This window comes from Novosphingobium sp. (assembly GCF_036820275.1).
In the GTDB taxonomy this organism is placed as follows: domain Bacteria; phylum Pseudomonadota; class Alphaproteobacteria; order Sphingomonadales; family Sphingomonadaceae; genus Novosphingobium.
The window spans coordinates 91064-145870 of the sequence record NZ_DAISLT010000004.1; the positions used below are offsets into that span (position 1 = coordinate 91064).

Annotated in this window: 64 protein-coding genes (1 of these 64 running past the window's edge); 32 read left to right on the plus strand and 32 right to left on the minus strand. The window is 65.1% G+C overall.

Features of this window, described 5'->3' with window-relative positions:
- The 10 genes from V7066_RS04590 to V7066_RS04635 form a co-directional block, all read right to left on the minus strand.
- Positions 1-464: hypothetical protein (locus V7066_RS04590; protein WP_334182066.1), on the minus strand; the 464-nt coding region annotated here is incomplete at its 3' end.
- Positions 418-1158, minus strand: a complete 741-nt coding sequence (locus V7066_RS04595; RefSeq protein ID WP_334182067.1) for a hypothetical protein — start codon at positions 1156-1158, stop codon at positions 418-420. The genes V7066_RS04590 and V7066_RS04595, both read right to left, overlap by 47 nt.
- Positions 1155-1562, minus strand: a complete 408-nt coding sequence (locus V7066_RS04600) for a DUF1064 domain-containing protein (RefSeq protein WP_334182068.1) — start codon at positions 1560-1562, stop codon at positions 1155-1157. The genes V7066_RS04595 and V7066_RS04600 overlap by 4 nt, the downstream gene beginning before the upstream one ends.
- Positions 1559-1720, minus strand: a complete 162-nt coding sequence (locus V7066_RS04605) for a hypothetical protein (protein ID WP_334182069.1) — start codon at positions 1718-1720, stop codon at positions 1559-1561. The genes V7066_RS04600 and V7066_RS04605 overlap by 4 nt, the downstream gene beginning before the upstream one ends.
- A 2-nt stretch (positions 1721-1722) precedes the next feature.
- Positions 1723-2751, minus strand: a complete 1029-nt coding sequence (locus V7066_RS04610) for a DUF2303 family protein (RefSeq protein WP_334182070.1) — start codon at positions 2749-2751, stop codon at positions 1723-1725.
- A 17-nt stretch (positions 2752-2768) separates the two neighbouring features.
- The gene (locus tag V7066_RS04615; protein WP_334182071.1) at positions 2769-3188 is read right to left on the minus strand and encodes a hypothetical protein; all 420 of its coding nucleotides are present in this window, start codon (positions 3186-3188) and stop codon (positions 2769-2771) included.
- Positions 3189-3258: 70 nt separating this feature from the next.
- A complete protein-coding gene (locus V7066_RS04620; RefSeq protein ID WP_334182072.1) occupies positions 3259-3702 on the minus strand; it encodes a hypothetical protein in 444 nt (147 codons plus the stop codon).
- Positions 3699-4178: a hypothetical protein gene (locus tag V7066_RS04625; protein WP_334182073.1), complete on the minus strand. Its 480-nt coding sequence runs from the start codon at positions 4176-4178 to the stop codon at positions 3699-3701. The genes V7066_RS04620 and V7066_RS04625 overlap by 4 nt, the downstream gene beginning before the upstream one ends.
- Positions 4175-4483, minus strand: a complete 309-nt coding sequence (locus V7066_RS04630) for a winged helix-turn-helix domain-containing protein (RefSeq protein WP_334182074.1) — start codon at positions 4481-4483, stop codon at positions 4175-4177. The genes V7066_RS04625 and V7066_RS04630 overlap by 4 nt, the downstream gene beginning before the upstream one ends.
- A complete protein-coding gene (locus V7066_RS04635) occupies positions 4480-4686 on the minus strand; it encodes a carph-isopro domain-containing protein (protein WP_334182075.1) in 207 nt (68 codons plus the stop codon). The genes V7066_RS04630 and V7066_RS04635 overlap by 4 nt, the downstream gene beginning before the upstream one ends.
- Between V7066_RS04635 and V7066_RS04640 the strand changes: the two genes are divergently transcribed.
- From V7066_RS04640 to V7066_RS04655, 4 genes are all read left to right on the plus strand, one after another.
- Positions 4685-5374, plus strand: coding sequence for a LexA family protein (locus V7066_RS04640; protein WP_334182221.1), 690 nt, complete (start codon positions 4685-4687; stop codon positions 5372-5374). The two genes, V7066_RS04635 and V7066_RS04640, sit on opposite strands and share 2 nt — an antisense overlap.
- A 389-nt stretch (positions 5375-5763) precedes the next feature.
- Positions 5764-5967 carry a hypothetical protein gene (locus V7066_RS04645; protein WP_334182076.1) on the plus strand — a complete coding sequence of 68 codons (204 nt, stop codon included), beginning with the start codon at positions 5764-5766 and terminating at the stop codon, positions 5965-5967.
- A 103-nt stretch (positions 5968-6070) separates the two neighbouring features.
- Positions 6071-6334, plus strand: coding sequence for a hypothetical protein (locus V7066_RS04650; protein ID WP_334182077.1), 264 nt, complete (start codon positions 6071-6073; stop codon positions 6332-6334).
- Positions 6331-6609 carry a hypothetical protein gene (locus tag V7066_RS04655; protein ID WP_334182078.1) on the plus strand — a complete coding sequence of 93 codons (279 nt, stop codon included), beginning with the start codon at positions 6331-6333 and terminating at the stop codon, positions 6607-6609. The genes V7066_RS04650 and V7066_RS04655 overlap by 4 nt, the downstream gene beginning before the upstream one ends.
- A 192-nt stretch (positions 6610-6801) precedes the next feature.
- On the opposite strand, the gene V7066_RS04660 is transcribed toward V7066_RS04655, so the two are convergent.
- Positions 6802-7644, minus strand: a complete 843-nt coding sequence (locus tag V7066_RS04660) for a YDG/SRA domain-containing protein (RefSeq protein WP_334182079.1) — start codon at positions 7642-7644, stop codon at positions 6802-6804.
- Positions 7645-7805: 161 nt separating this feature from the next.
- Here V7066_RS04660 and V7066_RS04665 point away from each other — a divergent pair, with 161 nt between their 5' ends.
- The 14 genes from V7066_RS04665 to V7066_RS04730 all read left to right on the plus strand — a co-directional run bounded on the left by V7066_RS04665 (position 7806) and on the right by V7066_RS04730 (position 14941).
- Complete coding sequence (locus V7066_RS04665; RefSeq protein ID WP_334182080.1) at positions 7806-8267, plus strand: hypothetical protein; 462 nt, start codon at positions 7806-7808, stop codon at positions 8265-8267.
- On the plus strand, positions 8239-8754 hold the full coding sequence (locus V7066_RS04670; RefSeq protein ID WP_334182081.1) for a hypothetical protein: 516 nt from the start codon (positions 8239-8241) through the stop codon (positions 8752-8754). Before V7066_RS04665 ends, V7066_RS04670 begins: the two co-directional genes overlap by 29 nt.
- A complete protein-coding gene (locus V7066_RS04675) occupies positions 8751-9452 on the plus strand; it encodes a DNA-methyltransferase (RefSeq protein WP_334182082.1) in 702 nt (233 codons plus the stop codon). The genes V7066_RS04670 and V7066_RS04675 overlap by 4 nt, the downstream gene beginning before the upstream one ends.
- Positions 9449-9772 carry a hypothetical protein gene (locus tag V7066_RS04680; protein WP_334182083.1) on the plus strand — a complete coding sequence of 108 codons (324 nt, stop codon included), beginning with the start codon at positions 9449-9451 and terminating at the stop codon, positions 9770-9772. The genes V7066_RS04675 and V7066_RS04680 overlap by 4 nt, the downstream gene beginning before the upstream one ends.
- Positions 9772-10335 (plus strand): hypothetical protein, encoded by a 564-nt coding sequence (locus V7066_RS04685; protein ID WP_334182084.1) that lies wholly within the window; start codon positions 9772-9774, stop codon positions 10333-10335. Before V7066_RS04680 ends, V7066_RS04685 begins: the two co-directional genes overlap by 1 nt.
- Positions 10332-10589, plus strand: a complete 258-nt coding sequence (locus V7066_RS04690; RefSeq protein ID WP_334182085.1) for a hypothetical protein — start codon at positions 10332-10334, stop codon at positions 10587-10589. Before V7066_RS04685 ends, V7066_RS04690 begins: the two co-directional genes overlap by 4 nt.
- Positions 10576-10836, plus strand: a complete 261-nt coding sequence (locus V7066_RS04695) for a hypothetical protein (RefSeq protein WP_334182086.1) — start codon at positions 10576-10578, stop codon at positions 10834-10836. The genes V7066_RS04690 and V7066_RS04695 overlap by 14 nt, the downstream gene beginning before the upstream one ends.
- Positions 10829-11608, plus strand: coding sequence for a hypothetical protein (locus V7066_RS04700; protein ID WP_334182087.1), 780 nt, complete (start codon positions 10829-10831; stop codon positions 11606-11608). The genes V7066_RS04695 and V7066_RS04700 overlap by 8 nt, the downstream gene beginning before the upstream one ends.
- Positions 11608-11877: a hypothetical protein gene (locus tag V7066_RS04705; RefSeq protein WP_334182088.1), complete on the plus strand. Its 270-nt coding sequence runs from the start codon at positions 11608-11610 to the stop codon at positions 11875-11877. Before V7066_RS04700 ends, V7066_RS04705 begins: the two co-directional genes overlap by 1 nt.
- Positions 11874-12089, plus strand: coding sequence for a helix-turn-helix transcriptional regulator (locus V7066_RS04710; protein ID WP_334182089.1), 216 nt, complete (start codon positions 11874-11876; stop codon positions 12087-12089). The genes V7066_RS04705 and V7066_RS04710 overlap by 4 nt, the downstream gene beginning before the upstream one ends.
- 10 nt (positions 12090-12099) lie before the next feature.
- A complete protein-coding gene (locus V7066_RS04715; protein ID WP_334182090.1) occupies positions 12100-12294 on the plus strand; it encodes a helix-turn-helix transcriptional regulator in 195 nt (64 codons plus the stop codon).
- Between the two features lie 14 nt (positions 12295-12308).
- Entirely contained in the window at positions 12309-12578 is a 270-nt protein-coding gene (locus V7066_RS04720; protein WP_334182091.1) for a hypothetical protein, read from the plus strand.
- A 60-nt stretch (positions 12579-12638) separates the two neighbouring features.
- Entirely contained in the window at positions 12639-13541 is a 903-nt protein-coding gene (locus V7066_RS04725; protein ID WP_334182092.1) for an STM4504/CBY_0614 family protein, read from the plus strand.
- A 500-nt stretch (positions 13542-14041) separates the two neighbouring features.
- Positions 14042-14941, plus strand: a complete 900-nt coding sequence (locus tag V7066_RS04730; protein WP_334182093.1) for a hypothetical protein — start codon at positions 14042-14044, stop codon at positions 14939-14941.
- 875 nt (positions 14942-15816) lie between these two features.
- Here the strand turns inward: V7066_RS04730 and V7066_RS04735 are convergent.
- Positions 15817-15954, minus strand: coding sequence for a hypothetical protein (locus V7066_RS04735; protein ID WP_334182094.1), 138 nt, complete (start codon positions 15952-15954; stop codon positions 15817-15819).
- 854 nt (positions 15955-16808) lie between these two features.
- Here V7066_RS04735 and V7066_RS04740 point away from each other — a divergent pair.
- A complete protein-coding gene (locus V7066_RS04740) occupies positions 16809-19931 on the plus strand; it encodes a TonB-dependent receptor plug domain-containing protein (RefSeq protein ID WP_334182095.1) in 3123 nt (1040 codons plus the stop codon).
- A 105-nt stretch (positions 19932-20036) separates the two neighbouring features.
- On the opposite strand, the gene V7066_RS04745 is transcribed toward V7066_RS04740, so the two are convergent.
- A complete protein-coding gene (locus V7066_RS04745) occupies positions 20037-20633 on the minus strand; it encodes a GNAT family N-acetyltransferase (protein WP_334182096.1) in 597 nt (198 codons plus the stop codon).
- Between the two features lie 123 nt (positions 20634-20756).
- On the opposite strand from V7066_RS04745, the gene V7066_RS04750 reads away from it, so the two are divergent.
- Positions 20757-21047 carry a DUF6916 family protein gene (locus tag V7066_RS04750; RefSeq protein WP_334182097.1) on the plus strand — a complete coding sequence of 97 codons (291 nt, stop codon included), beginning with the start codon at positions 20757-20759 and terminating at the stop codon, positions 21045-21047.
- A 65-nt stretch (positions 21048-21112) separates the two neighbouring features.
- Here V7066_RS04750 and V7066_RS04755 read toward each other — a convergent pair whose 3' ends face one another.
- On the minus strand, positions 21113-21748 hold the full coding sequence (locus V7066_RS04755; RefSeq protein WP_334182098.1) for a phage tail protein: 636 nt from the start codon (positions 21746-21748) through the stop codon (positions 21113-21115).
- A gap of 457 nt (positions 21749-22205) precedes the next feature.
- Here V7066_RS04755 and V7066_RS04760 point away from each other — a divergent pair, with 457 nt between their 5' ends.
- Positions 22206-22643, plus strand: a complete 438-nt coding sequence (locus tag V7066_RS04760) for a GtrA family protein (protein ID WP_334182099.1) — start codon at positions 22206-22208, stop codon at positions 22641-22643.
- On the opposite strand, the gene V7066_RS04765 is transcribed toward V7066_RS04760, so the two are convergent.
- The 7 genes from V7066_RS04765 to V7066_RS04795 all read right to left on the minus strand — a co-directional run bounded on the left by V7066_RS04765 (position 22597) and on the right by V7066_RS04795 (position 31019).
- Positions 22597-23577, minus strand: a complete 981-nt coding sequence (locus V7066_RS04765) for a glycosyltransferase family 2 protein (protein ID WP_334182100.1) — start codon at positions 23575-23577, stop codon at positions 22597-22599. The two genes, V7066_RS04760 and V7066_RS04765, sit on opposite strands and share 47 nt — an antisense overlap.
- A gap of 4 nt (positions 23578-23581) precedes the next feature.
- The gene (locus tag V7066_RS04770; RefSeq protein ID WP_334182101.1) at positions 23582-24538 is read right to left on the minus strand and encodes an NAD-dependent epimerase/dehydratase family protein; all 957 of its coding nucleotides are present in this window, start codon (positions 24536-24538) and stop codon (positions 23582-23584) included.
- A 58-nt stretch (positions 24539-24596) separates the two neighbouring features.
- Positions 24597-25856, minus strand: a complete 1260-nt coding sequence (locus V7066_RS04775) for a class I SAM-dependent methyltransferase (RefSeq protein ID WP_334182102.1) — start codon at positions 25854-25856, stop codon at positions 24597-24599.
- The gene (locus V7066_RS04780; RefSeq protein WP_334182103.1) at positions 25849-27069 is read right to left on the minus strand and encodes a DegT/DnrJ/EryC1/StrS family aminotransferase; all 1221 of its coding nucleotides are present in this window, start codon (positions 27067-27069) and stop codon (positions 25849-25851) included. Before V7066_RS04780 ends, V7066_RS04775 begins: the two co-directional genes overlap by 8 nt.
- Positions 27060-28196 carry a CDP-glucose 4,6-dehydratase gene (gene rfbG / locus V7066_RS04785; protein ID WP_334182104.1) on the minus strand — a complete coding sequence of 379 codons (1137 nt, stop codon included), beginning with the start codon at positions 28194-28196 and terminating at the stop codon, positions 27060-27062. The genes V7066_RS04780 and rfbG overlap by 10 nt, the downstream gene beginning before the upstream one ends.
- Positions 28189-29025 carry a glucose-1-phosphate cytidylyltransferase gene (rfbF, locus tag V7066_RS04790; RefSeq protein WP_334182105.1) on the minus strand — a complete coding sequence of 279 codons (837 nt, stop codon included), beginning with the start codon at positions 29023-29025 and terminating at the stop codon, positions 28189-28191. Before rfbF ends, rfbG begins: the two co-directional genes overlap by 8 nt.
- A 263-nt stretch (positions 29026-29288) precedes the next feature.
- Entirely contained in the window at positions 29289-31019 is a 1731-nt protein-coding gene (locus V7066_RS04795; RefSeq protein WP_334182106.1) for a hypothetical protein, read from the minus strand.
- Positions 31020-31263: 244 nt separating this feature from the next.
- Here V7066_RS04795 and V7066_RS04800 point away from each other — a divergent pair, with 244 nt between their 5' ends.
- Genes V7066_RS04800 through V7066_RS04810 form a run of 3 tightly spaced genes read left to right on the plus strand, consistent with a single transcriptional unit; the run spans position 31264 to position 34050 of the window.
- Positions 31264-32418 (plus strand): glycosyltransferase family 4 protein, encoded by a 1155-nt coding sequence (locus V7066_RS04800; protein WP_334182107.1) that lies wholly within the window; start codon positions 31264-31266, stop codon positions 32416-32418.
- Between the two features lie 14 nt (positions 32419-32432).
- Positions 32433-33392 carry an ATP-grasp domain-containing protein gene (locus V7066_RS04805; protein ID WP_334182108.1) on the plus strand — a complete coding sequence of 320 codons (960 nt, stop codon included), beginning with the start codon at positions 32433-32435 and terminating at the stop codon, positions 33390-33392.
- Positions 33385-34050, plus strand: coding sequence for an HAD family hydrolase (locus V7066_RS04810; protein WP_334182109.1), 666 nt, complete (start codon positions 33385-33387; stop codon positions 34048-34050). Before V7066_RS04805 ends, V7066_RS04810 begins: the two co-directional genes overlap by 8 nt.
- A gap of 161 nt (positions 34051-34211) precedes the next feature.
- Here the strand turns inward: V7066_RS04810 and V7066_RS04815 are convergent, their stop codons facing one another.
- The 5 genes from V7066_RS04815 to V7066_RS04835 form a co-directional block, all read right to left on the minus strand.
- Positions 34212-34781 (minus strand): sugar transferase, encoded by a 570-nt coding sequence (locus V7066_RS04815; RefSeq protein ID WP_334182110.1) that lies wholly within the window; start codon positions 34779-34781, stop codon positions 34212-34214.
- A 14-nt stretch (positions 34782-34795) separates the two neighbouring features.
- The gene (locus V7066_RS04820; protein WP_334182111.1) at positions 34796-37135 is read right to left on the minus strand and encodes a GumC family protein; all 2340 of its coding nucleotides are present in this window, start codon (positions 37133-37135) and stop codon (positions 34796-34798) included.
- 182 nt (positions 37136-37317) lie between these two features.
- Entirely contained in the window at positions 37318-38487 is a 1170-nt protein-coding gene (locus tag V7066_RS04825) for a glycosyltransferase (protein WP_334182112.1), read from the minus strand.
- On the minus strand, positions 38484-39905 hold the full coding sequence (locus tag V7066_RS04830) for a lipopolysaccharide biosynthesis protein (protein WP_334182113.1): 1422 nt from the start codon (positions 39903-39905) through the stop codon (positions 38484-38486). The genes V7066_RS04825 and V7066_RS04830 overlap by 4 nt, the downstream gene beginning before the upstream one ends.
- Positions 39902-41275, minus strand: a complete 1374-nt coding sequence (locus V7066_RS04835; protein ID WP_334182114.1) for an O-antigen ligase family protein — start codon at positions 41273-41275, stop codon at positions 39902-39904. The genes V7066_RS04830 and V7066_RS04835 overlap by 4 nt, the downstream gene beginning before the upstream one ends.
- Positions 41276-41556: 281 nt before the next feature.
- Here V7066_RS04835 and V7066_RS04840 point away from each other — a divergent pair, with 281 nt between their 5' ends.
- Entirely contained in the window at positions 41557-42942 is a 1386-nt protein-coding gene (locus V7066_RS04840; RefSeq protein WP_334182115.1) for a pectate lyase family protein, read from the plus strand.
- On the plus strand, positions 42939-44141 hold the full coding sequence (locus V7066_RS04845; RefSeq protein ID WP_334182116.1) for a glycosyltransferase family 4 protein: 1203 nt from the start codon (positions 42939-42941) through the stop codon (positions 44139-44141). The genes V7066_RS04840 and V7066_RS04845 overlap by 4 nt, the downstream gene beginning before the upstream one ends.
- Positions 44142-44275: 134 nt before the next feature.
- On the opposite strand, the gene V7066_RS04850 is transcribed toward V7066_RS04845, so the two are convergent.
- From V7066_RS04850 to V7066_RS04870, 5 genes are all read right to left on the minus strand, one after another.
- Positions 44276-45508 carry an outer membrane beta-barrel protein gene (locus V7066_RS04850; protein WP_334182117.1) on the minus strand — a complete coding sequence of 411 codons (1233 nt, stop codon included), beginning with the start codon at positions 45506-45508 and terminating at the stop codon, positions 44276-44278.
- A gap of 4 nt (positions 45509-45512) precedes the next feature.
- Positions 45513-46115, minus strand: a complete 603-nt coding sequence (locus V7066_RS04855; protein ID WP_334182118.1) for a polysaccharide biosynthesis/export family protein — start codon at positions 46113-46115, stop codon at positions 45513-45515.
- Between the two features lie 246 nt (positions 46116-46361).
- The gene (locus tag V7066_RS04860) at positions 46362-48758 is read right to left on the minus strand and encodes a TonB-dependent receptor (RefSeq protein ID WP_334182119.1); all 2397 of its coding nucleotides are present in this window, start codon (positions 48756-48758) and stop codon (positions 46362-46364) included.
- 41 nt (positions 48759-48799) lie between these two features.
- A complete protein-coding gene (locus tag V7066_RS04865) occupies positions 48800-49762 on the minus strand; it encodes a FecR family protein (RefSeq protein ID WP_334182120.1) in 963 nt (320 codons plus the stop codon).
- Positions 49763-49810: 48 nt separating this feature from the next.
- Positions 49811-50350 carry an RNA polymerase sigma factor gene (locus tag V7066_RS04870; RefSeq protein WP_334182121.1) on the minus strand — a complete coding sequence of 180 codons (540 nt, stop codon included), beginning with the start codon at positions 50348-50350 and terminating at the stop codon, positions 49811-49813.
- A gap of 85 nt (positions 50351-50435) precedes the next feature.
- Between V7066_RS04870 and V7066_RS04875 the strand changes: the two genes are divergently transcribed.
- Positions 50436-50714 (plus strand): hypothetical protein, encoded by a 279-nt coding sequence (locus tag V7066_RS04875; protein ID WP_334182122.1) that lies wholly within the window; start codon positions 50436-50438, stop codon positions 50712-50714.
- A 55-nt stretch (positions 50715-50769) separates the two neighbouring features.
- Here V7066_RS04875 and V7066_RS04880 read toward each other — a convergent pair whose 3' ends face one another.
- Positions 50770-51198: an organic hydroperoxide resistance protein gene (locus tag V7066_RS04880; RefSeq protein ID WP_334182123.1), complete on the minus strand. Its 429-nt coding sequence runs from the start codon at positions 51196-51198 to the stop codon at positions 50770-50772.
- Between the two features lie 112 nt (positions 51199-51310).
- On the opposite strand from V7066_RS04880, the gene V7066_RS04885 reads away from it, so the two are divergent.
- The 5 genes from V7066_RS04885 to V7066_RS04905 all read left to right on the plus strand — a co-directional run.
- On the plus strand, positions 51311-51769 hold the full coding sequence (locus tag V7066_RS04885; protein ID WP_334182124.1) for a MarR family winged helix-turn-helix transcriptional regulator: 459 nt from the start codon (positions 51311-51313) through the stop codon (positions 51767-51769).
- 442 nt (positions 51770-52211) lie between these two features.
- Positions 52212-53024 (plus strand): ferredoxin--NADP reductase, encoded by an 813-nt coding sequence (locus tag V7066_RS04890; protein ID WP_334182125.1) that lies wholly within the window; start codon positions 52212-52214, stop codon positions 53022-53024.
- Between the two features lie 93 nt (positions 53025-53117).
- Complete coding sequence (locus V7066_RS04895) at positions 53118-53729, plus strand: TetR/AcrR family transcriptional regulator (protein WP_334182126.1); 612 nt, start codon at positions 53118-53120, stop codon at positions 53727-53729.
- A 532-nt stretch (positions 53730-54261) separates the two neighbouring features.
- Positions 54262-54663 carry a hypothetical protein gene (locus tag V7066_RS04900; RefSeq protein WP_334182127.1) on the plus strand — a complete coding sequence of 134 codons (402 nt, stop codon included), beginning with the start codon at positions 54262-54264 and terminating at the stop codon, positions 54661-54663.
- Positions 54660-54807 carry the beginning of an efflux RND transporter periplasmic adaptor subunit gene (locus tag V7066_RS04905; protein WP_334182128.1) on the plus strand. It continues 1130 nt past the right edge of the window, so only the first 148 of its 1278 coding nucleotides appear in the window; the start codon lies at positions 54660-54662; the stop codon falls past the right edge of the window. Before V7066_RS04900 ends, V7066_RS04905 begins: the two co-directional genes overlap by 4 nt.

The window sequence follows — 54807 nt, forward strand, 5'->3', positions numbered from 1 at the left end:
CACTGCTCCGGCATCGCATCGATCTCGGCCGGTGAAGCCTCGCCAGCAGCCAAGCGCGACATGGCATCGTCGAACCGGGCCTGCCGTTCGTGGCGCACGGCGGTGCTCGCAGCCAGCTTGGAGCGCACCGCGTCGTCATCGCGCCGCCAACGCGCCAGAATTTCCACGCATTCGGTGGTGCTGGGGTAGAACTTGCAGACGCGCAGCGCCTCGGTGGCGAGGAACTCGAGCGCCTGTCGGGGATAGCGGCTGATCACCAGCTCGTAAGCTCGGTGCCGCAGCTTGCCGCCCACGCTGTCGTCGGCACGGCGGGGCAGAACGTCCATCATCCGCAGGATCTGCGCCAGGAACACGGTGTCGGCCATTTCCAGCGCGGGCAACGGTGCGGCGGCTACTGCCTGCGCGGCGGCGAGCTGGTCATTGGAGAGGCGCACCGCCGGCGCGCCCGCGGGCGATGGTGTCATCGAGCGATCGAGTAAACCCGTCGCGGCGGTCAGGCTGGTGATTGCTGGCAAAACCTCGCCCAGCTGTCGTGCTTCGATTCCCATTTCGTTCGGTCCTGTTTCGGTCGGCTTTCGCGATCCATGTGCGGAATGCCGCCTGCCAATCCTTGGTCACGCGGTCGTTGCTGGCGGCATGAGCCTCGAAGGCCATCCGCTCCCGGTCGAGCATGCCGGGCGGCCAGCCATCGACGATCTGCTGGGCGGCTGGGGTCAGCACCGGCTCCCAGCCGTCGGGCAGCGCGATCGGCACGGCGAGGGTTCGTTTCGGCTTGGAAGGCGCTTCTCCGCCAACCTCGCCGTCATCGGCCTCCACCGGGTCGGAACCTGCCGCCTCGTGCGTGCCCGTGTCGCTCGCGCGTGATTTCTCTTCCGGGTGGGTAGGGGTGGAGGGGTTAGAATTATTTTCATTGGGGAGGCGGGGAAGGGAGGGTCCTGACGCCAAGGCGTCAGAAGCGTCAGTTTCGTCAGAAAGCGTCATTTCTGACGCCTTCTGACGCTTGCGTTCCTCGTATCGAGCTTGTCGGAGGGCTCCAGCGCTGCGCGCTTTCGGCTCTGCCCTCACCTGGGCTTCCATTTCAGCAATAGCCGTCAGCAGAGCGTCACCGGTGATCCCGGCGGCGAGCAGATGCTTCACGGCGGTGGCGATAAGGCTCACACCACTTTCCATTCGATCTCAGGCCAGAAGGCGCGCGCAAAGGACATGCGCAGCACCGACGCCTCGGTTTGGGTGGCCTTGTTCCCCTTGACGTCCTCGCAGACCTTCCGTCCGCGCTCGATGTAGGAGAAGTCGGGTTTGTAGACGGCCTTGCGGCCGTTAGGGTGCAGGACGGGTTTGCCAGCGACCATGAAGGTGAAGGTCGGCTCCACCTCCAGTCCGCAGATCTGCCCGCCGCGCTGAAGCAGGTGCAGCTCGACGCAGCGCCCCGCTTCCTTCTTGCTGGCGTGCTTGTGCCCCAGACCGCATTCGGTCTTGCGCGCGCCGAACTTGTTCCCAGCCGCCTTGGCGGGCGGCAGGGAGACAAAGTCGGCGAGGCTGATGCGGTCCGGCAGCTTGCTCACAGCTTGGGCCACTCCACAGGAGGAAGGCCTGCGTTGGCCCGCATCTGGTCCGCCTGGGTGTGGATCAGCGCCCGGCGCTGCGCATGGCCGATCTTGGCCAAAGCAGCGCCAGGGGTCACCGGCTCGGGCTTACGCTTGCGGGTGAGCCAGCCGAACATCGTTAGAACGGACGGCCGTCGTAGCTGGGCGCGGCAGACGCTTCGGGCGTGCCGGTGAAGATCGGCAGGCCGGTTTCCATCGCGACCTTCTCCAGCGCTTGGTTGAAGGCGGTCTCGAAGGTAAGGTCCGGTCGCCACAGCTCGTACCAGAACACCGGCTTGCCGTTCGCCAGGCGGTACCGGAGGCGGGCGATGATGCGGTAGACGTCCGCCGAGCGCGCGAAGATCGGGATGGCGATCGAGAACAGCTTGGGGAAGTCGACCGGCTTGCCGTCCGAATCCTTGTGCTCCGACACGAAAGCGAACTGCGTTTCGCCGGTCGTCAGGTTGACTGCTTCGCACGATTCCGCCGTCTCGTAGATGCGGAACTTGAGCGACATATCGACCAGCCGCGTCGGCGTGGCGATCGAGCTGGGCGTCGTCGCGCGGTTAGCCTTGGCGAAGGCCTGCGCCTGCTTCGACCATTCGGACACGGGATCTTCGGAAACGTCGACGATCTGCGTTTCGAGGAAGGCGGCGAACTCGCCCATCGACATCGGGGTGGCGTTCTTGCCGAACCACGCCTTCCATTCCTCGGAGAGCGGGAAGGCATACGTCGCCCTGTGGCGCATCGATTCGACCAGATTGGGCGGAATGACGCCGAATTCGTCGACGTTGGCGGGGTGATAGTCGAAGATCGCCGTAAGCGAGGGCTTCTTGAAGTCGTCGGTGGCGAAGATCGCCGAATTGCCGAACTTGAAGCGGTTCACCAACTCGATGAACGAGGGTAGCTGGGTGAGCACGGCCGTGCCGCTGCGGAACAGCGGGTGCGAGCGGTATTCGTCCCAGAGGTCGGGAGAGAGTGCCTGTGCGCCGCTGGCCGTGAGGGCGACGGGCGCCTCGGTGCCGGTGCGCGGATCGGTAACCGTCACGATCTGGGCGCGCAGATGCTGCTCGGCCAGGTTGAAGGCCTTGTCCATCAGCTCTCCGGTGCGGTCGGCAACGGTGTCGGCGGCAGCGAGCGCGAGAGCGCTGGTATCGGTAGTGGTCATGTGATCGTTTTCCTTGATCAGCCGTGCACGGTGCGCGGTTCGGTGGTGACTTCACGGATGGTGCCGAACAGGTTGCCCTGGCGGGGCATGTTCGGGCTCAGGCGACCATCGCGGGTGAACCAGGCAACGGTGGCGCCGTGCTTCGCGGTCGGCAGCTTGAAGGCCAGCGACGGGGTGAGGGTCGAGAATCCCTTGTCCGGATCGAAGTCGACATCGATGGCGAGGGTGATCTTGCCCTTCACCTTCTTGTTGCTGTCGATTCCAGCCGCCTCGAGCTTCTGGGCGAACTCCTGAAGCGGCGCGGTGCTGTCGGCGTTGAACGCGCCGTCCTTGAGCATCATCAGCAGGTCGGTGAGGGTAGAGGCCGCTGGATAGCGGCGACCGCCGTCGGCGGCGTGCTCCTCTATGATTTCGCCCGTTTCGGGGTTATGATCCATCTTGCATCACTCCGGCGCGCATTCAGGTTTCCAGGCCGGGGTGCGCGCCATCCCCCCGGCTCGAAACTTGTCAGGCGGCTCGAACCAGCTTCGAGAGCTGGGCGTCGATGGCGTCGCGGGCGCGCTCAAGGTCGGCGCGGCTGTCGCGCACTTCCTCGTAATCGATGTCCCCGTCTTCCAGGGCGACTGCCAGCGCGAGAGCGGCCTTCAGGATGGCGGACTGCGCGGCGAAGTCGCAGGTATCGACCGGGCGGCTGCCTTCCACGAAACGACGGATCGGGCCGATGAACGGGCCGTTCCACTCGCGCCAGGCGGCGAGCAGGCTGAAAGCGTCCATGCCGCTGGTGCCCTTGCGATAGGCGGCGGCCATGTCCTCGCTCTTGCCGAGCACGCGGCCGAGATCCTCGTCCGTGTAGCCGTTGGCATCCTTGATGGATTGCAAGGCGTTGGCGATCTCGTCGCGGACGTTCGATGCGGAAAAGACGGGCCTCGGGCCGGTGGATGTGCGGGTCACAGCTGGGATACCTCAGCGGAATGAAGAGAAACGGGGACGAACACGATGGGGCGGGCGACGCGGCGCGTGTGCCGGCAGCCGATGTCGCCGCGCACACCGCAGAGGCGGCAGGGTTCGCGATCGATGCCGAGGGGCTGCGCCTTGGTGCGCGCGCTGGCATCGCCCTGCGGCTGGTGATCAGCCCCGGCGGCGCCATCAGCGTGCAGCGGCTGGGAAGGGGGCAGGGCACTCGCGGTGCTCTGGCCGGTCGAGACGATGGTGACGACGCGCGAGGACCTGTAGCGCTTGACCGTGATCGCGCCGCGCGCTTCCAGCCGCAGGATGGACTTGGAGGCGGTATGGACGCCTTCCATGTGCAGAAGTCCTGCGATCTCGCCGTTGCTCGGGCACATGCGCCCTTCTCGAGCGCACTTGGTGAGCAGAGCGAGCAGCCGGGCCGCGCGTTCGTCAGCGCCCTTGTGTCCCCGGTAAGTCATGGCCGCGCATCCCAGGCGAAGCCCTTGCGGGCGACGACGCGGATGGGCGTGCGGTCGCCGAAAAGGCGGCGGAGGGCGGCAACGTGATTGTTGAGCGTCGCGGCCGTGATGCCGGGGATGTCATGGTGCGAGACCGGTTCGCCATTGGCGTAAGCGATCGCGTAGAGAACGCGCGCCAGATACCGGGGCAGGGCGATCTGCTCGCCGTCGCGATAGACGATGGCAGGGCCTACCCACCATTCACCACGCGTGACGGCGGCGCCCTCGGCGATGTTGCCGGAGCAGTGCGGGCAGCGGGCGCTCATGCGGCTGCTTGTCGGACCGGGAAGCTGGAGGCCTTGAGCGGCTTGCCGAGGCGCTTGGCCATCTTGAGCAGCGCCGGAATGCGCCAATGCGGGACGAAGCCTGTTCGCTTCCAAGTGTGAACCGTCGTGATGGGGATGCCCGTTTCTTTCGAAACAGCGGTGACGCCACCAAGACTTTCGAGGATATCTGCAACCGTGCTCATGCCATCGAATTACGATAACCGTAATTTCAGCGCAAGCGAAAATACGAACTTCGTCATCGACGCTCGCTTACGAACTTCGCAATGTCGCGCCATGCTGACACACGATGACATTCTCGCTGAACTCCGCCGCTGGATCAGCTCGGGCAAGGTTCTGCAGAAGGAAGTCGCGGCGGAGCTCGGCATTGCTCCGGCGCGGGTCACCGAGATGTTGAAAGGCACTCGCAAGGTGCAGCAGCGCGAGATGCCGATCCTGGTGCGCTACTTCGGAATGGACGAAGGCCCGGACCCGTCGGTCAGAAAGATCGCGCGTATCGGGATGGTGCCAGCTGGCGCGCTCCGCGAAGCCTTGTCAGATGCGCCCAACAGCATCGAGGTGCCAGCCAACTTGCCGAAGGGCGTGTTCGCGCTTGAGGTGGATGGCGAAAGCATGAACAAGATCGCGCCGCTAGGGTGCGATGTGATCGTTGACCCGAACGATAAGAAGCTGTTTTCGGGCGATCTTTACGTCGTGAGCAACGAAGCGGGCGAGTTTACCTTCAAGCGGTTCATGCAAGATCCCGCCCGCTTGGTTCCGCTGTCTACTGACCTGGCTCATAAGGAAATCGAGATCGGGTCAGAGCCGATCAACATCATCGGGCGTGTCGTCTCCGTGTTGATCGGTTCTGATTTCCTGCGCCGGATGGCGTGATCAGGCCGCCACTTCGCAGTTGATAGGGACCCAACGCAGCTCGGCGCCGACGTCTAGGAAGAACCGGCCGTCTTCGTCGTAAGAGCCGAGTTTTAGGCGAGCTGCGTCCCGTTCTGCCTCGTCCAGATTGTCCCTGATCGGCCCTCTGGCCTTCCCAAAATACTCAACTCGACAGCCCCGACGCATTTCCACCTCGCTTGATTCGTTGGTGTTCATAATGGAACATAACAAGAACTTAGGCTCAAGAGGGAAATCCCAACAAGTCCCAATCGATACAAAATTACGAAAAACGTATTGACGGCGAGATTACGATAATCGTATGTTGCTTCCAACAGCCCAGCAGTGAGCCGCAAGCGCAGACCTGCCGGGACCCTTGTTGGAGACCGCCGATGCACCGTGCATCCCTTCCCGGAAATTCCCAGCCGCCAGCGCCGTCCAGCACATCGACGCTTTCCTTCGTTGACCGTGACTGCGCAGTGCGGGTGGTTTCGGATCTGCTGTCCGGGCTTCAGGCCCAGGGTGGCCCGGATTGCCCCCGCATGCTCTACGCTAAGATCCAGGCGCAGAAGATCCTCAAGGCCTGGGGCGCATGATGCTCTACCGCCTCCACCTGGTGACTGGCCCCGTCGTCAAGTTCGACAACTTCATCGACCTCTGGGACTACATCGAAGAGCGCATGGTCGCGCGAGGTGAGCTGTGATCCGCTCGCAGCTGGCTTTCGCCGCCATCATCACCGCGACGCTCGCCGTCGGCACCGCGCTGCTCTACGCCCTGGACGACGGCGCCCGGCTCATCAACGAGAACGCCGCCGCGCGCGCCTTCATCCTGTCGGACGCCTTCTGGCCCGCCGTGATCGGCTTCATCATCGTGGCGCTGGTCGTGATGGTCGGCGTCGTCTCGGCTTACGATTTTCACCCCGACCGCCTGTCGGGTCGCACCGAGCCGGAGCGCGGCAATTGACCGCGCCCGGCTCACCCCTCTCCCAAAGCACCGGCCGGAACAGCATGCCCCCCGCCGTTCCGGAAGTACCCTCCCTCACGCCCGCGGCCTCCGGTGCTGCCGCGGGCAACCTCCACCTGACGCAGACGCAGGAAGAGGCGGTCGCCGCCTACCTCGCGCGCGTCTGGCGGGGCGCCACGGGCCTGCCTGAGGTCCCGGCGCCGGACATGCTCGCCGCGCTGGTCGGCCTGACGTTGCGCAAGGCGCGCGATGTCGCCGCCAGCCGGACGGGCTGAGCCCAGTTCGCAGGGAATGCGTCACGGAAAGGAAGACTTAGGTCCCCCGCATTCCCTCCCCAGCCGCAATCCCGCGGATTTTCAGGACGCGCCGAGGGCCGCGTGGGGACGCCCTCCCAGTTTCTCATTCGAAAGGACCGCCGCGTGCGCCTGAATTACGCCACTCTCCCCGACATACAGGCATGGCGATTGTCAGCGCGGGCGCCATTGCTCGCGATGGTAGCGAAGGTGCTCCCCTCCAATCTGATGGCGCGGAACGGTCCGCAGCTTTCCAGGCAGTCCGATCAGCGAAAAGTCGTCAGCGATCGAGAAGCCACCATTGTCAAACAGAACATGGTGGTTCGGGCAAAGGCACAGCAGGTTGGTGGTCTCGTCAGGCCCATCATGCGGACGACCAAGGGGGCGGATATGGGCGCCCTCGGCATAAGGTCCACCAACGCATTCCAGGCGGATGCCGCATGCCTGGCAGTGGTAGTCGTGCATTTCTTTGACTTCGCGGCTCTTCGCGGTGTCCCGAACAAGGCGCTGAATAGTTGTAGCGACCCGCTTCGTCGGCCGGGCCTCAGAAGGCGCGAATCCAGGCGGGGCTCCTTCAAGCGCGACGAGCTTGAAGCGGCACATCTGAAAGCCGGCACGGCCGGTTTCGTACCAGTAGCTGTCAACCCGATAGAGGCCATCGTATCGATAGCCCGTGGCGGGGCGGAATTCCTTGTGCTTCCCGCCTCGAAACACTCGAATCGGGGTTCCGCGCAAACAGCTCGTGACCAAAGCGGCGTTGCCCCGCGCGTCGAACGTTTGGTTTGCCGCCTGGGCCGTGCTGTCGCGCCCGCCACGGCCACCATGCCCGGTGTAAATGACCATGTCCCCGCGGTCTTCGTCGTCAGGGTAGCCCCCGGAAAGAACTACCGACGTCGCGCCAGTCTGCCGGTTGCCCGCAATTCCAGCGTCGGTTTGGTTGTGCCAGCCGGCGTCAAAAAGCGCGCGGCGGTCTTTAAAAACGGCACCTCGTTCAGGCCCCGAAATACTCTCTATCATCGACTGCCCCCGGCGACCCACGAATGCGGATCGCTACGCGTTTGTTTTCACAGAATAATGCGCGCGCAGCAAGACAGTGCAGGCCTACCGAAGGAGGCGGGTGAAGCATGATGCGACGCAATCACCTCTTTTCAGCAGGCGAGGGTAGTTGGCGCGCGTCGATGATCGACAAGCGCTTGCATCCTCATGCCGAGCACCGTCTACTTTTCACCGATACCTTGTTCGAGGATGCAGACGCCTACCGATTCCTCATCGAAGGCGCTTCGGCGTTCTTCGAGCGCTCGATCAACTGGTCAGTGCGAGCGGACGATTTTCCCGACTACCGCGTTCCCGAAGGTACGCTGGTCGAGGAGTATAGGGGTAACCCCGAATGGCGCGCCTTTCTCGCAGATCTGCGGGCGCGAACGATGGACGCACTCCCAGGCTTGATCTGGCTGGTTGAGGGCCGCGATCCCATTGAGGTGTTCCGAGATCGCCGTTTCATTGGGAACATGTGGCGTCGACCCCTGCTCGGAAGCGCTGAAGCGTCTCCCCCTTGCGGACTGGCGAGCGGCAAATTGCCATCGTGTCGGCGAACTTTTCGGACCTCCCGACGTGTTCACCGTTGGCATCGGCGAGCATGAGGAACACCGCTTTTACGGTGACAGCAAGAGCTTAGGAATTCTGCGTGCGAATGCGGCGGATGGCTGGCTCTACGAGGCACCGCTTATCGCGCTCAATGAAGCGCTGCTGCGGGGAGAGCAGTTCCCGGCCGACATCCTGCGGCTTCTGCTGGCTCCGCTGGACGAATTCGGCATCCGCCGGGCTCGCCTCTACCTGCAAGGATACCTGCACAACAATTGCGGCGGCTTCTGCTGCAAAGCGGGGCAGGCCCACTGGGCCAACCGCTTCCGCGTCCAGCCGGAGCGCTTCGCCTACGACGCGATGTGGGAACGGAAGCTGCGCGAGTTTCTCGGTGCGGACGTAGCGATGCTTACGGATCGGCGCGGCGGTGACAAGAAGCCGATGCCTCTCGACACGTTTGCAGAGCGGCTTCGGGCGGAGCCCAACCGCGAATTCCAGTACCAGCCGGGTGAGAGCGGCTGTGCTTGCATGGGGGTGGCAGCATGACCCGGATCGAGCACATCGGCCGCGCCGTCCTCTATCTGGGCGACTGCCGTGAAATCCTACCCACCCTGGGGCCCATCGACGCAGCGGTGACGGACCCACCCTACGAGTTCTCGACCAGCGGCGGCGGCCTCTTCCGCAAGGACCGCGAGAACATGGATCAGATCAAGGCCGCCGGTCTCGATCAGGGCTTCGAGCACTCGCTGATTTCGTCCAAGCAGTTCCGCTCGGCGGTCGTTTTCGCGCACAATGACCAGTGGGCGAGCCTGCTGCCGCACTTAGCCAGCGAATACGACCGCTATGCCATCTGCCAGTGGCACAAGACGAACCCGATGCCGGTGGCCAACCGCCATTACCAGCCGGACACCGAGATCTACGTCCATGCCTGGCTGACTGGCAGCCACCCGGAGGGCGAGCTGCGTCACAAGCAGCGCTTCATCGTGGCAGGCAACGGGCAGGACGGCGCGATCGCGCACCCAACGGTGAAGCCTCTGCCGGTCATGCGCAAGATCGTCATGAACGTGAACGGCCGTACCATCTGCGACCCGTTCATGGGCTCGGGCAGCACTGGCGTTGCGGCCGTCGAGTTCGACCGTGATTTCATCGGCATCGAGCGCGACGCCAAGTTCTTCGACATCGCCTGCCGCCGCATCGAGGATGCGCAGCGCCAGGGCAACCTTTTCATCGGGAGCGCGGCATGACCGGCATCTACATCCAGTTCACCGACGACGGTCGGACCATCGAGAAGTTCTCGAGCCAGCGCTTCGCCGGCGCCAACGGCTGGGCCTTCCGCTTCCCGGACGCTGACGCGGCGGTCGATCCTGATCCGGTCGAGGTGGGCGCGCGCTCTGCCGCCAGCGCCATGGGCTTCGATTTCGACGAGCAATGCGGCTACGAGACCGAGGCGGACCACTGCGACAGCAGCACCTGCATCGGCGGCCTGAACGAGGACCACCACCCGGAAGACTGCCGGGAGATGATGCGCCACATCGCGCGCGCCGTCCTGGCGGGAGCAGCGTAATGGGCTGGAAATCCGTCAAGGAACACTACCGGATCCTGCACAACGTCGCGGTGTATCCTGAGAAGGGCATATGCATTGGCTCGCCCTACATCCACGACATCATCGTGATCTCGCTGGATGGGGTCCTGACCAAGACCGATGGGGAGGACCGGTGGGGCAAGTCGATCAACGCCGATATCGATCGCTACCAGAACGAGATGCGCGAGGACCCGGAGCTGCTCGCGCGGCTGGTGGCCCAGCCGGACACGTTCGAGCGCTCGATTCCGGTCTACACCTACGAAGGTGCCGAGATCGTTGAGTGTGCCTGCGAGGAGGTCGGATACCCTAACGTCACGCACGACGGCCGGATGATGTTCGAGAACACCTTCTCCGCCGATCGGGACCAGGTGGTGAAGTGGGCAGCGCGCAACGCTCGCGCCAGCGTCGAAGGCTGGTCGGATCGGGTTGATGAGTGCACGCGGCAGCTGGCCAAGGTCAAGGAGCGGCGGGACGAGGCGTCGCGGCAATTGGCGGCTTTCGAAGCGATGGAGGCCGAGGTTCTGGCGCGGGAGGCGGGCCCATGATGTCCGAGCACCCCGACTTCTGCTGCGTGATCTGCGAACGGCAGGTCAACACGCGGTGGAGTTCCGTCGGTCCCACCGAAGAGCTGCCGCCGGTCTGCCGGTACTGCGAGAAGACCTACGCCGAGGGCGTGGGCAAGGCCACCGCTGGCTCGTTCCGCGATCGCCGCAACGCCATCCGCATCCACGCGCTGGCCGAAGCCCTGCACACCGCTGCGATGCGGATTCATTGGAGCACGAAATATGCCGCCGCGTGACTACGTATCCGCGCCCGTGTCCGATGCGCTGGGCGTGGCCAACATCATCCAGGGCCTTGCGGGCGACCTCGAGGCGCTGCGGGCTGGCCAGATCGGCGTGAACGACGCCATCGCGCGCTCGCAGCTCGCCAAGCAGATCTTCAACGGTGTCCGCCTCTACCTGAACGGCTCGAAGATGCTGTCGGACATGGCGAAGCCAGCCGCACCGGCGGCCATCACCCAGACGAAGGAGCAGCTCGATGGCTGACAAGGGAATCATCTTCAGCGCGCCGATGGTGCGCGCGCTGCTCGCCGGACGGAAGACGCAGACGCGGCGTCTGCTCAAACCAGTGCCGGAAGTGTTTCCAGTCGACGATAAGGGCACGCCTTGCGAGGTCGGCTATCTGCATGTCGAGGGCGAGGAAAGGCCACGTCTTTACACCGGTAAGTGCCTAACGATCCACAAGGCAACCTTTGCGGAAGGCGACCGGCTCTATGTGCGGGAAACGTGCCGGGCGATCGAGCGGAAGTCCGGCCTCGACCAGTTCCAGTACCGCGCGACCCTCGATTGGGAGGACGACGACGCCGAAAACGTGCCCAACGAGCCCGAAGCGGGCGGATGGGGTGACCTGTCTATCTATGGCCGGGGCAAGCGCGGGCGGAAGAACTTCGCCACCTGCGAAGATGACCTTACGTTCGCAGGCCCTTGGGTGCCGGCAATTCACGTGCCTCGCACGGCCTCGCGCCTCTGGCTTGCGGTCACCGAAGTTCGGGTGCAGCGCCTGAAAGAGTGCAGCGAAGCCGACGCCAAAGCGGAGGGCATTGAGGGATTCGCTTGCATCGGCGGGCAGGCTTGGCGCGACTTCAGCGGCGGCGCCGGATTCAACATGACCGACCCCGCCACTCCCGCGACGCGCAGCTATGCCACCCTGTGGGATAGCCTTCACACCACCGAGGGACAGCGCTGGGACGACAACCCGTGGATCGTCGCCGTCACATTCGAGGTGCACCGTGGCAACATCGACGCGGGGCTGGCGTAATGGCCTGCGAGCACGTCAGCCTCCCCGGCGGAGGTACCGCCATCGTCTGCGGCCCCCGCAAGCGGAAGCGCTGCACCAGCTGCGGCGGCCCAGCCACCCTGCTTTGCGACTGGAAGGTGGGCGAGGGCACCTGCGACCAGCCGATCTGCGCCCGCTGCACCACGTCGCCCGCACCCGACAAGGATCTCTGCCCCAGCCATGCCGCCGCGTTCGAGCGGTGGAAGGCCAGCCGGGCAGAGCAGGAATCACAGAGGAGTACCGAACGATGACGGCCGACCGACGCCGCGAAAGCCTGCTGCGCCTCGCAGAGGTAACTGGCCGCACCGGCCTGTCGCGCACCACGATCTACAACCGCATGCGGGCAGGGACCTTCCCGGCCTGCCTGCGCATCAGCGCTGGGCTGGTCGCCTGGTACGCGAGCGACATCGATGCCTGGGTCAGCGATCCCATGGGCTGGCGCGCGCCGGCCATCGCGGCCTGAGGCGCGGCCAATGACGGACGCAACCATCTCCATCCTGCGCCTCGCCGCCGTGAAGGCCCGCACCGGCCTGAGCCGGACCACCATTTACCGCCGGATGGATGCGGGGACGTTCCCCCGCTCCACCCAGATCAGCCCCGGCCTTGTCGGCTGGTACGAGGCCGACATCGACAGCTGGGTCGCAGACCCGATGGGCTGGCGCGCGTAAGCAGGGGAAACAAAGTGAGCGAAAGCGAAAAGGACCCTGTAGCCGAACTGGTCGCCCTCATTGACGCTGCCGAGCCCAAGGATGGCGCAATGATCTGGAATCATACCCTGGAGGAAATCGGCTTGCATGTGATGGAGAATCACGCCGCTGTTCGAAACGCACTCTCCCCTCGGGCAGAGCCACCGGCCAAGTCAGGTTGCGGCCGGTGCCACGACACCGGCTACGTCGACTTCGCGCACCTTGGGCTTGATCCTTGCGATCATGGGGCAAGCGAGCACGTTTAAGCTCAAAGTAATGAAAGCTGTGTGAATAGTCGTAGATTCGTCACAGCTAAGGGGATTATCTTGTCACTTCCAATGACCTACCGCCGTCGAAAACTGCTCCGTGACAAAGGCGATGTGGCGGACATCTACCAGTACGAGAGCATGTCAGATAGGCTTCGTGCCCAGGTTCTCCTCCGCCTCGATGAATTGGCGACAACATCGTATTGGAATTTCAACGGCATCGAGATATTTCAATTTGTTGTCGATGAGATGCGCCAAGAAAAGGGCGTATTCGAATTGGCTTCATCAGGGCCAAGAGTCTCCGAACAGGGTTGGCGAGAGTTTCGTGGCTGGTTTTTGTCTGAGGATGACACAGATTACTTGCTGAGCGGATTAGAAACTTTCATGCGGATTGCGAGTAACCTTGATGCTAAGTCTCCTGAAGTACGCGACCGGCATATCGCGGCTATCAATGCTTTTATGCTTGAGGACGGGTTTGGATTCCAATTTGAAGGCGGCGAGATTTTCGAAATAGGATCGACTTTCGTTCACAAGGAAGTGGTTGTACCACTTCTCGGCCTCCTATCTGACCCTAAGTATGTTACGGTGAACGAGGAATTCCGGAAGTCTCATCAAGAGTTTAAGGCGCAGGACTATGAGGACAGCATTCACGACTGCTGCAATGCTTTTGAGAGTATGATGAAAATAATAGCGAACGAACAAGGCTGGGTGGAGATAACTGAAAAGTCTACGGCAAAAGACCTTGTCAAGGCCCTCTACGATCACGATTTCATCCCTTCCTACACGCAGCAGGGTTTTACAGGCCTGCGTACTATCCTAGAAGGCAGCATAAACGTGGTCCGGAACAAGGCCGGAGGTCACGGTCAAGGTGCGACCCCGCGTGTGATCGATAAGCAGGTGGCTGAATACCAGCTCAATCAAACCGCGACAGCACTGAAACTGCTGGCTGAATACAACAAGTGAGGGCCGGAAGCGCGCTAGCATTACCCTAGCGCGCTTAACCGGAAACAATCGCCACAGCTTCCGCCCTATGTCGTGGTGTCTTCCTTCCGAGCACTCCCGGCTGAGACCGGCCGCTGGGTTGCCGACCCGATCGGTTGGCGCGCTGGTGAGGCTAACGCTTGAGGCGCTCGACGCTATCTACGACTACGCTTTGAAAATCCAGCGCCCGGCTACCTCACGCCGTACCCAGCCGAAGAGCGGTCGAATTTTCGTAATCGGGTCGAGAACGTCGCCGTCGTCGAGCGCGTACACATCATGCCGCGCCAGGACGGCGGCGAGGACATCTGCCAGCCGCATGTATGCCGGGAATGCGAGCGGGAGCGCACTTGGGCGGCCGGGCAAAATCGTGGCGTCTGAAACAGAGGCACCGTTTGGAGATTGTGGAGTTAAAGATTTTTAACCCAGACACACACCCGAGACCGCTGATAAAATAAGTAGACTCTGGAAGTTGATCCGGACAAATGTTCGGTATGAATCAAAAGCCGCTAAGTCTCTATTTTGATATCCCAAAAGGCGAACATGCAAACCTTGAGGTCGTAGCGCGGGCTACGCTCGAGTGGGTCGGAATCATCCGTGAGATTGCCGAGATCGTTGCCCCGGGAATTGAGTTCGATGTTGAACTCGTAAATACCGAAGAAGGCAGCCTATGGATCACCAACCTCATAAAGGCGGTCCGAGAGGGTGATCGGAAAGCGCTGAGCGCGATCGTTGGCGGGGTGTTGGCATTCTTTGCTGCTGGGCCTTTTCTTCATCTTCAGGCCGACGCCGGAAACAAAGTTCTGGAGTTGATGGGGCACAAGGATTTCGCTGAGATATCCGACAAGGATAAGCGTGATATTGCGAAGCTTGTTGTGCAATTGCTCCGTGACGAAGAGCTAGAAGCAAGGCGGCACAATCTTATTCGAGAAGTCGAAAAAGACAGGCGAGTTAAGGCGATCGGGGTCGCGCCTCGCCCGACGGTAGGAGGGCCAGCCTACAGAATTCCGCGTGCTGACTTCCCCTTTTATCATGCCCCGCCGCCCAAGCAGTTTCCAGGCGCTGATAAGATGACTGCGGTCGAGACTAGTGTTCCGGTGTCGATCTTGCGCGCAAGTCTGAAGCCGGGAGACACCAAGCCCAAATGGAGGTTTCAAGCAGGCGATGAGGCCTGGAGCGCGGTAATTGAGGATGAGGAATTCATTCGTGCACTCAATTCACAAGGAACGGGCCTTCCGCTAGCCGTAGGGCAGCGAATGGTTGTCGACGTCCTCATTGAAAAACGCATTCTGAATGGAGAGGTTGACGTCTCCCGACGTATCACGCGAGTGATCGACCCTAAAGTCAACCGTCGCCAAGGCCAGCTCGGCTTAGGTGGTGAGTAATTTCATCACCACATACGTTAGGACCAGGATCCCCACGACGACTGCCGCCTCAAAGCTAAGATAGCTTAGGCCGAAGAGAATGCCGAATACTGCTAATGCTAAAATAATAGCGTCGCTATACGATATCCGTGTTTCGGGGGCCTTAGCCATGGTTTTTCCTAGCGCTGCCCATCTGTTATCTATCGGATTTTACTGCTGACGAAGCAAGGCCGATAAAGCAGGTCGTTGCCGAACGACCCCAGAATTGCGACAGTCCGGTTCGCCTATCGTCACAGCCTCTTCTGGCAGAAGCGGCGACTTGTCAAATTCCCGGCCTCGCCGTGATTATGCACCCACGTGCGGGGCGGAAGCCGGGAGATTTAAACGGAGAGATCCCGTCGAAACACCTTGAGGGACGCCCGGGCATAATCCAGCATCACCCGATCCCAATACGGAGCGGCCTGACCCAAGCGGCTTCCCCTAGAACTTGTCCAACCAGTTGTACCCGCCGCCTAGCCGGGGGCGGCAGCCGAACGCCTGGAAGCGGGCAGCATCAAGCTCGGTCGCTTTAGGAGAGAGCAGCCTATACTGGATCTCCCGACAAGATCGGTCTGCGGCCTGGCTGTCCCGTAAGGCTTGCTCCCCCGATATACCTAAGCCGATCAGACCGATAACTCCAAAAATGAGAACTGCCCACTGTTCACGCTTTCGCTGGTGCACCATGAAGCTATAGGCCGCCACTGCTGCAGCCGAGACGGAGCATCCCCCAAGTGCGAACATAGCGGGCGGCATAAATCGGACCAATGGTTGAGCAAAATATGCGATGCCCACCAACGCGATCGTTAGGCCGCCGAATTGTCGGTAAAAATGTGCCCGCCTGCTCTCAGCGTCGTCGTTCATTGCTGCCTGTTCTCTTCATTCTCGATTATTGCAAGCGTCGCATAGGGCCGCTTCGGCGCCCAGCGTTGAATCGTGAACAGGCGCTCCGCAATGGAAGCACTCTTCGACGTGTACCCCATCCGCTTCTTCTTCATCGCGGATAGCTCGATCTAACATGTCCATCTTTCACCTCCGCGCTGACCATGCACGCTGTCTATGAAAGGTGGGTAAACCGGGACGCCATTGCGGCGGATGATTCGCGGGGTTAGGCGGAGCTTCCGCGAGTCGAACCGGAGGGCAAAATAGGCTGGGGGTACAATCGGGGGTATCTGATTTTCCGACCCAGGCGCCAGCCGCAGAAATCCGCCACATATTGGCGATCTTGGGACGGGCACCCTCTCCGCCATAGAGCTTCTTCGTTGAAGTCCCAGAAAGTAGCTGGGAGTGATGAAGTTTCTCGGGATGCTATTCCTTCGCATTTCAGCTCGAACGTTTGTCTGGCAAGCCTTCTGCCTGCGATCCGCAAGCGGTTGTCCTTCGCGTGCTCGGCTTTGCTTTTCCATACGGCGTTAGGTCGCGTTGGTGTTTTGCGGAGGGTCTTCGTCTGACGGCGATGATGTGGTCGTTCGATCGTTCGCGACATCGGTCCTGTAATGTCCGGTCGGTTCCCGGATGGGCAGGGCTATGTCTGCACCGCGGAAATGGCGGCTGAGTTCCTGACCAGAAGCAGGAATATGCCTGCCCGGAATTTTCGATTCGCAGGGCTTTGTTGGGCCGGATTCATCAACCGTTAATAGAACCAAAATCCATCCAATAAGATACCTGTTGCGCAACGGACACATATTGGTGATGTTATGCAATAACATTGCAAAAGTCGTTTGAACCCTAACGTCCTGAGCGCGATGGGCTGCCGTCGAGCGTCATCGAAACGCTCCAATGGCGGCGTCAGCCGCACTTTTGGCGGGTCTGGTCGCATGCCCCGCCTGAGTAATGGACAAGGAACGTAGATTTGAAGACCCCCTTCCAGAAGGCTGTGCTGTGCAGCGCCACGAGCCTCACGGCTTTTGTCCTGCTTTGCGGTAGCGCCCAGGCGCAGGATACCGCTTCGCAGTCTGAAACCGCTGACGTTTCCGACGACAACGCGATCGTCGTCACCGGCTCGATTACCCGCAATCCCGCCGCCGCCACCGCGTCTCCCGTGGTGTCCATCACTGCGGACGACCTGACGAAGCGCGGTATCACCACCGTTTCCGACGCTCTCCAGTCGCTGACCGCCAACAATGCCGGCACCATCCCGGCGAGCTGGTCAGCGCAGGGCTTCACCACCGGCGCCACCGCACCCTCGCTGCGCGGATTCAACAACGCCTACACGCTCACGCTGTTCGACGGCATGCGCACCGCCTACTATCCGCTGGCGGACGATACGCAGCGCAACATCGTCGACATCAACAGCATTCCCAGCTCCACCGTCCAGAGCATCGACACCCTGCTTGACGGCGCTTCGGCCACCTATGGTTCGGACGCGATCGCCGGTGTGGTCAACGTCATCACCAAGCGCGAAGTCCAGGGCCTGCACCTCGACGGCTCGATGGGTATCTCGCAGCGCGGCGACGGCGGCGAACAGCGCCTGAACGCCAGCTACGGCTACGGCGACCTGAACGACCAGGGCTTCAACATCTACGCCAGCGCCGAGTACCAGCACAACGACTCGCTCTACCTGCGCGACCGCAAGGGCCCGTGGAGCACGGCCGACCAGAGCTCGATCTGCGGCACCGCCGAACAGGGCTGCCTGACCAACAGCATCCGCAACGGCATCCAGGCCGATGGCAGCTACAACGGCTTCCAGTCGACCACCGTCAACTTCGGCCAGGCGACCTCGACGACGATCGACGCCAACGGCAACTACGTTCCGGTTTACGCCAGCACCCTTCCGGCTCCTGACAGCACCGAACCGGGACGGGCTCCTCTCTTCCTTGGTTCGTACCAGTTGCTCAACGCTGCGGCCGGCTGCGGCGGCCTGAATGCCGCGACGTTGTCGCCTGATCAGCAGGCTACCGGCCAGACCCAGTACACCAACGGTACCAATGTCAACACCGCCCCCTCGGTGGTCTGCCAGCAGGATCTGGTCAACGACTACCGTATGTACACGGCCGAAACGACCCGCAAGGGCGCTGCGGTGCGCGGTACGGTGAAGGTCGGCGACAATGCCGAAGCGTTCATCGCGCTCAACTACTATAACGTGAAGACCGCGAACTCGACCGTGAACTCCTCGTGGGCGGGTCAGACGGCAGCCGGCGGCGAGCAGATCACTGCGACCAACGTCTTCCTGCCGGTCTATGTCTGCGCGAACGGCACGTCGAGCGTCGATGCCAACGGCAATCTGCTGGCGACGGGCTGCAATGCCTCGAACGGCACGCTCAACCCGAACAACCCCTACGCTGCGCAGGGCCAGCTCGCGCGCCTGAGCGGCATGCCCGACCAGCCGCGCCGCACCTTCACCGATGCGAAGACCTACCGCGTCGCAGCGGGTATCCACGGCAGCTTCGGCTCGGGTTGGGACTACTCGGTCGGTGCCACGGCCTCGAAGGTCACGCTGGACGTCAAGAACACCGGCTACATCTACCTTCAGGGCCTGGCCGATGCCATCGCTCAGGGGACCTACAACTTCGTCGATCCCTCGCAGAACTCGGCAGAAGCCAACCAGCAGGTGTTCCGCGACCAGGAACGTCGTGCGACCTCGAAGCTGGCGCAGGTCATCGGCACGCTCAGCAAGGACGTGTTCGAACTGCCGGGCGGCATGGTGAACATCGCGGTTGCCGGTCAGTACCGCTACGAATCGATCAACAACCCGAGCGCCAACGCTCCCAACGAAGAAAACCCTTACGCGCGCTACTACGGCATCAACGCCGTGAGCGTGGTGGGCCACCGCGACGTCTGGTCGACCTCGTATGAAATCTCCGTTCCGATCATCGACTCGCTGCGCGTCAAGGCGGACGGTTCCTACGACCACTACTCGACCGGCCAGAAGGCGTTCTCGCCCAAGTTCGAGGCGGAATTCCGTCCGATCGAGCAGGTCAAGCTGCGCGGCACCTTCTCGCGCGGTTTCCGTGCGCCGAACCTGAACGAATCGTTCCAGGCGCCCTCGACCGGCTACAACAGCGCGCAGATCAACTGCAGCGAGGACACTTACCAGGCCTTCTGTGCAGCCCATGCCAGCAATCCGGCCTATTACGCGGGTACGTATTCGCCGGGTGTGACGTCCGGCGGCAACCGGGACCTGAAGGCGGAGCGTTCGACGTCCTACACATTCGGCATGGTCGTTCAGCCGGTCCGCAACGTCACGGTCACGCTTGATTACTGGCGCACGAAGATCACGAATCTGATCACGGCGCCGAACATCAGCTCTGAAATCTACGAGCAGTACTACGGCAACAACGGCGTAGTGAACGTTCCGGGCGTCACCATCATACCGGGCCAGCCCGATCCGCAGAATCCGAGCGCGCTGCCGCTGCTGGGCCAGATTGCGGGCACGTTCAACAACCAGAACGCGATGCTCGGCAAGGGTATCGACTTCTCGGCCGATGCCCATTTCAACCTGACCAACTCGATCACCTGGCAGACCAAGGCCAATGCTTCGTACCTGATCCGTCTGGAGCAGGAGAACGACAACGGCGAAGTGTGGCGCTACGACGGTTCGCTGGGCGGTTGCAACCTGACCTCGTGCTCGGGCGCCCCGCGCTTCCGCCTCACCTGGCAGAACACGCTGGACTTCAACGATCGCGCCAGCCTGACGCTGACCGCGAACTACACCAGCGGCTATTCGTCGACCTCGGCCGATGCCGGTGGCACCTACAAGGATTGCCAGAAGAGCGGTAAGGCCGGGCAACTCCTGACCTACGACAACGGCGATCCGGTCCAGTGCCACGGTCCGAGCACCTTCGACCTCGACGCCCACGGCGAAGTCAAGGTGGCGGACCAGTTCAAGCTCTACTTCGACGTTCTGAACGTGCTCGACGGCAAGCCGAAGTACGATCCGAACGCGGGTTACGGCCTGTACCAGTTCAACCCCGCCTGGCAGGACCGCCTGTTCATGGGCCGCTACCTGCGTATCGGCGCCAAGGTGGACTTCTAACAACCCTGTGACTCCCCCGCGGTGCCATCGTTTCCCGATGGCCCTGCGGGGGAACGCGAAGCGGCGCCTGGGGCGTGTCCCTTGCCCCAGGCGCCGTTTCGCACCTTATGCTTTGCCGCCGCCGTCCTTTCCGGATGGAGGTCGGCCGTTTCCGTTCCAGACCATGCCGGTATGGGTCGCGCCGACTTCGGTTTCGAGAAAACCCAGTCGGTCATAGAGCTTGCGCGCGCGCGGATTGTCATGTGCGACGCTCAGCCGCAATTGCGCTGTGCCCGCGACAAGGGCCGAGTGCTGCATCCAGCGGATAAGTGCGCTGCCGATGCCTTTCCCCTGGGCCTCTTTCGAAAGCAGGATGTCGATCAGCCTCCAGTCGCGAGCGCTACGATCGCAGTAGATGCGTCCGACAGACCGTCCAGCCTGGACGATCACACGGTAGTCGCCCTTGCGATGGACTTTCAGGAAATGGCTGTGCTGAAGGGCGAACTGATCGTCGAGAAAAGCTTGTTTCCGTTCGGCAGGCCAAGGCGTCATCAGCAGTTCGGCAAGCCGCGAGGCTCTGTATAGCGTAAGAAGAAATGGAATGTCCGCGGCGGATGCAGGCGGAAGTTCGACGTCCGATGCCCGAAGTTCTTCGGTCAGGGCCGGCATCCGGCGAGCGGAGGGGAACGGTTTCAACGCGCTGGAATCCATCGGCGAAGGCATCTCCCGATCGGGTCGACATACCGGCCCGCGTCATTGCGACCCGGCTTCACGACCGACGGTTATAGTGGCAAGTTCCGGAAACGAGGACGAAGATTCGCTCGTCCGTGGGGGAAACGGCACGTCATGACACTGCTTACACCGGAAGATTTTGAACCGTGGGTCGGCCGCAAGGTCCGCGTTGGAACGGTGCCGGAGCCGGTCGAAGTCATGCTGGGACGCATTCATCGTCGCAATGTCATTGCCGGCTTCGATGTGCGCGCGCCCTTTTCGCTCTACTTCGAATCCGCTCTGGATACGTATCTGATCGACGGAACTTACGAGTTCGACTGCGGGAAGGGTGGTCCTCACGCCATCTGCGTCACCCAGTTGCAGCCCCAGCCCGACCGCCGGATCTATGAGGCGGTTTTCGCCTGACGACACAACGCGATGCGGCGCCTGTCCGGGAGGACGGGCGCCGCATCCTTTTTCGTGGCGATCGATCAGGAACGTGACGGATAGATGCCATAGAGCGATATGTTGGTCTGTACCGCGAGATAGGGATTCATGATGGAAAACGGTGCGTTGCCGCCGGCTATGCCCACCGCGATGGAGCCTTGCGGCGTGAAGCTGCCGCCGGTGATGGAGACCCCGCCCAGATTGACGACGGGGCCGGTGGTCCCGCTGGGCGCATAGATCTTCACCGGGTTCGGACCGGCGTTCGCGGCATTGGTCAGCAGCGAACCCTCCGCAGGGATATTCGTCTGGTTCGTGGTTCCGGTGACCGCCTGGATCGTGCCGGTCGCCGACGTGGCGCCTGCCGTACCGGTAAAGGTCGCCGCATGGTTGTGGGCAGGCATGTTGGCGATCGTCAGCGTTGCCGTTTCGGTCCCCGAGATCTGGCCCCAGTTGTAGTTCTGCCCGCTCGCGGTGCTCTGTCCCAGCCCAAGGAAGGAGCGACCGGCGGCGTTCGGCAAGGCGAACGTGGTCGTGCCGTTTCCGCCGAATGTCGTGCCGAGCAACGAGAACAGGACATTGTTCTGGGCAATGCTGAGTATTTGCCCATTGCAGGTCGCCCAGCCGTTCGGGGCGAAATTGAATCCAACCTGCATTATCTGTCCGACAAACGGATCGCTCATATTGCCTCCCTGAATTAATGATCGAATCCAGAGATTGTGCAGCCCCGCGGATTCCGATTACTCATGCCGTTTGTGAAATGGATTGCCAACAGTGCTGTTCGTGGCGGTGTATGAATTTTAATTTCATAAGATTTAAGTCCGGTATGGGTGTAATTTTCATCAACTTGTAATGAATAAAGGTCGTCGTGTTTTTCTTGCATTCTCATTTCATAAGGGCACCCGTTTCGATGTGCGGTATTCGGGTGCCCGATGCAGCTCCGCGGACCTAATCCCTTGGGTCGAAAGGCGGCGCGAATGACCGAAGGTGCTATGCTTCCGGGGGATTGCCGGAAGCGCAGGGCGCGGTGCACCCTGGCGGCGGAACCCGTCGCAACAGGAAGCCGCTTTTGAACCGCACCGATACCGTCGTCGCCACCGGCCCCATCCTCATCGTGGGCGGCAAGCCGCAGGAGGCCGGATGAGCAGCCCGGTGGACAAGGCGGCGCTGCTCGGGCGCGAGGCGGCGATACTGGCGCGTTTCGTGCTGGTGGGGCTGGCCAATACCGCGATCGGCTATGGCCTGATCCTCGGCTGGCTGCGGCTCGGGCTGGGCGACTATGCCGCCAATGTCGCGGGCTTTGCGATGGGCTTGCCGATTTCCTACGGTCTCCACCGCCACCTGACCTTCCGGGCGCGTAACCGGGCTACCCTGAGCGAGGCGCTGCGCTACGGCACGGCGTTCCTGATCGCCTACGCCGCCAACCTTGCCGTGATCGCGCTGGGCCGGGGTGCGGGGTTCGAGCGCAGCGCCCTGGTGCAGGGGCTGGCGATCTGCACTTATGCGGGCGTGCTCTTCGTGCTCACTCGCATCACTGTCTTTCGCGCGCAACCAGCGAGATCACTTCGGGAAAGTTGAGCTTCTCCTCGACGATCGGCTTGGTGCCGGGCTTGGCCTGAAGGAACAGCCGCCCGACATATTCGCCGAGAATGCCCATGAATACCGCGTTGATCGAGATCGACATGAGCAGCAGGATCGTCGTGGTCGCGAAACCGGCGGGCCAGGCCTGACCCAGCAGGACCCGGCCGACAAGATAGATGAACGTCAGCACCATGCTCAGTACGCCGATGACGATGCCCGCGATCGAAGCGATGCGCAGCGGCATCAGCGAGTGGTTGAGCACGCCGTCCACCGCCAGCGAGATCATCGACTTGAGCGGGAACTTGCTTTCCCCGGCGATGCGGTCTCCGCGGTCGTATTCGAGGCCGATCTGCGAGAAGCCCATCGCGCTGATCAGCCCGCGAAGGTACGGCGAGGCGTCCTCCACCTTGTGCAGTTCCACCAGGATGCGGCGGTCGACGAGGCGGAACTCCCCGGCATTGACCGGCAGGTCGTCGTCGCTGATCCAGGTGATGAAGCGGTAGAAGGCGCGGCGCAGCGTGGCGACGAAGAAGCCGTCCTTCAGCGAGCGGCGGATGCCGTAGACCACCTGATGGCCGACCCGCCAGAGACCCAGCATCTCGGGGATCAGTTCGGGCGGGTCCTGGAGGTCGCAGTCGAGCTGGATCGAGCAGGCGCCGGTCGCGGCCTTGTAGGCGCAGAGCAGCGAGCGCTGGTAGCCGTAGTTGCGCGAGAAGCGGATGACCTTCAGGGCCGGGTCCCTGCGGGCGAGCTCTTCCAGCAATTCGAACGTGCGGTCGGTCGAATGGTTGTCGGTGACGATGATCTCGTAACTGTAATCGGGAAGCTTCTCGAAGACGCGCACGATCGCCTCGTAGCAGCGCACGACGTTGAGTTCCTCGTTGAAGGCGGGAACCAGTATGGAAACCAGGGTTTTCGGCTCGGCGTTCACGGATCTATCCTGCTTTGGTGCAGAGGGCGTTTTCGCCCGCGATGGTGCGGGAGAGGCCATGGTCGAGGGCGATGCGGGGATGCCAGCCGAGGCGCGTGGCGGCGAGGTCGGGGCTGGAGCGCAGTTCCACGGGTTCGTCCGTAATAGCGGCCCGCGAGAGGAAGCCTTCGCCGCAGCCGGTCATCGCCTCGATCCGGCAGGCGATCTCTTCCATCGTCGGGGCTTCCCCGGTGCAGATGTTCACGCAGTCGAGGTCCTGGGCGTGCGGCGCGCTGCGGGCGATGTGCAGCAGGGCATCCACCGCGTCCTCGACATGGAGCAGGTCGCGCCGGTCGTGGGGGCGGCGGATCGTCATTGACCGGCGCGAAAGGCAGGCGTCGATCATGGCGGGCACGAGGAAACTCGGCGCCTGCCCCTGGCCGTAGCAGAGCGCGAGGCGGGCGGTGATGACCGGGAAGGGCAGGCGCGGCGCCAGCATGGCGATGGCCTCGGTCGTGGCCAGCATCCCTGCGCCGTAGGGCGTGGAGGGGACCGCCCGTGCATGCTCGCGGTAGGGCAGTGCCGCGCGGCCATATTCGGCGATCGTCCCGGCGCGCACCACCACTTCGGGCGGGCGGGACAGTTCGGCCAGCGGTTGCAGCAGGTTGAGCGCGGGTTGGAGATAGATCGCGGCCGTGGCGCGCGCGGCGGTGAAGTCCGGCTCGGGCGGCAGGCGGGTCTCGGCGGCGAGATGGAATACGCGGCGCGGGGCCATGGCGCGGATGCAAGCGCGGATCGCCAGCCGGTCGGAGAGGTCGATGCGGTGGATCGTCAGGCGCTCGGCGAAAGGCGAGAGGCGGCCCAGTTCGGTGGAGGGGCGAACGATCGCATGGACTTCGCCCCCTTCCTCCAGAAGACGATTGACGAGATGGGCGCCGATGAAGCCGCCGGCACCGGTCAATAGCGTTACGCCTTCGGCCACTGGGCAACCCTTCCGAATGGGTCCGGGCCGGATTGGTTCCGGCTCCGGACGGTTCAGTTCAGCACACGATCCGGGGCACCGGCAGCGGCACCAGGAACTTGCCCCCGCGGGCGCGGAACGCCGCCTGCTGCTCGAAGATCTCGTCGAAGAAATTCCAGGCGAGTACGAAGAGCACGTCGGGCTTTTCTTCCTCGATGGCTTCGACCGGGCGGATCGGAATGCGCGTGTTCGGCGAATAGAGCCCGTGTTTCAGCGGGTTCCGGTCCACCAGGAAATCGAGATAGCTGGTGTCGATGCCGTAGTGGGTGATGAGCGTGTTGCCCCGCGCCGAAGCGCCGTAGCCTGCGATCTTCAGCCCGTGGGCCTTCATCTCGTCGAGCATGGCGCGCACGTCGCGGCCCATGTCGTCGACCTCGCGTGCCAGCATGTCGTAAGTCTCCGGCACGAGCATGCCGCCCGCCAGTTCGTCGCGCAGCATGTCGGCGACCGACTGCGAGGGACCGATCCCGGCGGCCTTGCGGTTCAGGAACACGCGCATCGAGCCGCCGTGGATGTCGGGCAACGAGAGTGCGTCGGTCACTTCGAGGTCGAAGAAGGCGGCGAGCTTGACGATCGAGAGCAGGCTGAACTCGGAGACGTGCTCGTGGTAGATGTTGTCGAATTCGGTGTGGTCGATGTACTCCTTGGCGCGGGGCACTTCGATCACGAAAGTTCCGTCATCCGCCAGCAGGATCGTGATCGCCGCCATGAAGGTATGGAGGTCGCCGATGTGGTTGAAGGTGTTGGTGGTGACGATTACTTTCGCCGGGCCGCGCTGCGAACGGACCAGTTCGGCAGAGGTCGGCGTGAAGTAGTCGATGTGGGTTTCCACGCCCCGCTCGGCGGCCATCGCGGCGATGTTCTCGGCCGGATCGAAGCCCAGCGTCGTGCAGCCCAGGGCATTGCAGGCGGCCAGCAGCAGTCCGTCGTTGCTGCCGATGTCGACGATCAGCCCGTCCCCGGCGCGTTCGGCCAGGACGCCTGCGAAGTCCGCGAAGTGGCTGTGCATCCGCGCCGCGCCCGAGGGGACGTAGAGGTAGTGGCGGAAGAAGTCGGCCGGGATCTGGTCGGCGATCTCCACCAGCCCGCATTCCAGGCAGACCTGGGTATTGAGCGGGAAGGCGGGCTGCTCGCTCTCCAGATCGTCCGGGCGGATCAGCATCTGGCCGGGGGCATGGTCGCCCAGCGGCAGGAACAGGTAGGGCGCTGGAGCCTTGCAGGCGCGGCACTCGGACAGGATGTCGGTGGCTAGCTGTTCGGGGATCGGCATCTCAAGCATTGGCCGCCTCCCGCGAAGGTGTGGTGGAAAGCGAGCGGACGAAGCCTTCGAACGTCTCGTGCATGAAATCGAGGTGGGCCTCGGTCAGGCCGTGGTGGCAGGCCAGCAGGATGCCGCCCTTCATCACCGCGTCGGCGACCGGATAGCCTTCCGGCGCGGCCTTGAGCGGCACGCCCTGCATGGCCGGCTGGCGCAGGATATTGCCGGTGAAGACCGGGCGGGTCTGGACGTCGCGCTCTTCCAGCCAGATCTGCATCTGGGTGCGGGTGAAAGGCGCGTCCTCGCGGATGGTGAGCGGGAAGGCCAGCCAGCCGGTGCGCGATTCGGGAAGCTGTTCGGGCAGGACGAACCAGTCCTCGTACTGCTTGAAGAAGGCGTATTGCCGCGCGAAGTTGTGCTCGCGCGCTGCGATGTTGTGGTCCAGCTTCTTCAGCTGCACGAGGCCGAAGGCGGCGCCCATTTCCGAAGGCTCGACGTTGAAGCCCAGCTCGTCGAACAGGAACTTGGCGTCGTAGTCGATGCCGTCGAGCGCGACGTTGAAGCGCTTCTCGATGCTTTCGGAATCGACGTAGAGCGAGCTGGTCCGTCCCCACGAACGCAGCAGCAGCGCGCGGCGGGCGAGGTCCTCGTCCGAAACGCAGAGCATGCCGCCGTTACCGGCCGCGTTGATGACGTGCGAGCCGTAGAAGCTGGTGGTGGAGATATGCGAGCGGGTGCCGGTGCTGGTGCCGCGCAGCGTGGCGCCCAGCGTGTCGGCGCTGTCTTCCACGACCATCAGGCCGTGCCTGTCGGCGATCTCGCGGATACGGTCCCAGTCGGGCAGGTTGCCGATCAGCGAGGGGATCATCATCGCCTTCGTGTTCGGCCCGATCATCGCCTCGATCTTCTCGACGTCGATGTTGTAGGTGCCGACCGCCGAGTCCACGAAAGCCGGGACCAGGCGCGAGCGCACGATCGGCGCGACGGTGGTGGCGAAGGTCAGCGCCGGGGTGATGACCTCGCTGCCCTCGGGCAGGTTCAGCAGCTCGATCGCGAGGTAGTTCGCCGAGGAGCCGGAGTTGACCATGATCCCATGATCCTTGGCGAACAGCGCCGAGACCTGTTCCTGCATGGCGCGCACTTTCGGCCCCATCTGGGTGGAGGTCCGCAGGACTTCCAGGACGGCGGCAATTTCCTCTTCGCCGTGGACGGTCTGGCCATAGTTCACGCGCATAGTGCTGCTTCCCCCTCGAGTGTTTCGGTAAAATCGCCGGAATAGCGGGCGATCTGCGCCTCGCTGAAGGCGCGCATGTCTTCGTCTCCGGCCGCGAAGGCGCGGTACCATTCGGCGCTCATGGTCACCGCCTGCTCGGTCGAAAGGCGCGGGCGCCAGCCGAGCCGGGCATGGGCCTTGCTGCTGTCGAGCGTCAGCATTCCGGCCTCGTGCGGGTCGTCGGGACGGCGCCCGAAGGCGATCTGGGCGACGCCCGGACCCCAGGCCCGCTGGAAATGGCGCGCGATCTCCTCGACGTCGATGAAGCCCTCGGCGCTGGGGCCGAAGTTCCAGGCTTCGGCAAAGCGCGGCGCCTGCTCCCCAAGCAGCCGCGCACCCAGCATCAGGTAGCCCGCGAGCGGCTCCAGCACATGCTGCCATGGGCGCACGCTGGCCGGATTGCGGATGGTCACGGCCGTGCCCGCCATAGTGGCGCGCACCACATCGGGCAGCAGCCGGTCGAGCGAATTGTCGCCCCCGCCGATCACGTTGCCCGCGCGCACGGTGGCGATCTGGCATCCGGCGGGGTCGGAGAAATAGGAGCGCCGGAACGCGGCGGCGACCAGCTCGGTGCAGCCTTTCGAGGCGCTGTAGGGATCGGCCCCGCCGAGCGCGTCCGTCTCGCGGTAGGGCCATTCCCACTCGCGGTTCTCGTAGCACTTGTCGCTGGTGACGACGACCACGCCGCGCACCGATGGCATCCGCCGCACCGCGTCGAGCACGACGGCGGTGCCGGTGACGTTGGTGGCGAAAGTCTCTACCGGATCGTCATAGGACGGCCGCACCAGCGCCTGCGCGGCGAGGTGGAACACGAGATCCGGTTCCAGTCCCTCGCAGGCCTCGGCGTAGGCACGGGCATCGCGGATATCGGCGATGCGGTGGTCGACCAGCCCCCCGAGGTCGACCGAATGAAACATGTCAGGGCCTTGCGGGGGGCGGTGCAAGGCGACCCCGGTGACCTCTGCGCCCAGTTGCCTGAGCCAGAGGCATAACCAGCCACCCTTGAAGCCGGTGTGGCCGGTCACCAGAATCCGCTTGCCCCGAAATGCCGAAACAAGCGCCTGATCCAGTGTGCCTTGTTCAGGCATGTTGCAGCTTTGTCGGGACATCGGTGCTCAGCACCGGCTGTCCGTTTTCGAAATCCATCCAAGGCGGCAGGGCCTGGGTGCCGAGCTTGTCCAGCGTGTCGCGGTCGCGCACGGTGTCCATCGGGTGCCAGAAGCCCTTGTGCTTGTAGGCCATGAGCTGGCCGTCGTGGGCGAGGCGCGTCAGCGGCGCCTGTTCCAGCGGTTCCTCGTCACCGGTGAGGTAATCCAGCACGCCCGGCTCGAAGACGAAGAACCCGCCGTTGATCCAGGTCTCGTACTTGATGACCTTTTCGGTGAATTCGACCACCTGGCCGCCGGTGCCGTCGCAGGCGCCCAGTTCGAGGTTGCCGAAGCGCGCCGGCGGCTGGACCGCGGTGACGGTGGCGAGTTTGCCGTGCGAACGGTGGAACGCCAGCAGGGCGTCGAGGTCGATATTGCCCACCCCGTCCGAGTAAGTGACCATGAAGGTCTCGTCGTCCAGCCATGAGCGCAGGCGCTTCAGGCGCCCGCCGGTCATCGTCGCAAGGCCGGTATCGACCACCGAGACGCGCCAGTCGATCTTGGACGTGGGGCGCAGGGCCATCTCGCCGTTGCCGATGCCGACCGTGAAGTCGTTCGACATGAGGTGAAGGTCCTGGAAAAAGCTCTTGATCGCCATGGCCTTGTAACCGCAGGCGACGATGAAGTCGTTGTGCCCCCAGCGGTCGTAGATATCCATGACATGGAGCATGATCGGACGGCCGGCCACTTCGACCATGGGCTTGGGAACCCGAACCGTTTCTTCGGCAAGGCGGGAGCCGAGGCCCCCCGCCAGCAGGACGACTTTCATGACCGCACCTCCGGTGTCGGAATTTTCTGGAGAAATTCTCCCGTCGATGGAGGAAGGTTAAGAGCAGTTCGGGCCGGCGGAGAAGTGTTCATCCGGGTTAGGCAGCTTTAGCCAGCCGGGGTGCCAAAGGGTTAAGCGCTCCCCTGCAAATGCGCGGCGGGGCCATTTGGGGAGGGTGCCCATACGCTTTCGCCGCCCCGGACCCTTCGCTTTCGCGGCAGGGAACGGGGCGGCGGTCATGGTGGGCCGTTATGGTGAGGCGATCACTCCAGCCCGGCGGGTTCCGGCGTTCGGCGGTAGAGCACCGGTCCGGCGTCGCCGCGCTTTCCGGTGAAGGCCGTGTAGCCGTGGCTGCGGGCATAGTCGGCGAAGGCCTGCTCCAGCGGCTCCTCGCCGCTCACAAGGATGGCCGAGGGCCGGTTGGCGTCCAGCCAGGACGTGAGGTGAGTGGGCGAAGTTGTCGTCCAGTAGGTCCGGTCCTGCGGCGGCAGGTAGTCTGCCACGCGGTAGACGAACTGCCCGGCAGCGAATTCGCCCGGCAGCGCAAAGCCGCCTTCCAGTGCCAGCACCGGCGAGAGCGTCGCCACGGTATCGCCCGAGGAAGCCCCTGCACTGCGAGCGAGGTCGCGCATCTCGCGGTGGATCTTCACGCCTTCCCAGGTTGCGGGGCGCGACAGCGAGATCAGCCCCGGGGCCAGTCGCGATCCCGCGCAGAGCAGGGCCACGAAGGCCAGCGAAAGCAGCACCGCGTCGGCTGCCGTCCGGTTCTCGCTCAGCGTGCGGGCGCGCAGCAGCACCACCAGCAGCACGAGGAACGGGATCGGCGGCACGAAGTATTGCGGGAACGAGGGGGTCGGCACGAAGGAGATGACCACGCCCATGACCGCCAGCGCGGCGGTCAGGATCACCGGCCAGGACCAGACCGCCAGCACCCCGTCGCGCCAGCCGCGTCGCCATAACGGCAGGGCGATGAGCGCGACCATCCCGACGAGGGCCAGCAGCGTCGCGTTAGAGGTCCAGATTTCCTCGGCGAGCAGAATCTTCTGCGCCGCGGTCATGATCTTGGGATCGGTGGAATGGGACCAGTAGGCAGGTTGCAGCTGCGTGAAATAGCGGATGGTATGGGCGAAGAAGGCGTCCGGGTCGGAAGCGATGGCGATCAGCGCCGGAACGCCGCCGGTCAGGCCGCCCAGCGCCAGCGGAACCGTGCCGCAGATCAGACGCTGGCGCAGCGGATGGGCCAGCGGCGCCAGCACCGTGGCGAAGGCCACGAACGGCGCGAGGAAGATGTAGTTGGCCTTGAGCCCCACCGCGACCGAGACCAGCACGCCCGCCACGAAGCAACACATCCACGAAGGCCGCTCGCGGTCCAGCCCGCAGAGCAGGAAATGGATCGCCATCAGCGCGAAGGGCAGCGGCAGGAAGTTGTTGCTGACCATCAGGCCCGGTGCGCCGATCAGCAGGACATTGCCCATCAGCAGCATGGCGCCGGTGAAGAAGGCGGGAAAGCCGGCACGCTGCCGTCGTGCGATCAGCCAGAGCGCGGCGATCGCCATGGCCCAGGACGCCGCCACCAGCAGTCGCCCCAGAAGAAGCAGGTGCCCCGTGCCGGTCAGCCAGTACAGCCCGCCGAGCATGTAGGGCAGATAGGGCAGGTGGTTGTAGCCGAAGTCGCGGTAGATATCGCCGCTGCCCCAGAGGCGCGCAACGGCGATGAAGAGGTTCTCGTCCCGCCCGATCGGATAGGCGAGCAGGCGCCCGACGAGGCCGAGGTACAGCACCGCGAGCAGCCCCGATGCGGCGATCGTCGCCAGGTTCGGCGTCGCGCGCACCGACAGGCCACCCGGTCCGTCGCTCAGCCCCGTGGACATCGAGGCGGCCAGCCCCGGCGCTTCGGCGCCGATGCCGCCGTCCGGCATGGCCGGCGGCGCGGCAAAGCCCGGGTCCTGCGGCAGGTTTGCCCCGGCGTCCTGCGACACGTCGCGTTTCATCATCGGACTCCCCTGTTGCTCGCCCTTCGCGGAAGTGTGGCGGATGGCGGGGCAGACCGTGAGCGCGATTAGGGCGTACCCACTCCGGATGACGAGGGCCCATACTGCCTCAGAATCGAACTCTCCAATAAAGGGTTAGACCGCATGAACGCCTGTCCGACGCTCCGGCATCGATTAGGTTCGGGGGCAATCGAACGAACAGGTTTTCACCCAGGCGGACTTTTTTCCAGGCGAACGAGGGGTAGCCTTGGCACTTACACCCGGCACGATGCGCATCGCAATTCTCGCCTCCGGCCTTGGCGCCGGCGGGGCGGAACTGGTGATCGCCCAGCTTGCGCACCACTGGTGCGGCGCCGGTCAGGGCGTGGACGTGATCGCCTTCGACCGGCCGGAAGACCCGGTGTTCCATCGTCTGCCGGAAGAGGCTGCACTGCACCGGCTGGGCGGCAACAGCGGCTTCTTCGGCATGGCGGGCCGGGTGTTCGCCCTGCGCAGGGTGCTGCAACGGCAGCAGCCGAACGTGATCGTCTCGTTCCTGACCAAGAACAACCTGATCGCCGCGCTCGCCACCATGGGTACGCAGACCCGTCTCGTCTGCGCCGAACGCAACAATCCCGAGCGGCAGGACACGCATCCCTTGTGGAACCTGCTGCTGCGCCTGCTCTATCGCCGCGCCGACGTCATCGTCTGCCAGACGGCGGCGGTGCGGCGCTGTTTTCCCGCTGCCGTGCAGGAAAAATTGGTGACGATTCCCAATCCCGTTCCGCTGCCTGACGTCGCTCGCCCTGGGGGCGAGATGAAGCGCCTCTGCGCGGTGGGGCGGCTGGCGCATCAGAAGGGCTTCGACCTGCTCGTTGCCGCCTTCGCCAAAGTGGCGCCGCGCTGGCCCGACTGGCGACTCGACATCTGGGGCGAGGGGCCGGAACGCGCCGCGCTGGAGGGGCAGGTCCGCGATCTTGCCCTGGAGGAGCGCGTGGTGCTGCGCGGAATAAGCCCCCGGCCGCGGGGCTGGGTGGCGGAAGCGGGGATCTTCGTGCTGTCCTCGCGCTACGAGGGATTTCCGAACGTGCTGGGTGAAGCGATGGCGGCAGGCCTGCCGGTGATCGCCACCGACTGCGACTTCGGCCCGGCCGACATGGTGGAGCACGGCCGCAGCGGGCTGCTCGTGGAAAGCGAGAATGCCCTGGCGCTGGGCGAGGCGATGGCCGGGCTGATCGGCGATTCCTGCGCTCGCGCCCGCATCGGTGCGGCGGCGGAGGAAGGCATGGTGCGTTTCCAGCCGGGGCGGATACTGCAGCAGTGGGATCAGGTGCTGGTGCAAGTCCTGTCGCCCCGGCATGGTGGCGAGAGATTTGCCCCTGTCTCGGCCAATGCCGGGCGAAGGGCCGGCGCCAAAGGATGATCGGGGGGAACAGGGTGGTACGGATACTTTTCACCTCGGCCGGGCGCCGGGTCGAACTCACTCGCTGTTTTCGCCGTGCGGCGGAGAAGCTGGGACTGCGCGCGGAGATTCACGCCTGCGATCTCGAACCCGAACTCAGCGCCGCCTGCCTTGAGGCCGAAGCGGCCTTCGCGGTGCCGCGCTGCACGGCGCCCGATTATGTCGAGCGCCTGCTGGATTACTGCACGCGCGAGCGGATCGAGCTGCTGGTGCCGACCATCGACACCGAACTGGACGTGCTCTCGCGGGCGCGGGAGAGATTCGCGCAGGCGGGCACCCTGGTCCACGTCAGCGCGCCGGACGTGATCGACGTCGTGCGCGACAAGGAGCGTACCGTCTCGGTCCTGGCCGAGGCGGGCGTGCCGGTGCCGCGAACCGCCCGGATCGAGGATCTGCGGGCCGACCCGTCGGGCTGGACGTTCCCGCTTTTCGTCAAGCCGGTGGGCGGCAGCGCCAGCCGGGGCATCGGCGTGCTGCAATCGGCGGCGGACATTCGCAGCGACTATCCCGAGCCGATGCTGGTGCAGGAACTGCTGCGCGGCCCGGAATATACGATCAATATGTACCTCGACGCGCGCGGGCGGATGCGCTCGGCGATCCCGCATTTGCGGATATCGACCCGCGCGGGCGAAGTGGAGAAGGGGCGCACCGTGCGCGACCCGCGCATGATCGCCATTGCCGCCGACATCGCTGCAGCCCTGCGAGGGGCGGAGGGCGTGCTCTGCTTCCAGCTCATCGACGATCCCGATCGCGGCCCGCGCGTCTTCGAGATCAACGCCCGCTTCGGCGGCGGATATCCGCTGGCGGACCATGCCGGCGGGCGCTTCGCCGAGAGCCTGCTGGCCCGCATCACCGGCCGCGCCGAATGCGCAAGCGACCTCTGGCGCGAAGGCGTGACGATGGTGCGCTACGACAGCGCCGTGTTCCGTGGTTGATATCGCGGACAAGGTCGTCGTTCTCGATCTCGACGATACGCTCTACCTCGAACGGGATTTCGCACGGAGCGGTTTCGCGGCGGTGGGACGGCATCTGGAAGAGAGCCACGGCATCACCGGCTATGCGGCCGAGTGCGCGCGCCTGCTCGACGAGGGGCATCGCGGCACCGTGTTCGACGCCGCACTGGCCGCGCTCGGACAGGCCGTTATCGAGGTGGCGCCGCTGGTGGCAATCTATCGCTGTCATGTGCCGGATATCGCGCTGGCCGGGGACGCCGAGCGTCTGCTGGCGCGGCTCGCTACGCGGGCCAGCGCGATCATCACCGATGGTCCGGCCCAGACCCAGGGCAACAAGGTCGCCGCGCTGGGGCTTTACGACCGGATCGGCAAAGTGATCCTCACCGGCCTGCTGCCCGAGGGCTGCGGCAAACCCCATGCCATGGCCTACGAGATGGTCGAGCAATGGTCAGGCCGTCCGGCTGCCGAGCATGTCTATGTGGCCGACAACGCGGCCAAGGACTTCGTCACGCCGCGCGCGCGCGGCTGGGCGACCGTGCAGATCCTGCGCGAAGGCCGCATTCACCCCTGCACCGCGCCCACGCCCGACCATGCGGCGCACCATGTGGTTTCATCGCTGGATGAACTCGCGCTAGGCTGACGGAGATTCACAACCCCGTCATCCCAGCGAAAGCTGGGACCGCTGTCGGCCTAGCTCCAACCCTGCGCGCCAGGCTGAGGCGTTATCAGTGCCTTGGCGAGATATCACAACATGGCGGATAGCGGTCCCAGCTTTCGCTGGGATGACGGGGCGCGTGACGATCAATCCGCCAAGGCCACCTCGCGCGAGCGGCGTTCGCCGCCGACCATGACCCAAAGCGTCAGCGCCACGATCCGGAGGTCCAGCAGCGGCGAGGCATTCTCCACGTACCAGAGGTCGAGCGCGATCTTCTCGTCGAGCGAGAGCAGGGTATTGCCGTTGACCTGCGACCAGCCGGTAAGTCCCGGCCGCACCCGGCCTCGCGCGGCGCCGCGCGGGCCGAGACCGGCAATGGTTTCGGGCAGCAGCGGGCGCGGGCCGACGAAAGTCATGTCCCCGGCGGCGACGTTCCACAGGCCCGGCAGCTCGTCGAGGCGGCTGCGGCGCAGGAAGCGGCCGAAGGCGGTGACGCGGGCCTCGTCCGGCAGCGGCTGGCCGTCCGGCCCGGTGGCCTCGCGCATCGAGCGCAGCTTGAGAAGGGTGAAGTCCCGCCCCTCGCGGCCGGCCCGGCGCTGTCGGAACAGCACCGGGCGACCCATCGAGAGCATCGTGCCAAGCCCCAGCAGCAGGAGCAGCGGCAGAAGGGTGAGCAGGAGCAGCGTGGCGAGCAATCGAAGGGAAGCGAAGGCCACTCGCGCGCTCCTGCTCACGCTTCCACGGGGCGCCAGGAATGACCCCGGAAGAAGCGACGGACCTTGGCGGCCCACTCGTCGCGGGTCGGGACCGGCGAGGAGTAGTAGCTGGCCGAGTCCGCGTAGAATTGCACCGAGTCGCCATAGCGGCGGCGGGCATGCTCGGCGTAGTCCACCTGGTCGAAGATGACGCCGCCGACGCTGTCGTCCAGCATCTCCAGCGCGGCGCGCATCTGGTCGCCGGTGGTGTGTCCCCAGCGGGCGACCAGCACGGTCTGGTCGGCGAAGTGGCACATCGCCCTTGCATCGCGGACCGCCAGGGCCGCCGGGGCATTGATGATGACCAGTTCGAAGCGTTCCCGCAGCTGTTCCAGCAGCGTCTTCAGACGGTTGGAGGACAGCAGCAGCGCGGGTTCGGCCACCGGGTCCTTGGCGCTGAGCAGGACGATCTTGTTGGCGCCTTCCGGCTCGATCACTTGCGTACCGTCGGCGGAGGTGATGAGCTTGCCGTCGTAGGGATGGGCGGAACGCGGGCTGACCAGGCTGTCGAGGTCGGCGCGGCCACAGACGATGTCGACCAGATCGGGCACCTGCATCTCGTTCTGGAGCCGCTGGAGCGCGCCGCGCTTGCGCAAGTCGAGGTCGAGGATCACCGTGCGGTCGCCCATGGCGATCCCGGCGGCGGCCAGCGTCAGCGAGACGGTGGACTTGCCGTCGCCCGGCAGCGGCGAGGTGACCAGCACGACCTGCGAGTTGCCGCCCTTGCGGTCGAGTGCCCGCACTTCGGTGTACGTCGAGCGGGCGACTTCGGCGAAGAGCGACTGCGGCTCGTTGATGACCGGGCTGTCGTTCGGGTCTTCCGAGAGGTTGCTGTTGAGCAGCGGCAGCATGCCCAGGGTCGGCAGTCCGAAGAGACGGCGGATCTGTGCGGTGGTGCGCAGGCGGTCGTCGAGGAAGTCGCGGGCGAAGGCGATCAGGAAGGCCAGCACGCTCGAACCGAGCAGGGCAGTGATCGCCATCTTGACCGGCGCGGGCGCGACCGGATCGAAGTCCGGCACCGCCGGGGAGACGACCGAGGAGGACACGCCTTCCATCTGCATCTGTGCGCGGACCTGTTCGACGCGGCCGGCGATCGCCTTGTAGGCATCGTCCGCCAGGGTCGATTCGCGCACCAGCTTGTCGAGCTGCACCGAATTGGCGGTGTTGCGATAGGCGGTCGAGCTGAGCCCGGCGACGATGCCTTCGAGGCGGTTGGCCTGGGCGTTGTCGCCGGCGGCCTGGCTGCGGGCCAGTTCGGTCATCTGCGCGGCCTTGGCCGAGGCATCGGCCTGGGCGGCGGCCTGGACGCGGGCCTGCTCCTTGACGATGCCGTCGTTGACCGTGGCGAGCTGCGAGGCGAGCCGCTTCACGTCAGGATGGTTCGGCCCGAGGCTGGTGGAGAGCTTGGAGGTTTCGGCCACCAGTTCGCCGCGGGTGCGTTCGAGCTGGTCGAGCACGCCGGAGCTGGCGAGGGCGGTGCTCTGCATGCGGCTGGCGCGGGCGATCCCGGCGCTGCGGGCCATGGAGGCGTCGCGCGCGGCGATGGCGGAGGCGCTCTGTACGGCGATCCGGTTGAGCTGGGCGAGGTCTTCCGTCCCGCCTGCACCGGTCAGCATCTGGTGCTGCGAACGGAAGTCGGCGACGCGCTGGGCGGTTTCCTCGGCCTCGGTGGCGCGGGCCTGCTGTTCCTGTTCCAGCGAGGCGAGCAGTTCGGCGCGGCGCTCGTTGGTCTTCATCGTGCGCAGCGAGCGGACCGAGACCGGGATCTGGTTGGCGATCGAGGCGGCCAGCACGGGCGAACCGGCGGTCACCGAGATCTCGACGAGGTCGGACCCGGCTTCGGAGCTGATCGCGACCATCGAGAGGACCTTGTTGGTCGCGGCCTGTTGCAGCACCCGCCTGTCTTCGGGGACCTTGCCGAGTTCCTTGAGGAAGTCGTTGTCCTTGGTGAGATGGAGGTCGGCGACGACCTGTTCGGCGGCGGAGCGCGAGCGATGCAGGCGCACGGCATTGGCGACGCGTTCGGCATTGCGCGAGTTGACGTCGGCCTGGTTGGTGCCGACTTCATCGATCAGTTCGACCTGCACGGTGGAGGAGGCGCGGTAGAGGGTGGGCGAGAGCCATTGCTGCACCAGCACCGCCAGGGTGATCGTGCCGACCACCAGCGCCATCATCGTGCGATGCCGGTAGAACACGCGAAGCAGGTCGCGTGGACCGACCTGCTGATCGGACGATGGGTTATCCCGCGAGGGCGCCGGTCCGCGGTAATGCGCCGGCGCGCCGCCGATCGTGCTGGTCGCGATTGCAGTCGACATGTGTGCCCCTCCAACGAGGTGATGTTCGCCGCCTTGCGGTCGGCTTTCGTGAACCCTGCCGCCCCCCCTCGGGACGGTGCCGGTACGGAGTCGTCCACGCGGGACGGTCTTCATCGTGAACTATGCGGTCAAAGCCTGACCGTGCAAAAAGGTCATCGGGGCCGCGCAGGTCCCAATAGAGACTAGTCCTTTTGGGGGACGCGGCGGCGCAGCAGGGCCGAGTAGAGTTCGAGGTGCCGCGCGGCGGCGTTCTCGATCGTGTACTCGCGGCTGGTCGCCAGCGCCCCGGCCGAAAACTGCCGGTAGAGCGAATTGTCCTGGGTCAGCCGCAGGATGGCCGCGGCCAGCGCCTGGGGCTTGTCGAGCGGGCAGAGCAAGCCGTTCTGGCCCTGCCGCACGAGGCCCCGATTGCCGGAAACGTCGGTGGCGACGACCGGCAGGCCCATGGCCATGGCTTCGAGGATCGCCACCGAAAAGCCCTCGTAATGCGAGGTGTTGAGGTAGAGGTCGCTGCGTTTCAGCAGGTCGGGCACATCGCGCCGCTCGCCGAGGAACTCGACCACATCGTCCAGCTCCAGTTCGCGGACGCGGGCGCGCAGGGCCTCCAGTCCGTCGCCGCCGCCTGCGACGCGCAGGACCGGGGGCGGCGCGGCCTCGCCGGCGCGGTCTCTGAGGACGCGGGCGGTCTCGATCAGCAGCGGATAATTCTTCTGGTCGGAAACGGCGCCGACCGAGAGCACGTTGCAGGGCCGCCGGGCCGCGACGCGCGGGGAGGAGGCCTTGTAGCGCGAGGAAGGCGCGTTCTGGATCAGCGTGAACGGTCTCTTGGACCAGTGCCGGTAGATCCCGGCGGTGTCGTTGCTGATCGCGACATAGTGGTGGACCACCCGGTCCAGCGCGGAGAACAGCGCCGGGGGGAAGCTCAGGCGGCTGTTGTGATAGGTGAAGACGATCGGCCCGGAAAAGCCGCTGAAGGCCAGCATCGCCACGGCGCGCACGGTATGGGCGTGAACCACGTCGGGCCGGGCCTCGGCCAGATGGCGGCGCAGGGCCAGCACGCCCGGAAGGAGGCGGCGGCGACGGGTGAGGCGCATCGATTCGAAGCGGCAGCCGCTCTGCGCGATCTGGTCGATCAGTTCGCCTTCCATCTCCGGCGAATTGCCCAGCATCGGCGCATCGCAGAGGGCGAGTATGGTTCCTCGCGCGCCCTTGGCGGCAAAGGCGGTGGTGAGATTGGTAACGAGGACTTCCGCGCCGCCGGAGGTCAGGCTGGTGATGATCGAACTGACCTTGAGCGGCTGCGGCGGCTCGGTATCGCTGGGGAAGGCATCGATCGGGGAATGGACCGTCATGACTCGGTCTCCATGGCGTAGGTGCCGTTGGCGGGAGCCGGTTCGTGCGCGGCGCGGCGCAAGTTGCGCCAGAACGCCAAGTCGAGCAGGATCACCGTCGCCAGCCCGAAGGCGATATGGGCGTAGTTGGCACCCAGAGCGCCGTAGCGGGGGATCAGCAGGAAGGCTGCCGTGAAGAATGCGGCGGTCGAGGCGGAGCTGGCGGCGAGCACGTAGGTCGGCCGGTTCATCGCCAGCAGCGCCGCGCGCGCCGGGGTCGCGTGGAGCGTCAGCAGCACCGCGAAGAGCTGGACGAGCAGGAGCTGGTAGCTGTCGGCGAAGCCGGGGCCGAACACCAGCTCAATCGCGGGCCTGCCGATCAGCCAGCAGGCTCCCACCGCCGCAAGCGCGATCCCCGCGAGCGAGAGTTGCAGGATCGAGACCAGCTGCCCCATCGCACCGGGTCCGACTTTGCTCCAGAGGCGCGCGAGGTCGGGGTAGATCACCGTCTGGATCATGTCCCCTGCGGTCTGCGCCACTTTGGCGATGCGGCGGGAGAGATAGTAGAGACCGGCGGCGGTGGCGCCCGCGAACGTGCTGACCAGCAGGGTATCCATCTCGTGCGTCATCGTGCGCAGCGTGGAGGAAAGGTTGGTCGAGATCGCGAAGCGCATGAAGCCCGGAAACCGGCCCGGCAGATCGCGCCAGTCGGCCTTGAGCGGGCTGGGAATGCCGGTTTCGGCCAAGGCGCGGAAGCCGAGCAGGTTGAACAGGGCGGAGTCGAAGATCTGGCTGACGGTCCAGACCAGCACGAACCAGATCAGTCCGCCGCCCAGCGCATAGAGCAGTACCGAAAGCGCGAAGCGGGCGACGAACGAGGCGAGCTGGACATAGGCGAGAATGCGGAACTTGCCCGCGAGGCGCAGCGCGGCGCTGGCCATGCCGCGCGGGTTGCAGGCGATGGCGCAGGCATAGATGGCGACGAGGTGGACATTGCCGCGGCCGATGCCGATCAGGTCTCCCGCCAGCCAGGCCACCAGCACGCTCATCACCGCGGCGACGAGGGCGCTGGCCACGTCGAGCAGCAGCCCATAGGCATAGAGCGAGGACATCCGGCCGACGTCGCCGTTCTCTTCCTCCACGGCGACGAAGCGCACCAGCGGCTGCCACGATTCGAAGCGGATCAGCCGCTCGCAGACGCGCCCGATCGCGAGGACGACGGCAAGGATGCCGAACTGCTCCTGCCCCAGCGCGCGGGTGGCGATGGCGAGGCTCGCCATCATGATCATCACGCCGCCGAAATTGCCCGAGAGCAGGTGGCCGATATTGACGAGATGCGGCCGCAGCATCTCGCTGCCGCGCCAGCGGGCGAACTGCCGGGACAGGAAGGAAGCCTCGCTGTGCACGGCGACCTCGCTTGCGCTTTCGATGGGGGTCATCCTGCTTCCGAAGTCCGTTCTGGTTCCGAGGGTTCGGCTTGGCTGCGCCAGGCCGGGCGCCGTGTCATGGAAAGGGTGGCGGCTCCGGCTCCGGCGCTCGCCAGCGCGAACATCAGCATCGGCGGGCCGTTCCACATCCGCGCGAACATGTGCGGCAGCGACATCGCGTAAAGGAAGAACACGCCAAGCAGCGCCAGCGCGCAGACCCCGTCGGTGCGACTTCGCCCGGCGATGGAGGTGCCGTGCACGAACATCGCCGCGAACATCAGGCACAGGCCGAGGAAGGAGACCACGCCGCCTTCATTGAGCACCAGCAGGTAGAGCTGGTGGACCGGCATCCCATAGGCGCTGGCCTTGCGGTAGCCGTCGCTGCCGAGGCCGATCAGCAGGTTGTCGCCCGACATCTGCCAGGCTTCCTCGATCAGCACCGAGCGGCCGACGAACGTGCCCGCCTTGGTCGGGTCGCCGGAGACCACCGCGTCGCCCACCCGCTGCTCGAACACCGCAGGGACCGGGCCGCCGAGACCGACATAGGCGCCGACCACCAGCAGCACCGGCAGGGCGATCGTAATGACCGTGCGGATGCGCGAGAGAGCGAGGATGAAGCCGATCGACAGGATCGTCGTGGCAAAGGCGGTGAAGCTGGCGGAATAGACCATCCCGGCGACGATCACCAGCGCCAGCGGTACGGCGACGAACGGGCGCAGCCGCCTCTCGATCACCGCATGGAGCAGGAAGATCAGCGCGAAGACGCAGACCGCGCCGTTCGAATTGGGCTCTCCGGTGAAGGCGCCCAGGCGGCCATTGCCGGTAACCACGTACTTGTTGACGTACTGGTTTATCATGTCGCGGCTGAACAGGTTGACCAGCGCGATGCCCACCGCCTGCGACACTGCGACGCCCCAGACATAGGCGAGCGCGGCCTTGCGCAGCATGGGTAGCGTGCAGTTGACCAGCACCATCGGGATCAGCAGTAGCGCGAAGGCATATTGTCCGGCGACCACCGGCCAGCGGGTGAAGTCGCCGTGCATCGTGGAGCCGACCAGCATGCCGCCCAGCAGCATCACGATGCCGCCGACCCAGAGTACCGACATCCGCCCCATCATCCGCGCGTTCAGCCCGCGCGAGACCAGCATGAGCAGGGTGCAGACGATCAGGATCATGTCCGACATCGTCAGGTTGGCATTGGGAAGGCGCCCCACCTGCCACCAGCTCAGGAAGAAGGCGGCGGCGGGCAGTAGCACGCCGATCGCGCGATCATAGGGCGAGGCCGACTCGCGCGCCGCAGGGAGCGCCGAAGCGTTAACAGGCCGCCAGGATGCGGATTGCTGCGTCCCGTCGTCGGGTAGCTGGGTCAGGATAGCGGCCATGCCAGCGATCATGGGCCAGTGAATCGCCCCAAGGCAAAGGCCAGTCCGGACAATAAGGGAGCGCATAGATGTTAGCGCAAAAGGGGGAGGCGGCCTGCCGGGCTAAGTCCAAATGGTAACTTGTGCGTGGGGGGCGGGAGGACCACGTTGCCGTCCTTGCATGGCTCTGCGTGGGGGCAGCGTTCGAGATTCCAGGTCCGCGATCGTCGTTTCCCCGCGATCTCCAGGGCATTCGGGAACCGCGCCGGAGGGTTTCGTCCCTAAACGGCAGGAGAAACGGCATGACGGCGGTGAGACTCAGGAAGAAACTCCCTCTGCGCACAATCCTGGTCCTGACGGCCGCGGGCGTGGCCGTTGCGGCCGTCGTGCTCGGCATCGCGGGGCCGACGAGCGAGGAAGTCATGGCGGCGGCCCCGGTGGTGAAAGTCCCGAGCGGCAAGAAGTCCTTCCCCGCCGCCGTCGGTTACGGGGCGACGAGCGTGGGCGGTCGCGGCGGGCGGATCATCTATGTCACCACGCTGGCCGACTCCGGCGCCGGTTCCTACCGCGCCTGCGTGACGGCCACCGGCCCTCGCGTCTGCGTGTTCCGGGTCAGCGGGGTGATCCGCTTCACCCAGCGTCCGCCCTGGATCATGTCGCCCTATCTGACGATCGCCGGGCAGACCGCGCCGGGCAGCGGCATCACGCTGGCCCATGGCGGCGGCAAGAACGGCCTGACGCCGCTGGTCATCAAGGATACCCACGATGTCGTCGTGCGCGGCATCCGCGTCCGCAACGACCGCGTCGGCGGCAACCGCGAGGCGGAGGACAGCATCACCATCGAGAAGAGCAGCCGCGTGGTGATCGACCATGTCAGCGCCTCCTGGGCGCGCGACGAGCTGATCAACGGCTATGACGACAACGACGAGATCACCATCAGCAACTCGATCTTCGCCTGGGGCATCCCCAAGCACGACAAGTGCGCGCTGCTGGCCAGCGATCCGGTGGACAAGCAGAAGCTGAGCTTCATCGGCAATCTCTGCGCCCATAACGGAGACCGCAACCCCGACATCAACTTCCCCAAGGGTTCCTGTGTCGAGGTGATCAACAACGTGCTCTACAATGCCCAGTCGGAATTCGCCGAGGTATGGGAGAGCTACGGCGGCAGCCCGGTCTCGATCGTCGGCAACAGCTTCATCGCCGGAACCAACACCAATACCCAGAGCCGAGGTGTCGCCCGCGAGACACAAGGGGCCACCGGAACCGCTTCGATCTATCTCTGGGACAATGCCTTCGACGGCAATTTCAAGCACGTCAGCCCCGAAGTGGTGCCCGCCCAGATCCAGCAGGCACCGTGCCCGCTGACGGTCCAGCCGATGAGCGCATCTGCGGCCTATGCCTCGGTTCTCGCGCGTGCCGGGGCCTTCCCGCGCGACGGCATCGACAAGGCGGCGGTGGCCGACGTCAAGAACCGCACCGGACGCATCGGCGAACCCGTTCCGGCGATCCCGACACCGACTTCCGGCACGCCTTACGTCGATAACGACAAGGACGGCATGGACGATGCCTGGGAACGCGCCAACGGTCTCGACCCTACCCGCAACGACGCCTGGGGCGACGCCAACGGCAACGGGATCGAGAATTTCGAGGAATTCCTCAGCTATCGCGAGAAAGGGTTCGGTCTTTGAGCAGCCTTGCAGCCCCGCTTGAGCGGGAAATCACGGCACCGGGCACGAGAACCGAAGTGCGAAGCCGTCCCTTGCGCATCTGCTTTCCCTTCGCGGGGGACGAACTTGGCGGCAGCCACGTTTCCGCGCGGGGGTTGATGGAAGGCCTCGATCCGGGGCGCTACCAGTTGATGGTCGTGCCGGAAATGCCGGGCGGCACGATCGCGGGATTCTTCTCGGCATTCGCGCAAGTGCCCGACCCGGCGCCGCCCGCACGGTCTTTCGTGCCGGGCGCACGGTTCGGCTTCGGCAAGGCGCTGCGCGCGCTGGCAGGCGTGCCGCGCCGCGTGCGCTTCCTGCGCGAGAACGCGATCGACTTGGTGCACAGCAACGACGGGCGCAGCCATGCGGGCTGGGCACTGGCGGCGCGGCTGGCCGGGGCGAAGCTGGTCTGGCACCATCGCGGCGACCCCGACGCGCGCGGGCTGCGCTACGCGGCGCCGCTGCTGGCGAGCCGGATCTTCACCGTTTCCCGCTTCTCCCTGCCCCGGGGCGGCAGCAGCGCGGCGAAAGCCGCGCAAGTCGTCTATAGCCCCTTCGACACCAGCGTCACGGCCGACTGGGCGACGATGCGCCGCACCCTGATCGAGGAACTCGGCTGCGCCCCCGATGCGGTGATTTGCGGCTGGTTCGGCAATTTCGTACAGCGCAAGCGCCCGCTCGAATTCGTCGAGACGGTCGAGCGGCTGGGCGTCTTGCTGGACAGGCCGGTGGTCGGCCTGATGTTCGGCGATCCGCGCAATACCGAGGTCGGCGATGCCCTGCCGGAGCGGATTTCGCGGATCTCGGGGAACGCGCGGGTTCACATGATGGGTTACCGCGCGCCGGGTCACGAATGGCTGGCGGGCTGCGACCTGTTGCTCGTTCCCGCCGCGCGCGAACCGCTGGGTCGTACGCTGGTAGAGGCGATGCTGGTCGGCACTCCGGTCGTCGCCACCGATTCCGGCGGCAACCCCGAAGCGCTGGAGGGGGGCTGCGGCGTGCTCTGCCCGCTGGACGACCCCGCGGCCATGGCCCATGCCGCCGCCGACCTGCTCGCCGATCCCGAACGGCTCGATGCGATCCGGACCCGCGCGCGCAGCGAGGCCCGCCGCCGTTTCTCGCGCGAGAATCACATCCGCCAGGTCACCGCCGTCTACGAGGAACTGGCGCGGGGGTGAGGAATTTCCGCCGTTCTTTCCGCACCATCGCTTCACCAGGCGCGCAACGGCGAACTCAGGGCTGGGACGAAAGAGGGGATGGCCGGTCTAATGTCCGGCCATCCCCTGCTTGCTTGGCAATCCCGCCTGCCTGGTCAGAACCGCATACGGAACGAGGCGCCGACTTTGGCCCGATCGAATTCGAGCGTCGGATCGTCGCTGGTGCGCTTGCCGTAGTTGGCATAGGCCGCGACCGACATTCGACGCGAGAAGATATATTCGATCTCGCCCGAGACCGTCGGCGTCTGTTCCTTGACGCCGGAGCCGTTGTAGCGGCTGCGGCGATAGCCGCCGCCCACGGTGGCGTAGAGATTGTGGCGGATCTCCTGCTGGACCGAGAGCTTGACCGTGGTGTCGGTTCGCGACTGGGCGCCGCTGCGGAAGGTTGCGACATCGCCGTTGAAGGCGTCCAGCATGAAGGCCGTGCGCTGGCGCGGGCGATAGGTCACGCTGCCTGAGACCGAAAGGCCGGTGCGGCTTTTCGCAAGGCTGTCTTCCGGCACGAAGCGGAACATACCGGCCGAAAGATTGCCTTCCAGCACACCGCCCGGTTCGAATTCCACGCCGACGCGGCCGCCCCAGGTGGTGGTGTTGCGCTTGCTGCCGCTCGGCGTCCGCTCGAGGCGGAAGTCGCGCTTGGCCACGAAGGCGCTGGCGGTCACGAACGTGATTCCCGTGACGCGCCAGCCCACCGTGGCGACGCCGTTCAGGCCGGTGAAGTCGCGGTTGGCGTCGGCGGCGGACAGGGCATCGTACTTGGTGGCATTGCCCTGGAGGTCGAACAGCAGGCGCCGGGTCATGTGGCGGAACCGCAAGTCCACGCCGAGGCTGTCGATCTCGCGCGGACCGGAATTCGGGTCCTGTCGCGATTCCGGGCTGCCGCGTTCCTCGACCGCGCGCTGGTAGAAGGCGCGGCCGGTCACCGAGGTCGTCGTTTCCGGAGACCAGCGCAGCGAGCCGTCGAGCACCCAGGCCTCGGTGTTCTCGGTCTTGAGGTCGGCGAAGCGCCGGATCGTCGCCGAACCGTGCGCCTGCGCGCTGAGCGGCCCGGGCGCCGTGGCGATCTGCACTTCCGGCGTCAGTTCCAGGTGCACGTCGTCGCGGGCATTGCTCGGCGTGGCATAGACGTTGGTGTCGTATTCCACCCGTGCCTCGCCGCCGAGGCTCACATTGAGCGAGCCGAGGTGCATCGGCAGGTCCTTGTACTCCGGATCGTTGGGATAGACCGCAGAAGCGGTCGAGCCGATGTCGCGCGCCTGGGCCAGGGCCTGCTGCGGGACAGCGAGCAGGAACGGAACTGGCGCGGCCAGTGCGATGGCACTCCGCATGGCCTCAGAACCACCGCTCGTAGACGCGGATCCGGTCGCCCGGCAGGACCGTGGCGAACTCGTCGGCCTTGGAGGTCACGTCCTTGCCGTTCACGATGCGGGTCACGGCGACCTTGCCGGTCTGGGCGCGATAGGTATAGCCACCTGCCGCCGAGATGGCCGCCAGCACCGTCATGCCCTGGCGATACTCGAACTGGCCGGGCTTGTTGACTTCACCGACGACATAGAAGGGCCGCAGTTCCACCGGCCCGACGTTTACCACCGGATCTCCGGTCATGATCCCCTGCCGCAGCAGCGAGGCGGCGATGCCCTGCTCGATCTCGCGATAGGTCATCCCGACGACATCGATCTGCTTGATATAGGGCAGCGAGATCGCCCCGCTGTCCTCGACGATATAGTCGCCGTTGGCGCTTTGCAGATCCTGCACCACGATGTGGAGCTTGTCGCCCGCACCCACCCGGTAGTTTCCTGCCGGAGCGGATGCGAGCGTGGGCATCGATGCGGTGGGCGACGAACAGCCGCCAAGCATCGATGTCGAAACCAGTGCTGCCGTCAGCGCTGCCGCCGACAGGCACGACGTAAACCGCCGCTTGAGTCCCTGTGACATTCCGGGTGCCCTCCCTTGTATCGTACCCCTGAACCGGGGCCGCGGGCGCCGCGTCTATCTTTGCGCGGCGCGGCGCCCGTCGAGCCACCGGCAGAAAAGGTGGCCTAAAATACGCCGGAATGCCTTGGTTATTAAGTGTTATTCGCGGGGCTACTCGGGCGAGAACGGCTAATCCTCGTGGGTCGGGGATTAAATTTTTGCAAGCCGGAGGGCACTACTTAGGCGTAAGCGGGGAAGGGATCGGTTCTAGAACCGCGCGTCGAGTCCCACGCGCACGGTGCGCGGACGCAGCGGTGTGACTTGCTCGCGCCCGGTGCTGAACGGGGTGCCGAGCGAGAAGCGGTTGCCCTGCACGTCGGCGAGGTTGGTCACGCTGAGGGTGACGCCGTAGCTTGCAGTGCCGAGCCGCATGTCGAAGCCGCTGTCGAAATAGTTGCCTTGTGGTGCGCCGAGTTCGGGGCCGATACCGAGACGCGAGCGGCCGATGTAATTGGCCCAGGCATTGGCATTCAGCGTCCAGTCCGCGCTGACTTCATGGGTCCAGGCCAGCGCCGAGTGCCCCGCGAACCGGGCGATGTTCGGCACCTGCATGCCGCGCGTGGAGACATAGCGCAGCACGTCCGCCCGCGAGAGCGTCGCCGCTGCAAGGCCGACCGGCGCCAGCACGTATTGCACCAGCGCTGCCGAAGGCTCGTCCACCTTGCTCTCGTTCCAGGTCGCGCCGAGTTCCACCCGCAGGCCCGGTGCCAGCAGCACGCCGCCGGAAATGCTGGCGGACCAGACGCGTCCGTCGCCGATATTGGCGGTGCTGGGCAGGCCGGAGCCGTCGATGAAGTCGGCCTGGATGTCCTGCCAGCGGGTATAGGACAGGCTCAGTGCAAGGTCGAAAGGCGTCGCACCGGCGCGGCCGTGGCGGGCGCCCATTTCGAAAGTGCCGGTGCGGTCGCTCTGGAAGCGGCGCACCACGTTGCTCTCGATCGCGAAGCCGCCGGGGCGGAAGCCTTCCTGATAGCGGAGGTACAGCGAGTCTTCCGGCGAGAACCGGGCATTCAGCGCGAAGGAAGGCAGGAACCGGTTCATCGTGCGCCGCGCGGTCACGCCGGATGTGGAAAGGAATGCGGCGGCGGCTGGGGCAATATCCTCGCCGTCGCCGCCGAGGCGCGAGCGGGTGAAGCGGCCGCCGCCGGTCGCGGTGAGCGGTCCCATGAGGTGCAGGCTCGCCTCGCCGTAGAGCGTGAATTCGTCGATCGTGTTGCGCACCCCGGTCGCCGCCTTGCGCATGTCGAACAGGGGGGTGGAGAAATCGCGGTTCAGGACCGTGCGATTGTGGGTGTAGCTGGCGCCGAGCAGCCAGCCGAAGCCGTGGCGCTCGCTCTGCCACACCCGCGTCTCGTGCACGATCATCCGCGTGTCGTTGGTCTGCGAGAACAGGCGCGGTTCGCCGCCCGTTTCGCTGGCGTCGTAATGCTCGTGGAGGTCCTGCGCGACCACGCCGGTCGTCGAGCGCAGGTTGACGTCGCCGATCCGCCCGGAAACGACGAATTGGCCGAGGGCATAGTCCGCCTTCGACCCTTCCGGCACGCGCGCCGAGCTTTCCAGCGGCTGGCCGTTCCGGTCCGCGTACTGGCTGTCGTCCGCCTCGGTGCTCTGGGCGAGGGCGATCACGTCGATCGTCCAGTCCGGCGCGATTCGGGCGCGCAGGGCGAGCTTGCCGCCGAGCATGTTTGAGCGGTTGACGTTGCTGCGGCCGAGCAGGGGCTTGTCGATGTAGCCGCCATAAGTGGCGCTGTCGAAGGTGGCGCGCAGGGCCACGCTTTCGCCCGCTACCGGCAGGTTGACGGTGGCGCTGGCATCCGCGCCGGGCGCGCCGTGTTGTGTCAGCGAGCCGCCGAGGATCACCGTGCCGCCGGTCTCGCCCATGACCGGGGCATTGGGCACGAGGCGGATGATTCCGCCCAGCGATCCGGCGCCGTAAAGCGTGCCTTGCGGGCCTTCCAGCACTTCCACGCGGGCGAGGTCCGACAGCCGCAGGTCCGGGTCCGGCGCATTGTAGGTCAGCCGCATGTCGCCGAGGTACTGGCCCACCGTGGCCTGGGTCGGGCCGGTGAAGCTGGAATCGGCGATGCCGCGGATGAAGAGCTTGTTTCGGCCGCTGCCGAGATGGGTCGAGGAGACGGTCGCGAGTTGGCGGGTGATCTTCTCGGTGCCGCCGACGCCGCCCGTTTCCAACGCCTTGCCGTCGAGGATCGCGAGCTGGCCGGGCACATCCTCGATGCGGAGGTCGCGCTTGGTGGCCTGGACGACGATGGGTTCGCTGTGGGTCTCGATCGGCGGGCGCGGGGCTGCGGGTCGGGGCGTCTCGCGGGTGGGACGCGCGAGCGGCGCCGAAGGGCGTGCGGCTTCGAGGCGCCAGGCCGCCCGCCCGACCGGCACCGCGCGCGCGCCGGCCGCGCGGGCCAGACGGTTCAGCGCCTCAGCCACGTCCATGCGCCCGCGCAGCGCCGGGATCGTGCGCCGGGCAATTGTCGAATCGGCGATGACGATGCTGGTGCCGGTCTGCCGGGCGAGGTCGACGACGGCCTCGCTCGCGGTGCCCGCACGTGTGGCGACTTCCGCCTCGCGGGCGAGGACGGGAAGAGGCATGGCCGCGACGGCCGCCAGAAGCCACGCCGCACCTCTCATGTTCAGGGCACGCCGATCACCCAGCGGTTTCCGTCTTCGCGCACCTTCACGCCGAGCAGCGGCCCGAGCGCGGCAGGATCGTCGCGCAGCGGAGCGACCAGCAGCGAGCCGGAGACCTTGCGGTCCGTGCTGCCCGGCGCGACGGCATAGGCCACGCCGGTCGCGCGGGCGAGGTCGGCGGCGACGGCTTCCAGCGGCGTATCCTCGAAGGTGACGCGTCCCTCGCGCCATTCGCCGACCTGGGCGGGTGCGATCTTGCCGAGCGTGTAGTCCCCGGCCTTGCCGTGCCGCCGGAGCACTTCGCCGGGGGCAATGCGCAAGTCCTGCGCCTTGGGATTGAACTGCACCGCGCCTTCCGACACCGCCACGCTGAGGTCTTCGCCGTCGTGGCGCACGTCGAACACGGTGCCGACGTCGACCAGCGTGTCCTCGCCCACGGTGACGCGGAAGGGATGCGCCTCGTCATGGCGGACGGTGAAGAGCGCCTGTCCGCTTTCCAGCCGGGCAAAGCGGGGGTCCTTGCGGTCGAACTCCATGGCGGTGCCGCCCGCGAGGTCCACCCGCGTCTGCGTGTCGAGCGCGACGGTGCGGACCTGCCCCGGTGCGGTCTCGATCCGGTAGAGATCACGGCTGCCCGCCTGCCAGACCCAGAGGCCGCCCACGAGCACGAGCGAGGCGGCGATGGCGCCGCCCAGCCATGCGCGGCGCGGACGGCGGGGCGCGGCAGCCATGGTCGCCGGCTGCGCATCGTCGTTGGCGGGCGCTGCCGAGCCGATCAGTTCGGCGCCGTCGGCCACGGCGGCGGCTACGGTGTCATAGGCGCGGGAATGAGCGGGGTTTTCGTCGAGCCAATGCGTGAAGCCTTCCCAGTCCTCGAAGGCCGGGTCGCCGACGCGTAGCGCCCAGTCGAGCGCAGCGGCATTAATGCCGAGCGCTTCGCCCCTGATCTTGTCGTCATCACTCATCGCGCGCTCCTTCTGCGGCGAAGACGGAGACGATCGGCCCAGGCCTCATCATAGGGCCTCATCGCTGCGTTCCTTCCATTGGGCGAGCGCCCGATAGGCAACGCGCAAGTCGCTTTCCACCGTGCTGAGACTGATGCCGAGTTCCACGGCGACCTGCTTCTGCGGCAGGCCGTCGATCCGGTGGCGCCGGAAGATCGCCGAGACGCGCGGGCCGAGGCTCTCGAGCAGCGAGAGCACGTGCCCGGCTTCCTGCGCGGCGGAAAGGCGGCGTTCGGCGGAGGGTTCGGGGGAGGCACCGGCTTCGTCCGCATGGGCCTCGGTCCAGTCTCGCTCACGCGTGCCGGACTGGCGGGCGGAGCGGAATCGGTCGATCATCAGCAGGTCGGCGGTGCGGAACAGGTAGGACAGCGGCGCGGCGACCGGGCCGGGGGTGCTGCGCGAGATCTTCAGCCAGACTTCCTGGACCAGGTCTTCCGCCGCATCCCCGGCACCGCGGGCGCGCAGGAAGTGCAGCAGCTTGTCCCGATTCTCGAGAAAAGTCGCTTCAAGGCCCGATCGGGAGGAGGAAGGCGGCGCGGTAGGAGGCATCGTGGCGTTTCGCGGGGACAGATAGACTGTCCGCAGCCTCGGGGAAAGTCTTTGCCCTCATGTCCTTCGACGGAAAGAGAAGGGCGTGTCAGCGTGCGCTTTGGGCAGCGGCGCGGGACTGCATGGCGCGGTCAGTGAAGAGAGCGATCGCGGCCATGGCGCCGCCGGTCAGGCCCGCTGTTCCCATGGCGATGATGACTGGTTGGGCGGCGTCGGCAAGGCGGGTGGCGCGATCGTGGATGGGATTGAAGAAGCGGACATGGCGGGGGGCTTTCGAATGCGTTGCTGGGCTGGCCTCTTCTTCCTCTTTTCCAGGCTTTCCGGGAATTGGGATAAGTTGATCCGGTTTGTTCCAGATAGTTGAAATGTCATGCCGGGGAGGGGCGCTCCCCGGCAGACACGACGGGACCTGAAGTCGCTCAGGCGACGGCGAGCGTCACCGAGATATTGCCGCGCACGGCGTGGCTGTAGGGGCAGATGGTGTCGGCTTCGGCAACCAGCGCTTCGGCGGCTTCGCGCTCGACGCCGGGCAGGGTGATGCGCAGTTCGACGGTCAGGCCGAAACCCTTGTCGCTGCGCGGACCGATGCCGACGGTGGCATTGACCGTGGTGTCGGCGGGAACGCGGGGCAGGGCCTTGTCCTGGCTGGCGGCGAACTTCATCGCGCCGAGGAAGCAGGCCGCGTAGCCCGAGGCGAAGAGCTGTTCCGGATTGTTGCCCTGGTCGTTGCCGCCGAGTTCCTTGGGGGTGCCCAAGGTCACTTCGAAAGCGCCGTCATCGGTGCGGGCCTTGCCGTCGCGGCCGCCGGTTGCCGTGGCGCTGGTCTTGTAGAGCGGATTGATCGACATCGTGGTTCTCCATTTAGATCGTCAGTGATTAAATCGTGTGCGATCTAAATGTATGAGTCGTGATTGGATGTCAAGCGTTGCGATTCAATCGCGCGCGATTTATATTGCGGGCATGACTCAGACCCATCCTTCGCAGCCGGAAGCTGATCTCGACCCCTTCGAGGATTTCCTGTGCTTTTCGGTCTATTCCACCGGCCTTGCCTTCAACCGCATCTACAAGCCTCTGCTCGACCGGCTCGGCCTGACCTACCTGCAATACCTCGCGATCCTCGGGCTGGCGCAGCAGGACGGCCAGACGGTGAGCGAACTGGGCGAGAAGCTGTTCCTCGAATCGAATACGCTGACGCCGCTGCTCAAACGGCTGGAAGCGGCCGGGCTGGTCGAGCGGCGCCGTTCCATGGAGGACGAGCGGGTGGTGCGGATCACTCTGACCGACAAGGGCCGCGAAACCGCCGCCGAAGCGCGCTGTGTACCGGGCGAACTGGTAGAGGCGACCGGCGTTTCGCTGGATCGCATCGCCGAGCTGAACCGGGAATTGAAGGCTTTGCGCCGCCAGTTGCGCGGCGGCTGACCGTGCGTTTCGGCGCGATATATGCTATTGCGATACGATAGCAATAAGGCTAGTCGCGGTGTCATGGCTTTTCCGCGGTCCTCCTTGCCGTCCCTCCGGGGCCTTGCCGCACCGCCGGGTCCTTCCTGGTCTCTGTGCCGAAGTCTGGCTTTCGGCGATGCAAATGCAATTGCGTTGCATGCCGGCGGTTCGAGGCTATCAGGCGGATACTTCAAGCTCATGGACCGTTTCGGAACCTCCCGGCACCGGGCGCCAGAGACCGCTCTTGCGCCTGAGACTGCTTCTGCTATGCGCGCCGGGTGTGTCGATGTCGCTCGGGGCGATGCCGGTTCTGCCGAAAACCCCGCCGAAACGATCGACTCACGGGTTTCGCGCCTGTTTGGGCCGATACGTGAGCCCAGATACTTGAGCTTTACCACTTTACCACCCGAGGAATGAATTGATGAGCGACGGTCAGGCCGTGATGCCCACTCTTGAACCCACGACGGCCCTTTCGGTCGAAGAAGTTCTCAGCGTCCGCCACTGGAACGAGCACCTGTTCAGCTTCACGATGTCGCGCCCGGCCTCGTTCCGCTTCCGCTCGGGCGAGTTCGTCATGCTCGGTCTTCAGGGCGAGAAGCGCCCGCTGCTGCGCGCCTATTCGATCGCCAGCCCCTCCTGGGCCGAGGAAATCGAGTTCCTCTCGATCAAGGTGCCGGACGGTCCGCTGACCTCGCGCCTCCAGCTCGTCCAGCCGGGCGACCAGATCTATCTCGGCCGCAAGCCCACCGGCACGCTCGTCACCGACGCGCTGCTGCCCGGCAAGCGTCTCTTCATGCTCTCGACCGGCACCGGCCTTGCGCCGTTCATGTCGCTGATCCGCGACCCGGACGTCTATGATCTCTATGACGAGATCATCGTCGTCCACTGCGTCCGCCGCGTCAGCGACCTTGCCTACCGCGAGGAACTGGAAAGCCAGCTGGCCGAAGATCCGCTGGTCGCCGAGCAGGCGCTGGTGCAGCTTCACTACGTGCCCACCGTCACCCGCGAGCCGTTCCACACGACCGGCCGCATTGGCGCGCTGGTCGAAAACGGCCGTCTGTTCGAAGGTCTGAAGGGCGATGCGCGCTTCAACCCGGAGACCGACCGCGTGATGCTCTGCGGCTCGATGGACATGATCAAGGACTTCTCGCACGACCTCGAATCCTGGGGCTTCACTGAGGGTTCGAACGCCAAGCCGGGCGATTTCGTGATCGAACGCGCTTTCGTCGGCTAACGGCAATAGCGGCACCTGTTGCGTGTCACGCTCGGTTTGTGATCGAGCGTGACACTTTACGGACAGGAGCACGCTACCTATATACCGACCGGTATGAAATGTTCCGCTCCCACATCGACTCGGGGTCGCCCGCGCGAGTTCGACCCTGAAGAGGCCCTGACGGCTGCGCTTCGGGTGTTCTGGCAGCGCGGCTACGAAGGCGCGTCAATGGCGGAGCTGACCGAGGCGATGGGCATCACCAAGCCCAGCCTCTACGCCTGCTTCGGCAACAAGGAAGCGCTCTTCAAGAAGGCGCTCGACCTCTATGAGCGGGACAAGCTGGCCTATGTCGGCAAGGCGCTGGAAGCGCCCACCGCCCGCGGTGTCGCCGAACGGCTGCTGACCGGTGCGATCTCGACTCACTGTGGCGGCAGCGATCCGCACGGCTGCCTCGGCGTCATGTCCACCGTGACCTGCACGATGGAAGACCCCTCGATCCGCGATTTCGTGACCGAGCGTCGGATCGCCACCGAGGATGCCCTGATCGAGCGTTTCGAGCGCGGCAAGGACGAGGGCGATCTCCCCGAGAGCGTCGATCCTCGCTGTCTGGCACAATGCCTGACCACGGTGCTTCAGGGCATGTCGGTCAAGGCCCAGGGCGGCTCCTGCGCGCAGGAGCTGAAGGGCGTCGTCGACACTTACCTGACGATGTGGCCGGGGCGCTGAGCGCTTCGAGGCTGGGCTAGGCTTTCCAACCTCCCGCCATGCCATCCTGAAACAAGTTCAGGATGGCGTCGGTCGAGGGGGGATGGGTCTCTCTCTGAGGCAGCCTGTCTCACAACCCGTTCGGCAAACCACAAAAATCCCGTTCAACCGGCGTTAAGCCCCTTGAAAACGGCGGTTTCGAACAAATCTTACCAAGCGGTACAGAAAGTCGCTTGACGAGATACCGCACCGCAATATATACCAAGTGGTACAGAACGAGGTAGCCCGACTCGCCGCTTGAGGGAGTGACGGGGCCGAGTTCGCCAGGGTCCGGTCAACCGGACCTCCCTTGGTGCCGCCTGTCCCCCACAGGCGTCTCCTGAGACTACGAACCTGTGCAGTAGGCGTTTTCGGAAGTGCGATTCCGGGAAGTGTCCTTCTGCGCCCCAAGACTTTCCGACGCCCCTTGCGCCGGAACACCCCGGCGCGCGCCCCTCCTTCCCCCTCCTGTCCCGAGGGCGCGCGCCGGGCAATTTTCCAGGGAGCACACAACATGGCCTTCATCGACTTCACCGATGCGGCGCTCCAGGCGCTGCCCGCTCTTCGTACCGTTCCCGAGACGCCTTCTCTTGCCGTTTCCGAGCCTCTGTCGCGCTTCGAGCGCAGGATCGTCGAACTGGCTCGGGAGGACGGCCTCGATACGCTCAAGCCGCAGCGCAAGCGCGGCTGGTTCGCCCGCCTGATCTTCGGCCCGCAGCCGCCTTCGCCGATGCTCGCCAACGAGCAGCTCGAAGCGCTGCGCCGCCTGGCCGTGCAGGCCTGGCACCATGGCTACACGCTGCCGGCTTCCGTCATGAAGGAAGCCCGCGTGGCCGGCCACAGCGAGGCCAAGATCGGTGCCGTCATCGACTTTATCGGGCGCGCCCGCGCCCCGTTCCGGAGGCTTGCCGCGTGAATTTCCCCGTATCCCCAGAAACCCTTGCGAAAGTCGAGGCGGAGGCCGAACTGCCCCGCACTCGTCCGAAAAGGGGGCGTCAGGCCGCCGTTGCCGCCATCGCGCTGATCGCGGTGGCGGGTATCGGCTGGAAGACCTTCCACC

Coding starts and splice junctions, on each gene's coding strand:
- V7066_RS04840 (WP_334182115.1), top strand. CDS start 41,557: ATGACGGCGGTGAGACTCAGGAAGAAACTCCCTCTGCGCACAATCCTG.
- V7066_RS04705 (WP_334182088.1), top strand. CDS start 11,608: ATGGCCTGCGAGCACGTCAGCCTCCCCGGCGGAGGTACCGCCATCGTC.
- V7066_RS04850 (WP_334182117.1), bottom strand. CDS start 45,508: ATGCGGAGTGCCATCGCACTGGCCGCGCCAGTTCCGTTCCTGCTCGCT.
- V7066_RS04675 (WP_334182082.1), top strand. CDS start 8,751: ATGACCCGGATCGAGCACATCGGCCGCGCCGTCCTCTATCTGGGCGAC.
- V7066_RS04830 (WP_334182113.1), bottom strand. CDS start 39,905: ATGACCCCCATCGAAAGCGCAAGCGAGGTCGCCGTGCACAGCGAGGCT.
- V7066_RS04865 (WP_334182120.1), bottom strand. CDS start 49,762: ATGAGTGATGACGACAAGATCAGGGGCGAAGCGCTCGGCATTAATGCC.
- V7066_RS04775 (WP_334182102.1), bottom strand. CDS start 25,856: ATGCTTGAGATGCCGATCCCCGAACAGCTAGCCACCGACATCCTGTCC.
- V7066_RS04685 (WP_334182084.1), top strand. CDS start 9,772: ATGGGCTGGAAATCCGTCAAGGAACACTACCGGATCCTGCACAACGTC.
- V7066_RS04635 (WP_334182075.1), bottom strand. CDS start 4,686: ATGAGCACGGTTGCAGATATCCTCGAAAGTCTTGGTGGCGTCACCGCT.
- V7066_RS04640 (WP_334182221.1), top strand. CDS start 4,685: ATGCCATCGAATTACGATAACCGTAATTTCAGCGCAAGCGAAAATACG.
- V7066_RS04825 (WP_334182112.1), bottom strand. CDS start 38,487: ATGACGGTCCATTCCCCGATCGATGCCTTCCCCAGCGATACCGAGCCG.
- V7066_RS04745 (WP_334182096.1), bottom strand. CDS start 20,633: ATGCCTTCGCCGATGGATTCCAGCGCGTTGAAACCGTTCCCCTCCGCT.
- V7066_RS04700 (WP_334182087.1), top strand. CDS start 10,829: ATGGCTGACAAGGGAATCATCTTCAGCGCGCCGATGGTGCGCGCGCTG.
- V7066_RS04630 (WP_334182074.1), bottom strand. CDS start 4,483: ATGAGCGCCCGCTGCCCGCACTGCTCCGGCAACATCGCCGAGGGCGCC.
- V7066_RS04870 (WP_334182121.1), bottom strand. CDS start 50,350: ATGCCTCCTACCGCGCCGCCTTCCTCCTCCCGATCGGGCCTTGAAGCG.
- V7066_RS04615 (WP_334182071.1), bottom strand. CDS start 3,188: ATGGATCATAACCCCGAAACGGGCGAAATCATAGAGGAGCACGCCGCC.
- V7066_RS04610 (WP_334182070.1), bottom strand. CDS start 2,751: ATGACCACTACCGATACCAGCGCTCTCGCGCTCGCTGCCGCCGACACC.
- V7066_RS04835 (WP_334182114.1), bottom strand. CDS start 41,275: ATGGCCGCTATCCTGACCCAGCTACCCGACGACGGGACGCAGCAATCC.
- V7066_RS04710 (WP_334182089.1), top strand. CDS start 11,874: ATGACGGCCGACCGACGCCGCGAAAGCCTGCTGCGCCTCGCAGAGGTA.
- V7066_RS04780 (WP_334182103.1), bottom strand. CDS start 27,069: ATGCGCGTGAACTATGGCCAGACCGTCCACGGCGAAGAGGAAATTGCC.
- V7066_RS04880 (WP_334182123.1), bottom strand. CDS start 51,198: ATGTCGATCAATCCGCTCTACAAGACCAGCGCCACGGCAACCGGCGGC.
- V7066_RS04795 (WP_334182106.1), bottom strand. CDS start 31,019: ATGATGAAACGCGACGTGTCGCAGGACGCCGGGGCAAACCTGCCGCAG.
- V7066_RS04900 (WP_334182127.1), top strand. CDS start 54,262: ATGGCCTTCATCGACTTCACCGATGCGGCGCTCCAGGCGCTGCCCGCT.
- V7066_RS04680 (WP_334182083.1), top strand. CDS start 9,449: ATGACCGGCATCTACATCCAGTTCACCGACGACGGTCGGACCATCGAG.
- V7066_RS04690 (WP_334182085.1), top strand. CDS start 10,332: ATGATGTCCGAGCACCCCGACTTCTGCTGCGTGATCTGCGAACGGCAG.
- V7066_RS04855 (WP_334182118.1), bottom strand. CDS start 46,115: ATGTCACAGGGACTCAAGCGGCGGTTTACGTCGTGCCTGTCGGCGGCA.
- V7066_RS04715 (WP_334182090.1), top strand. CDS start 12,100: ATGACGGACGCAACCATCTCCATCCTGCGCCTCGCCGCCGTGAAGGCC.
- V7066_RS04755 (WP_334182098.1), bottom strand. CDS start 21,748: ATGAGCGATCCGTTTGTCGGACAGATAATGCAGGTTGGATTCAATTTC.
- V7066_RS04860 (WP_334182119.1), bottom strand. CDS start 48,758: ATGCCTCTTCCCGTCCTCGCCCGCGAGGCGGAAGTCGCCACACGTGCG.
- V7066_RS04895 (WP_334182126.1), top strand. CDS start 53,118: ATGAAATGTTCCGCTCCCACATCGACTCGGGGTCGCCCGCGCGAGTTC.
- V7066_RS04750 (WP_334182097.1), top strand. CDS start 20,757: ATGACACTGCTTACACCGGAAGATTTTGAACCGTGGGTCGGCCGCAAG.
- V7066_RS04820 (WP_334182111.1), bottom strand. CDS start 37,135: ATGTCGACTGCAATCGCGACCAGCACGATCGGCGGCGCGCCGGCGCAT.
- V7066_RS04885 (WP_334182124.1), top strand. CDS start 51,311: ATGACTCAGACCCATCCTTCGCAGCCGGAAGCTGATCTCGACCCCTTC.
- rfbG (WP_334182104.1), bottom strand. CDS start 28,196: ATGCCTGAACAAGGCACACTGGATCAGGCGCTTGTTTCGGCATTTCGG.
- V7066_RS04605 (WP_334182069.1), bottom strand. CDS start 1,720: ATGTTCGGCTGGCTCACCCGCAAGCGTAAGCCCGAGCCGGTGACCCCT.
- rfbF (WP_334182105.1), bottom strand. CDS start 29,025: ATGAAAGTCGTCCTGCTGGCGGGGGGCCTCGGCTCCCGCCTTGCCGAA.
- V7066_RS04645 (WP_334182076.1), top strand. CDS start 5,764: ATGCACCGTGCATCCCTTCCCGGAAATTCCCAGCCGCCAGCGCCGTCC.
- V7066_RS04695 (WP_334182086.1), top strand. CDS start 10,576: ATGCCGCCGCGTGACTACGTATCCGCGCCCGTGTCCGATGCGCTGGGC.
- V7066_RS04660 (WP_334182079.1), bottom strand. CDS start 7,644: ATGATAGAGAGTATTTCGGGGCCTGAACGAGGTGCCGTTTTTAAAGAC.
- V7066_RS04735 (WP_334182094.1), bottom strand. CDS start 15,954: ATGAAGAAGAAGCGGATGGGGTACACGTCGAAGAGTGCTTCCATTGCG.
- V7066_RS04760 (WP_334182099.1), top strand. CDS start 22,206: ATGAGCAGCCCGGTGGACAAGGCGGCGCTGCTCGGGCGCGAGGCGGCG.
- V7066_RS04890 (WP_334182125.1), top strand. CDS start 52,212: ATGAGCGACGGTCAGGCCGTGATGCCCACTCTTGAACCCACGACGGCC.
- V7066_RS04665 (WP_334182080.1), top strand. CDS start 7,806: ATGATCGACAAGCGCTTGCATCCTCATGCCGAGCACCGTCTACTTTTC.
- V7066_RS04730 (WP_334182093.1), top strand. CDS start 14,042: ATGTTCGGTATGAATCAAAAGCCGCTAAGTCTCTATTTTGATATCCCA.
- V7066_RS04625 (WP_334182073.1), bottom strand. CDS start 4,178: ATGACTTACCGGGGACACAAGGGCGCTGACGAACGCGCGGCCCGGCTG.